This window comes from Peptoniphilus sp. oral taxon 386 str. F0131, from assembly GCF_000090945.1.
In the GTDB taxonomy this organism is placed as follows: domain Bacteria; phylum Bacillota; class Clostridia; order Tissierellales; family Peptoniphilaceae; genus Anaerosphaera; species Anaerosphaera mikwangii.
The window spans coordinates 5,437-63,107 of sequence record NZ_GL349423.1 but is presented as its reverse complement, the minus strand read 5'-3'; the positions used below and the strand labels follow the sequence as shown (position 1 = coordinate 63,107).

At 31.4% G+C, this 57,671-nt stretch carries 54 protein-coding genes, 2 tRNA genes, 2 pseudogenes and 1 other annotated feature (1 of these 59 running past the window's edge); of the genes and pseudogenes, 7 read left to right on the top strand and 51 right to left on the bottom strand.

Going from position 1 to position 57,671, the window contains the following annotated elements; all coding sequences use genetic code 11:
- The 18 genes from HMPREF0629_RS07395 to HMPREF0629_RS07310 all read right to left on the bottom strand — a co-directional run.
- A protein-coding gene (locus HMPREF0629_RS07395) for a hypothetical protein (protein ID WP_009222686.1) crosses the window boundary here: on the bottom strand, positions 1-136 show its 5' portion. It extends 413 nt beyond the left edge of the window; only the first 136 of its 549 coding nucleotides appear in the window; it begins with the start codon at positions 134-136; the stop codon falls past the left edge of the window.
- Entirely contained in the window at positions 136-2,298 is a 2,163-nt protein-coding gene (locus tag HMPREF0629_RS07390; RefSeq protein ID WP_009222685.1) for a DNA topoisomerase III, read from the bottom strand. Before HMPREF0629_RS07390 ends, HMPREF0629_RS07395 begins: the two co-directional genes overlap by 1 nt.
- A 225-nt stretch (positions 2,299-2,523) precedes the next feature.
- On the bottom strand, positions 2,524-3,939 hold the full coding sequence (locus HMPREF0629_RS07385) for a VanW family protein (protein WP_009222684.1): 1,416 nt from the start codon (positions 3,937-3,939) through the stop codon (positions 2,524-2,526).
- Positions 3,940-3,942: 3 nt separating this feature from the next.
- Positions 3,943-4,587: an endonuclease III gene (nth, locus tag HMPREF0629_RS07380; RefSeq protein WP_009222683.1), complete on the bottom strand. Its 645-nt coding sequence runs from the start codon at positions 4,585-4,587 to the stop codon at positions 3,943-3,945.
- 6 nt (positions 4,588-4,593) lie between these two features.
- Entirely contained in the window at positions 4,594-4,893 is a 300-nt protein-coding gene (locus HMPREF0629_RS07375; RefSeq protein WP_235043753.1) for a DUF503 domain-containing protein, read from the bottom strand.
- 245 nt (positions 4,894-5,138) lie between these two features.
- Entirely contained in the window at positions 5,139-6,647 is a 1,509-nt protein-coding gene (locus HMPREF0629_RS07370) for an S-layer homology domain-containing protein (RefSeq protein WP_050748008.1), read from the bottom strand.
- 165 nt (positions 6,648-6,812) lie between these two features.
- The gene (locus HMPREF0629_RS07365) at positions 6,813-7,334 is read right to left on the bottom strand and encodes an acyl-CoA thioesterase (protein ID WP_009222680.1); all 522 of its coding nucleotides are present in this window, start codon (positions 7,332-7,334) and stop codon (positions 6,813-6,815) included.
- Entirely contained in the window at positions 7,312-8,238 is a 927-nt protein-coding gene (locus HMPREF0629_RS07360; protein WP_009222679.1) for a pseudouridine-5'-phosphate glycosidase, read from the bottom strand. Before HMPREF0629_RS07360 ends, HMPREF0629_RS07365 begins: the two co-directional genes overlap by 23 nt.
- Positions 8,228-9,313 (bottom strand): carbohydrate kinase, encoded by a 1,086-nt coding sequence (locus HMPREF0629_RS07355; protein ID WP_039856956.1) that lies wholly within the window; start codon positions 9,311-9,313, stop codon positions 8,228-8,230. Before HMPREF0629_RS07355 ends, HMPREF0629_RS07360 begins: the two co-directional genes overlap by 11 nt.
- Before the next feature lie 42 nt (positions 9,314-9,355).
- A complete protein-coding gene (locus tag HMPREF0629_RS07350) occupies positions 9,356-9,940 on the bottom strand; it encodes a thymidine kinase (protein WP_009222677.1) in 585 nt (194 codons plus the stop codon).
- 93 nt (positions 9,941-10,033) lie between these two features.
- Positions 10,034-11,398 carry a DNA repair protein RadA gene (gene radA, locus HMPREF0629_RS07345; RefSeq protein ID WP_039856955.1) on the bottom strand — a complete coding sequence of 455 codons (1,365 nt, stop codon included), beginning with the start codon at positions 11,396-11,398 and terminating at the stop codon, positions 10,034-10,036.
- The gene (locus HMPREF0629_RS07340; RefSeq protein ID WP_009222675.1) at positions 11,370-13,808 is read right to left on the bottom strand and encodes an ATP-dependent Clp protease ATP-binding subunit; all 2,439 of its coding nucleotides are present in this window, start codon (positions 13,806-13,808) and stop codon (positions 11,370-11,372) included. The genes radA and HMPREF0629_RS07340 overlap by 29 nt, the downstream gene beginning before the upstream one ends.
- Complete coding sequence (locus HMPREF0629_RS07335) at positions 13,808-14,782, bottom strand: ATP--guanido phosphotransferase (RefSeq protein WP_009222674.1); 975 nt, start codon at positions 14,780-14,782, stop codon at positions 13,808-13,810. Before HMPREF0629_RS07335 ends, HMPREF0629_RS07340 begins: the two co-directional genes overlap by 1 nt.
- Entirely contained in the window at positions 14,763-15,278 is a 516-nt protein-coding gene (locus HMPREF0629_RS07330; RefSeq protein ID WP_009222673.1) for a UvrB/UvrC motif-containing protein, read from the bottom strand. The genes HMPREF0629_RS07335 and HMPREF0629_RS07330 overlap by 20 nt, the downstream gene beginning before the upstream one ends.
- A 9-nt stretch (positions 15,279-15,287) precedes the next feature.
- Positions 15,288-15,743: a CtsR family transcriptional regulator gene (locus tag HMPREF0629_RS07325; RefSeq protein ID WP_009222672.1), complete on the bottom strand. Its 456-nt coding sequence runs from the start codon at positions 15,741-15,743 to the stop codon at positions 15,288-15,290.
- Positions 15,744-15,835: 92 nt separating this feature from the next.
- On the bottom strand, positions 15,836-16,852 hold the full coding sequence (locus HMPREF0629_RS07320; protein ID WP_009222671.1) for an asparaginase: 1,017 nt from the start codon (positions 16,850-16,852) through the stop codon (positions 15,836-15,838).
- Positions 16,845-18,044, bottom strand: coding sequence for a CapA family protein (locus HMPREF0629_RS07315; protein WP_009222670.1), 1,200 nt, complete (start codon positions 18,042-18,044; stop codon positions 16,845-16,847). The genes HMPREF0629_RS07320 and HMPREF0629_RS07315 overlap by 8 nt, the downstream gene beginning before the upstream one ends.
- 91 nt (positions 18,045-18,135) lie before the next feature.
- Positions 18,136-18,390, bottom strand: coding sequence for a ferrichrome-binding periplasmic protein (locus tag HMPREF0629_RS07310; RefSeq protein ID WP_009222669.1), 255 nt, complete (start codon positions 18,388-18,390; stop codon positions 18,136-18,138).
- Positions 18,391-18,558: 168 nt separating this feature from the next.
- On the opposite strand from HMPREF0629_RS07310, the gene dnaX reads away from it, so the two are divergent.
- The 3 genes from dnaX to recR are packed head-to-tail and all read left to right on the top strand — an operon-like array spanning position 18,559 to position 21,155.
- Positions 18,559-20,205 (top strand): DNA polymerase III subunit gamma/tau, encoded by a 1,647-nt coding sequence (dnaX, locus tag HMPREF0629_RS07305; protein ID WP_009222668.1) that lies wholly within the window; start codon positions 18,559-18,561, stop codon positions 20,203-20,205.
- Between the two features lie 10 nt (positions 20,206-20,215).
- Positions 20,216-20,554, top strand: a complete 339-nt coding sequence (locus HMPREF0629_RS07300; protein ID WP_009222667.1) for a YbaB/EbfC family nucleoid-associated protein — start codon at positions 20,216-20,218, stop codon at positions 20,552-20,554.
- A gap of 1 nt (position 20,555) precedes the next feature.
- The gene (recR, locus tag HMPREF0629_RS07295) at positions 20,556-21,155 is read left to right on the top strand and encodes a recombination mediator RecR (RefSeq protein WP_009222666.1); all 600 of its coding nucleotides are present in this window, start codon (positions 20,556-20,558) and stop codon (positions 21,153-21,155) included.
- Positions 21,156-21,420: 265 nt separating this feature from the next.
- Here the strand turns inward: recR and HMPREF0629_RS07290 are convergent, their stop codons facing one another.
- The 7 genes from HMPREF0629_RS07290 to HMPREF0629_RS07260 all read right to left on the bottom strand — a co-directional run bounded on the left by HMPREF0629_RS07290 (position 21,421) and on the right by HMPREF0629_RS07260 (position 27,787).
- Positions 21,421-21,957: an ABC transporter substrate-binding protein gene (locus tag HMPREF0629_RS07290; RefSeq protein WP_039856954.1), complete on the bottom strand. Its 537-nt coding sequence runs from the start codon at positions 21,955-21,957 to the stop codon at positions 21,421-21,423.
- A gap of 182 nt (positions 21,958-22,139) precedes the next feature.
- Complete coding sequence (locus tag HMPREF0629_RS07285) at positions 22,140-22,580, bottom strand: hypothetical protein (RefSeq protein ID WP_009222664.1); 441 nt, start codon at positions 22,578-22,580, stop codon at positions 22,140-22,142.
- Between the two features lie 4 nt (positions 22,581-22,584).
- Positions 22,585-23,064 (bottom strand): pantetheine-phosphate adenylyltransferase, encoded by a 480-nt coding sequence (coaD, locus tag HMPREF0629_RS07280; RefSeq protein ID WP_009222663.1) that lies wholly within the window; start codon positions 23,062-23,064, stop codon positions 22,585-22,587.
- A complete protein-coding gene (gene rsmD / locus HMPREF0629_RS07275) occupies positions 23,061-23,606 on the bottom strand; it encodes a 16S rRNA (guanine(966)-N(2))-methyltransferase RsmD (RefSeq protein WP_009222662.1) in 546 nt (181 codons plus the stop codon). Before rsmD ends, coaD begins: the two co-directional genes overlap by 4 nt.
- Before the next feature lie 53 nt (positions 23,607-23,659).
- Positions 23,660-25,702, bottom strand: coding sequence for an ATP-dependent DNA helicase RecG (gene recG, locus HMPREF0629_RS07270; RefSeq protein WP_009222661.1), 2,043 nt, complete (start codon positions 25,700-25,702; stop codon positions 23,660-23,662).
- Between the two features lie 42 nt (positions 25,703-25,744).
- On the bottom strand, positions 25,745-27,421 hold the full coding sequence (locus tag HMPREF0629_RS07265) for a DAK2 domain-containing protein (protein WP_009222660.1): 1,677 nt from the start codon (positions 27,419-27,421) through the stop codon (positions 25,745-25,747).
- A 12-nt stretch (positions 27,422-27,433) separates the two neighbouring features.
- Positions 27,434-27,787 (bottom strand): Asp23/Gls24 family envelope stress response protein, encoded by a 354-nt coding sequence (locus HMPREF0629_RS07260; protein ID WP_009222659.1) that lies wholly within the window; start codon positions 27,785-27,787, stop codon positions 27,434-27,436.
- Between the two features lie 148 nt (positions 27,788-27,935).
- Between HMPREF0629_RS07260 and rpmB the strand changes: the two genes are divergently transcribed.
- On the top strand, positions 27,936-28,127 hold the full coding sequence (gene rpmB, locus HMPREF0629_RS07255) for a 50S ribosomal protein L28 (RefSeq protein ID WP_009222658.1): 192 nt from the start codon (positions 27,936-27,938) through the stop codon (positions 28,125-28,127).
- Positions 28,128-28,331: 204 nt separating this feature from the next.
- On the opposite strand, the gene HMPREF0629_RS07250 is transcribed toward rpmB, so the two are convergent.
- The 10 genes from HMPREF0629_RS07250 to HMPREF0629_RS08040 all read right to left on the bottom strand — a co-directional run bounded on the left by HMPREF0629_RS07250 (position 28,332) and on the right by HMPREF0629_RS08040 (position 33,973).
- Positions 28,332-28,850: an ECF transporter S component gene (locus tag HMPREF0629_RS07250; protein WP_009222657.1), complete on the bottom strand. Its 519-nt coding sequence runs from the start codon at positions 28,848-28,850 to the stop codon at positions 28,332-28,334.
- Positions 28,851-28,899: 49 nt separating this feature from the next.
- A tRNA-Gly gene (locus HMPREF0629_RS07245) sits at positions 28,900-28,974 on the bottom strand.
- A gap of 3 nt (positions 28,975-28,977) precedes the next feature.
- Positions 28,978-29,053 (bottom strand) — tRNA-Phe (locus HMPREF0629_RS07240).
- Between the two features lie 479 nt (positions 29,054-29,532).
- Positions 29,533-30,015, bottom strand: a complete 483-nt coding sequence (locus HMPREF0629_RS07235; protein WP_009222656.1) for a membrane lipoprotein lipid attachment site-containing protein — start codon at positions 30,013-30,015, stop codon at positions 29,533-29,535.
- A 23-nt stretch (positions 30,016-30,038) separates the two neighbouring features.
- Complete coding sequence (gene hslO / locus HMPREF0629_RS07230) at positions 30,039-30,917, bottom strand: Hsp33 family molecular chaperone HslO (RefSeq protein ID WP_009222655.1); 879 nt, start codon at positions 30,915-30,917, stop codon at positions 30,039-30,041.
- A gap of 3 nt (positions 30,918-30,920) precedes the next feature.
- Positions 30,921-31,643 (bottom strand): class I SAM-dependent methyltransferase, encoded by a 723-nt coding sequence (locus HMPREF0629_RS07225; protein ID WP_009222654.1) that lies wholly within the window; start codon positions 31,641-31,643, stop codon positions 30,921-30,923.
- Positions 31,640-32,377 carry an NAD-dependent protein deacylase gene (locus tag HMPREF0629_RS07220; RefSeq protein WP_009222653.1) on the bottom strand — a complete coding sequence of 246 codons (738 nt, stop codon included), beginning with the start codon at positions 32,375-32,377 and terminating at the stop codon, positions 31,640-31,642. The genes HMPREF0629_RS07225 and HMPREF0629_RS07220 overlap by 4 nt, the downstream gene beginning before the upstream one ends.
- Before the next feature lie 12 nt (positions 32,378-32,389).
- Positions 32,390-33,313, bottom strand: coding sequence for a type II CAAX endopeptidase family protein (locus HMPREF0629_RS07215; protein WP_009222652.1), 924 nt, complete (start codon positions 33,311-33,313; stop codon positions 32,390-32,392).
- A gap of 2 nt (positions 33,314-33,315) precedes the next feature.
- A complete protein-coding gene (gene hpt, locus HMPREF0629_RS07210) occupies positions 33,316-33,837 on the bottom strand; it encodes a hypoxanthine phosphoribosyltransferase (RefSeq protein WP_009222651.1) in 522 nt (173 codons plus the stop codon).
- The gene (locus tag HMPREF0629_RS08040; protein WP_176686355.1) at positions 33,827-33,973 is read right to left on the bottom strand and encodes a hypothetical protein; all 147 of its coding nucleotides are present in this window, start codon (positions 33,971-33,973) and stop codon (positions 33,827-33,829) included. Before HMPREF0629_RS08040 ends, hpt begins: the two co-directional genes overlap by 11 nt.
- A 312-nt stretch (positions 33,974-34,285) precedes the next feature.
- Here HMPREF0629_RS08040 and HMPREF0629_RS07205 point away from each other — a divergent pair, with 312 nt between their 5' ends.
- On the top strand, positions 34,286-34,801 hold the full coding sequence (locus tag HMPREF0629_RS07205) for a DUF4364 family protein (protein ID WP_009222650.1): 516 nt from the start codon (positions 34,286-34,288) through the stop codon (positions 34,799-34,801).
- A gap of 36 nt (positions 34,802-34,837) precedes the next feature.
- Here the strand turns inward: HMPREF0629_RS07205 and HMPREF0629_RS07200 are convergent, their stop codons facing one another.
- From HMPREF0629_RS07200 to HMPREF0629_RS07180, 5 genes are all read right to left on the bottom strand, one after another.
- Complete coding sequence (locus tag HMPREF0629_RS07200; RefSeq protein WP_009222649.1) at positions 34,838-36,145, bottom strand: folylpolyglutamate synthase/dihydrofolate synthase family protein; 1,308 nt, start codon at positions 36,143-36,145, stop codon at positions 34,838-34,840.
- Positions 36,145-38,796 (bottom strand): valine--tRNA ligase, encoded by a 2,652-nt coding sequence (locus HMPREF0629_RS07195; RefSeq protein ID WP_009222648.1) that lies wholly within the window; start codon positions 38,794-38,796, stop codon positions 36,145-36,147. Before HMPREF0629_RS07195 ends, HMPREF0629_RS07200 begins: the two co-directional genes overlap by 1 nt.
- A gap of 33 nt (positions 38,797-38,829) precedes the next feature.
- Positions 38,830-39,030 (bottom strand) — a binding site (T-box leader).
- Between the two features lie 44 nt (positions 39,031-39,074).
- Complete coding sequence (pepF, locus tag HMPREF0629_RS07190; protein ID WP_009222647.1) at positions 39,075-40,862, bottom strand: oligoendopeptidase F; 1,788 nt, start codon at positions 40,860-40,862, stop codon at positions 39,075-39,077.
- 5 nt (positions 40,863-40,867) lie between these two features.
- Positions 40,868-41,857: a tryptophan--tRNA ligase gene (trpS, locus tag HMPREF0629_RS07185; RefSeq protein ID WP_009222646.1), complete on the bottom strand. Its 990-nt coding sequence runs from the start codon at positions 41,855-41,857 to the stop codon at positions 40,868-40,870.
- Positions 41,858-41,866: 9 nt separating this feature from the next.
- Positions 41,867-43,144, bottom strand: a complete 1,278-nt coding sequence (locus tag HMPREF0629_RS07180; protein ID WP_009222645.1) for an amidohydrolase — start codon at positions 43,142-43,144, stop codon at positions 41,867-41,869.
- A gap of 150 nt (positions 43,145-43,294) precedes the next feature.
- On the opposite strand from HMPREF0629_RS07180, the gene rpsD reads away from it, so the two are divergent.
- Together rpsD and HMPREF0629_RS07170 are read left to right on the top strand one after the other, a co-directional pair.
- Entirely contained in the window at positions 43,295-43,891 is a 597-nt protein-coding gene (rpsD, locus tag HMPREF0629_RS07175) for a 30S ribosomal protein S4 (protein WP_009222644.1), read from the top strand.
- A 116-nt stretch (positions 43,892-44,007) separates the two neighbouring features.
- A complete protein-coding gene (locus tag HMPREF0629_RS07170; protein ID WP_009222643.1) occupies positions 44,008-44,286 on the top strand; it encodes a DUF2007 domain-containing protein in 279 nt (92 codons plus the stop codon).
- A 79-nt stretch (positions 44,287-44,365) separates the two neighbouring features.
- Here HMPREF0629_RS07170 and HMPREF0629_RS07165 read toward each other — a convergent pair whose 3' ends face one another.
- From HMPREF0629_RS07165 to HMPREF0629_RS07115, 11 genes and pseudogenes are all read right to left on the bottom strand, one after another.
- On the bottom strand, positions 44,366-45,754 hold the full coding sequence (locus tag HMPREF0629_RS07165) for an aminopeptidase (protein WP_039856951.1): 1,389 nt from the start codon (positions 45,752-45,754) through the stop codon (positions 44,366-44,368).
- A 208-nt stretch (positions 45,755-45,962) separates the two neighbouring features.
- The gene (locus HMPREF0629_RS07160; RefSeq protein ID WP_009222641.1) at positions 45,963-47,201 is read right to left on the bottom strand and encodes an FprA family A-type flavoprotein; all 1,239 of its coding nucleotides are present in this window, start codon (positions 47,199-47,201) and stop codon (positions 45,963-45,965) included.
- 14 nt (positions 47,202-47,215) lie between these two features.
- The gene (locus tag HMPREF0629_RS07875) at positions 47,216-49,153 is read right to left on the bottom strand and encodes an acyl-CoA dehydrogenase family protein (RefSeq protein WP_009222640.1); all 1,938 of its coding nucleotides are present in this window, start codon (positions 49,151-49,153) and stop codon (positions 47,216-47,218) included.
- A gap of 421 nt (positions 49,154-49,574) precedes the next feature.
- On the bottom strand, positions 49,575-50,054 hold the full coding sequence (locus HMPREF0629_RS07150; RefSeq protein WP_036729124.1) for a YbaK/EbsC family protein: 480 nt from the start codon (positions 50,052-50,054) through the stop codon (positions 49,575-49,577).
- Positions 50,055-50,314: 260 nt separating this feature from the next.
- The gene (locus HMPREF0629_RS07145) at positions 50,315-51,637 is read right to left on the bottom strand and encodes an SPFH domain-containing protein (RefSeq protein ID WP_009222638.1); all 1,323 of its coding nucleotides are present in this window, start codon (positions 51,635-51,637) and stop codon (positions 50,315-50,317) included.
- A gap of 10 nt (positions 51,638-51,647) precedes the next feature.
- Positions 51,648-52,841, bottom strand: coding sequence for a hypothetical protein (locus tag HMPREF0629_RS07140; protein WP_009222637.1), 1,194 nt, complete (start codon positions 52,839-52,841; stop codon positions 51,648-51,650).
- 166 nt (positions 52,842-53,007) lie between these two features.
- Positions 53,008-54,519, bottom strand: a complete 1,512-nt coding sequence (gene yfcC, locus HMPREF0629_RS07135) for a putative basic amino acid antiporter YfcC (RefSeq protein ID WP_009222636.1) — start codon at positions 54,517-54,519, stop codon at positions 53,008-53,010.
- Positions 54,520-54,613: 94 nt separating this feature from the next.
- Entirely contained in the window at positions 54,614-55,213 is a 600-nt protein-coding gene (locus HMPREF0629_RS07130; RefSeq protein WP_036729130.1) for a peptidylprolyl isomerase, read from the bottom strand.
- Between the two features lie 121 nt (positions 55,214-55,334).
- Positions 55,335-56,518 (bottom strand): annotated as a pseudogene (locus HMPREF0629_RS07125) (MATE family efflux transporter); the annotation flags it as partial.
- 114 nt (positions 56,519-56,632) lie between these two features.
- Positions 56,633-57,388: a type I methionyl aminopeptidase gene (gene map, locus HMPREF0629_RS07120; protein WP_009222634.1), complete on the bottom strand. Its 756-nt coding sequence runs from the start codon at positions 57,386-57,388 to the stop codon at positions 56,633-56,635.
- A 2-nt stretch (positions 57,389-57,390) separates the two neighbouring features.
- Positions 57,391-57,671 (bottom strand): annotated as a pseudogene (locus HMPREF0629_RS07115) (tetratricopeptide repeat protein); the annotation flags it as partial.

Below are 57,671 nucleotides of genomic sequence, written 5' to 3'. Positions count from 1 at the left end.
CAATACTGAAATCTGACGATTTCTCTACAAAATAAGAATTTAAACATATACTTCCTTTTTGTCCGCTTTCCTCAAAATCTAAAATCTCATCATATATGCTTTTTTCTCTATTCTCTTTTCTTTTAAACACGTTCATTACTTCTCACCAAATTTCAAACCGCTAAGCTTTGCTGCCAGTGAATTATTAATTTCATCATCCGACTGTTTACTTAAATATCTCTTAACTTCAGATTTCTTCATCTTGTTTTTATTTTCAGCAAATTTTTTATCCATATTGTCCTTCGATTCTCTATATCCACAAGTTTCACAAATATAATTTTTATTATCCATCAATAGTTTTAGTTTCTTATGGCAATTTGGGCATCTAACATTTGTTATAATACTCAATGTTTTTCTGTTTCCGCAATTTGTATCTTGACAAATTAAAAGCTCTTTATCTTTTCTATTTACTTTAAGCATTAATTTGCCGCATAATTCACATTTTATATTTGTTAGATTTTCGTGTTTATATTGGTAATTGCTGTTTTTTATTTCTTCAATATTTGCAATTGAAAATTCTTTTATCTCTTTTAAGAAATTTTCATCTTTTAGTTTTCCCGACTCAATATTCTTAAGTTTCAACTCCCAATCCGCAGTTAGCTCCGGACTCTTTAATTTATTAGGTACAAGTTCAAGAAGCTGCCTTCCTTTTGATGTTGTTCTCAAATAATTTCCGTTATTCTCAATTAAATCAGTGTTGTAAAGCTTTTCAATTATATCTCCTCTTGTTGCAACTGTTCCTATTCCTCCGGTTTCTTTAAGTGTAGATGCTTTTTGGGAGCTTATATTTTTTACAAATTTTTGAGGATTTTCCATAGCCAAAAGAAGTGAACCTTCCGTAAAATATGCAGGAGGAGATGTTTTTTGAGATGATTTTTTTATATCAGAAATCTTCAATATATCCCCTTTTTTAATTTCATATAATTTTTGATTTTCTTCTTCATCATCTTCAAAACTGTCAATAGCTTTATATCCCGGATTAATATCTATAGTTCCCCTTGCAACAAATTTATGTCCTGAACTACTTGCATAAATTTTTATTTCTTTATATTCATATGGTTTCATCAAATTCGACAAAAATCTTTTTGCAACAAGGTCATAAATTTTTATTTCTTTGTCATCTAATTCATCAATCCTAAGAGGTTGTTCTGTAGGAATTATTGCATGGTGATCACTAACTTTAGAATCATCTACAAAATTTTTTGATGCATTGATTTTTCCCGTTAATATTTCGTTTATATATTTTCTGTAACTGCCGGTATTCATAGATTTAAGACGTTCTGAAATTGTAGGAACGATATCTTCTGTTAAGTACCTTGAATCCGTACGAGGATATGTTAAAATTTTATGTTTCTCATATAAATTTTGCATTATATCAAGTGTTTGCTTAGCTGAATATCCATATCTGACATTAGCATCTCTTTGTAAATTAGTAAGGTCATATAATTCTTTAGGATACTTTTTCTTTAATTTTTCCTCAATATCATCAATTCTTATGCTGCCGCCTTTAACATCATTTAATATTTTATTTACTTTATCTTCCTCATATATTGTCATTGAATTATTATCATCAATATAGTTGAATGTCATTTTATTTACAATCAATTTGAGTTTAAAATAATCTTTTCCGACAAAAGAGGTAATCTCATCTTCTCTCATTTTTATTAAATTAAGAGTAGGAGTTTGAACTCGACCGCATGACAATCTTGCATTGTACTTCATCGTTAATGCACGAGATCCGTTAATTCCAACAAGCCAATCCGCTTGGGCTCTTGATAGAGCAGACAAGTATAAATTGTGATATTTTTCAGCCGGTTTTAAATTCGCAAAGCCTTCTTTAATCGCCTTATCAGTTACAGAAGAAATCCAAAGCCTCTTTAAATTCTTCTTAGATCCTGACATTGTGAGAATTAGCCTTGCAACAAGTTCTCCTTCTCTCCCCGCATCGGTTGCTATTACAATTTCATCAATATCTTTTCTGTTGATAAGCTCTTTGACTACATTAAATTGTGCCCTTGAACTTTTTATTACAGATAGTTTCATTTTGTTTGGAATTATCGGAAGATCTTCTAAATTCCACTTTTCATATCTCTTATCATATTCTTCCGGTGTTGAAAGTGTCACTAAATGTCCAAGTGCCCATGTTACTATCTTATTATTCGATTCAAAATATCCGTTATTCTTTTTAGTTACATTTAAAACTCTTGCAATATCTCTCCCTACAGACGGTTTTTCTGCAAGAATAAGTTGTTTTTTCATATTATTACCTCTCTTTTAGCTTAGAATATTTTATCATATAGAGTTGAATTACTAAAGGTATATTTATTTTAAGTTATGTAATTCTCAAGAATGTACAACAAAATAGAGATACAAAATGTATCTCTATTAGTATGCATAAATTATATTATCATTCCGATTAAATTATGAGTAATAAATATACTTTCTATCCAAATTTTATGAAAATAGAAAATACATATTTACTTCCTAATCATTATTTGTTTTTTTATTTGTTTTTTCTTTATTGTAATTTTTCTTTTCTCTTTCTTTTTTCTCTCTTATCACATCAGGATCACCTTCACCTATTACTACTACTTTATCCTGTGCGATGTAATTTGAGCTTGATATTTTTTGAGTTTCTACAATTTGTCCATCTTTAATTATATTTTTATAAGTGACATAACTGTATCCCTTTGCACCCGGTTTTTTCACTTCCTCTTTACCTTCTTCTATTGCATCCGAATACTGTATAATTACATTAGGTTCAGTAACTGCAAGTAACTTAGGTTCAATTTCAACTTGATAGTCTCGATCCGCTTTATTTCCGAATATTTGAAATTTAAGCTCATTGCCGTCTGCAAATGCCTTGAAATATATATTATGATTTAAGTTATTTCTAAACTTTAAATCTTTATATCCTTGAGAAACTGCCGCATCTGTTCCAAGCGGTACATATGAAATAGGTCTTGTATGATTATATCTCTCAACAATATCCAAATCTGCCCTTATAAGTGCATTATATAATGTGGTTGATACTTGACATATTCCTCCGCCAACACCTCTATCAAACTCTCCGTTAATTATAATTCCCGCATCTTTAAATCCCGTTAATAAACTTATGTCTCCAACAACATTATTAAATGAAACCTCTTCTCCCGATTTTAATATGAAATCATTAAAGTGACTTGCACCTAATGCAATGTTATCTTTTCTGTTATCTTCCGATTTTGAATAATCTGTTGAAAATTCAGATAGAAGTCCATCTATACCTTCAAACTGCTTTATATATACAGTCGGTTCAGATTTTAAAATTGGAAGCTGTATATCTTCTTTTTTATCAATATCATGAAATATTAATTCCTTTAATTTTTTTGAATCTAAATATGAACCCTGTTCCTCTTTAGAAAGATTGAATCCATTTTCAGCACTATATGATATTTCAGCATTCTTAGGTTTTTTATATACCTTTTCAACCAAAAAATTAATTGTGGCATCTACTTTTTCAACACTGAAGCTCTCCGACAATTCAATATTCTTATGAACGATCGATGTGTATATAATATCAAAAAAATTTTTTATTATAGAATTACTCCTGCCTATCAAGTAAGCTTCTTTAACTGCTGTTTCAACATCAAGTGTGTAGCCCAAGTCCTTATATGGTATAAAATAATTCATTTCTTCAGTTGAAAATTTTAATTTAGCATCTTTATTTTCTTCTTCCTTGGTTGATGTAATTTTTAATATTGCATCTTCAACTGATAGCTCTGATACATCTATATTAGATATCTTTATACCACGATGTATTTTTTCGCTTTTTGATTCATTACTATAATAAATAATTGCAATTCCAAGTAATACAACAGCTAATACTACTGATATCACTCTCTTGTTACTAAAGTGCATTACTTATTTCTCCCTTTTAAAATATTTACAATAACTTGAAATTTTACATTCTTCACAAATAGGATTTCTTGCTTTACATATTCTTCTACCGTGAAAAATTAAAAGATGATGTGCTCTTGTCCATCTGTTTTTTTCAATTTTTTTCTGCAGAGCTTTTTCAGTTTCTAAAACATCTTTCTCATCTACAAATCCTATTCTATTTGCAAGCCTAAATACGTGAGTATCAACCGCTATCGCCGGCACTCCAAAACAAGTAGACGCTACCACATTAGCCGTCTTTTTCCCTACACCGGGAAGTGACATAAGCTCCTCTATCGTTTTTGGAACTTGCCCGTCAAATTCCTCAACGATTTTTTTAGATGTCATTAAAATATTCTTCGCTTTATTTCTATAAAAACCGCAAGGCTTAATAATTTCTTCTATTCCAAAAATTCCAAGTTCAATAAAATCTAAAGGAGTATTATATTTTTTATACATATCTCGTGTAACAGAATTAACTCTCACATCGGTACATTGTGCTGAAAGAATAGTTGACACAAGCAGTTCAAACGGTGAATTATGCTCTAACTCACAATGTGCATCAGGATAACATATCTCTAATACATCAAGTACCTGCTCTGCTTCTTTTTTAGTTAATAATTTTCTCATATTCACCTACAACATTTCAATGTCGCATTCAATAATTTCCACATCATTAAAATTTTCAATAAAGTTTAAAACCTTATTGATAACTTCATCTGCAAAGATACTGTCATTTGAAACTACCGCTATCCCAATAACAGAGCTTTGCCATAAATCATTATCCTCCACTTCAGCTATGGAAATATTAAATTTATTCTTTAGTCTTTCAATCAAGGATTTTATAATCTTTCTCTTTTCCTTTAGACTGTTAGGTGAAAAGAGTCTAAGTTTTATTTTACATGTTCCCACAACCATAATTTTATTATATAACACAAAGTATAAAATTCAAACTAACTTTTTTCCCCATACAATCTCTAAAATTTATTCAATTATAGTATACTATCCCCACAAATATACTTTGTCAAACATCGAAGATACATTTTATAAAAATATTTATATAATTGTCGGTATTTTTAATTTCAACTTTAAATTTTAGTATATGAGATATATTAGTATCCATAATTAAATTTCAAAAAATAAAAGGCTACTCTAAAATTTAAGAATAGCCTTTTGTTTTTTCATGGATAAACAACATTAGTTCCGCTTAAAGTTACTGTATCTGACTTAACTGTATTGCCGAATTTATCTTTTACTATACAATAATATCTCCTTGATATAATTGGCAAACTGGTAGTATATGAACTATAAACAGCTCCGTCAATAGGTTCCGGATAATTCATAAGAACCATAGAATACCATTGGTATGTTAACCCAACTCCCTCAGCTTCAACAGATAAAGTCCAACTGCTCCCTGCACTTCCGCTCTGTCCCACAGGTTGTTTTGTAATCTTTAGAGGAATTGGCTGTACAGTTAATAAAGCCTCTCTTGTTATCACAGTATTGCCGTTTTTGTCTTTTATTATACAACGACACTTTGCTCCGGCAAGAGCCTCACTGACTACTACTCCAAGTCTATTTGTATTTATTCCGCTAATTCCCGATAAGCCTTGTAAACTTGAAAAAGAATATCCGGGCATTTGTCCTTCCCATTGATATGTCAAGCCTTCTCCTGTTGCAACTACTTCAACATATACAGTATCTCCAATCTTCGCACTGATATCCGAAGGCTCTACAAGAATAACCGGTTTTGTGTTTGAAATTCCTGTAACGGTTAAACTTACCACCTGAGATATAAGAGTGTTGCCATTTTTGTCTTTTACAACGCAACGCCCTTTTACGCCGTTAAAATTAGCAACTCCCTTTAATCTAAGTATGCTTGTATTGCTACCTGAAATTTCTGAAGAATCATTTAATTTTACAAATTCATTATTATTTAGACCTTCCCATTGATATGTTAACCCTTCTCCTTTGGCTTGAATTTCAAATGTTGCCCAACTTTCAAAACTTATAGTTTGATCTGTAGGTTGTTTTGTTATTTCAAATTCTTTATTTGTGCCTGACATAGAAAATGTTAATCTCTTACTCTTATCCATCATTCTTGAAAGTATAGCAGCTACTTCACTTCTCTTAATATTTGAGTTAGGACTGCAATTGTGTAATACATCTACTCCTTGAACAATTCCAACCTTATACAACTTATAAATTTCTGCTGCATTTGTCATTGTCATCGGCACATCAGGAATACTTCCATCTGCTATTGTATTTATTTCTGTCATCTCACTTGCAGGAAGCGCTTTTGCAAAAATTGCCATATATCCTGCTCTTGTTGCACTGGACATCCACGCTAATTCACCTGAAATTATCCCATTATTCTTAGCATAATCTACATAGGTTTGATACCATGGATTTCCATTTGTAAGTGTTACACTTCCCATAGTTGCCTTTTGATGCATACACGCTGCAAGCTTTACCGCCTCTGCATAAGTCATATTTTCGTCAGGTGCAAAAATCTTTTCACTTCTTCCGTTTATCAGACCTTTTTCATATGCTAAATTTACATCATTATAATACCATGCACTGGTTGGTACATCTGTAAATGACATAGCTTTTGCAAAGACACTTTGTGAAATTATCATAAAGCTCAGCGTAACTGCAACTGTCAAATAAAATACTTTAGTTCTCTTCATATTTATCACTCCTCCTTATATTTTAGTATTAAAAAGTACTATAATTAAAACTTTTCTTTTTTATATTATACCAAAAAATCGATTAATTGAAACTATTTTATTTATATAATTTCAAATTTTACTAATAAAAAAAGACACCACTCTTTAAATGATGTCTTATAATAGTTATATTGCATATAAATCTATTCTGCTTTCTAAATCTTTATTTCTTTCTCTTCGCTCCTTAATTTTTGCTCTTCGCTTTTCGTAATCTGCAATAAATCTTATCTCATCTTCTGTTTCTCCCTCTATCTTAGGAAGTGTTTCTCCGTCTTTCAAATCTAATGCAGCATATGTTATAAAAGCCATTGCTGCTAAATATCTATCCCCTGTTACAGAATTTTCTCCTATAAATTTTACAAATATTTCCATTGATTTAGCACCAACACCTGAAATATATGCCTCTCCAAATATAAAATCTCCAAGCCTTATAGGATTTAAAAAATCAAAACTGTCAAAAGATGCTGTTGTAACACTGCCTCTTCTATGTTTTATTGCAACTACACCTGCAAGATTGTCCGCCCACTCAAGAAGTCTTGCTCCATAAACTGTACCTCCCTCATTTAAATCAGTGGGAAGTGTAGCGTGAGTAAAAAAAGCTCTGCTATATGAAGTTTTCTTAACACTATCTGTAAAGTTCTCTTGCAATTTGCGCTCCTACCTTTGCATTATTTTCAACCAAAGCAATATTTGAAACCAAAGATTTTCCACTTGTAACTTCAAGTACTTTTCCAAGTAAGAAAGGAGTTGTTTCTTTTCCAGTTATTCCCTTTTCTTTAGCTTCTTTTAAAGCAGATTCTATCGCACTGTTAATCAAATTTTCATCCATTGCATCTTCTTCCGGAATAGGATTTGCTACAAGTACTCCTCCTGAAAGTTTAAGCTCCCATTTTGTACTTGCCGTATTTGCAATTTCAGCTACGCTGTCCATTTTATAATCTAATTTATATCCTGATTTTCTTGTATAAAAAGCAGGCATATCATCTGTTTTATATCCGAGTACCGGAACTCCGAATGTTTCTAAATATTCAAGAGTAAGTCCGATATCAAGTATAGATTTTGCACCTGCACATACAACTACTATGTCTGTTCCTGCAAGCTCCTGTAAATCTCTTGAAATATCAAATGTTTCTTCAGCTCCTCTGTGTACTCCTCCTATTCCGCCGGTTACAAGCAACTTAATTCCTGCAAGGGAAGCAGTTATAATTGATGTTGCTACTGTAGTAGCTCCATTTAATTTATTAGCTATAATATATGGATAATCTCTTCTGGAGCATTTTATAATATCCTTTGATGTAGCCATAAATTTAAGTTCTTCTTCACTTAACCCAACTCTAATTTTTCCATTTATTATTGCTGTTGTTGCAGGAATTGCTCCATTTTCCCTTACTATTCTCTCACAAGCAAGTGCTGTTTCTAAATTTTGAGGATATGGCATTCCATGTGATATTATTGTTGATTCAAGTGCAACAATCGGATATCCGTTATCCATTGCATCTTGAACTTCAGGACTTATAACCATATACTTCTTCATCATTTCTCTACTTAACATTCTTAACTTCCCCCTCTATATTTTTAACAGTAAATTTTTCGCTGTTTGTCTTTTCAGACATAAGTGCTATTCTACTTGATGCAGTTGCAAATTTCATTCTTTCTGTAAGCTTATAATCTTTTATATAGGAATAAACATAGCCTGCCATAAAAGCATCTCCAGCCCCCGAGGCATTTACAATATCCATAGTATTTGAACTTACATGCAACATATCTTTTTCATCAGCATACAAACTTCCTTCATCACCCATGGTTATTACAACAGAGTTTACTCCCTGCTCAATTATTTTTTTAGCAGATTTTTTTGCATCTTCAAGGCTGTCTATTTTCACTTTACTTAAAAATTCAGCCTCATATTTATTCGCTTTTAAAAAATAAACATTATTTAATAATCCTTCAAGCTTTTCCGCTTTATTTACAGACACACAATCTACAAAATATTTTTGATTTATATTTTTAAATAGAAATTCAAGGGTTTCTCTTGTAAGATTTGTATCTACAATACAGCAAATCGCATTTTCAATCATTCTCTGTTTTTTTTCAATAAGCTCCGGAGTCAATTTATTTATTATTTCCATATCATTAATTGCAATATCCATATCTCTATTTTCATCTAATATGGCAAGATATACAGATGTATTACAATCATGCATTACAAAAATACTATCAGATTCAATTCCAAGTGAATTGAGCTCGTTTAAAATAAACCTGCCCTTGTCATCATCTCCTATTACAGAAATAATCGAAGTTCTCACATTCAGCCTTGAGATATTTTCAGCAATATTTCTTCCAACCCCGCCTGTTGATTGAATAATCCTTCCGGGATTTGAATCATTTTTTATCAATTTAAAATCAGAATAGCCTACTATGTCTACATTAGCCCCTCCGATTACAACAACATACGGCTCATCTCTAAGCACATACTGTCTTCCCAATATATAGCCTTGACTTGAAAGATTTTTTATGTGTGCTGCAACTGAAGATCTTTTAATATTTAATAAATCAGCTATCTTCTGTTGTGATATCGCAGGATTTTTTTTAATGAGCTGCATTATTTCATTTTCTCTTGGAGTCAAATAAATCACCTCTAAAACTTTGTTTAGATTATAAACTTTTAATTATTTTTCGTCAAGTTCTTTTTTCAAAATTTCATTATAACAATTTCTACAGAGCGGTTCATATTCTTCAGTTGCGCCTATTACAATTCTCTCATCACTTTTTGTCTTTCTATGAGAAACCCATGCATCGGCACCGCATACTGTACACACTGCATGATGCTTATTTAAATAGTCGCTCCTCGACATAAGCTCTTTTACAATTTCAAAAGGCTTTGAAGTATAATCCATATCAAGTCCTGCAACTACAACAGTTTTTCCGGAGTTTAAAAGTTCATTTATCTCTTTTAATATTTCTTCTACTTCTCCGCCTAAAAATTGTACTTCATCTATACCGACAACTTCAAAATCACTTTTACTTACATACTTAACAAGCTCAAATATGTTATTTACCATTACTGCAGAAAGATATGTATTATCATGAGTTACAATTTTTTCTCTATCCGCTCTCGTATCAATAGATGGTTTAAATGCAACTGTCTTATATCCGGCTATTGCAAATCTTTTCATTTCTCTTTCAAGACTTGATGTCTTTCCGCTAAACATTGAACCTGTGTGAACAATTAATCTACCCTTATATTGATGCATAATTACCTCCTTATAATATAAAATAATTATAACACCATTACAGATTAAAACACATAAAAAATAAAATTAGGATACTTAAATTTAAGTATCCTACTAAATTTTTTCTATCACATCTGAAATTGTCTTGCATTTATAAATTTTTAAATTCTTCACATTTTCAAATTCAGTTTTAACCGGAGGTATAAATGCTCTCTTAAATCCCATTCGTTCCGCCTCTTTAAGTCTTATTTCAATTGAAGGAACGCTCTTTAATTCACCTGTAAGTCCAACATCTGAAATAAAAACAGTTTGTGTATCTATTGCAACATTTTTAAGCGATGAATAAATACTCATCATTACCGCCAAATTCACCGCAGGCTCTTTCAACTTTATTCCTCCTGTAGTCTTTACTACTATATTTTTGTCCATGAGTCTTAACCCTGCTCTCTGCTCCAAAATTGAAATCAATGTACTAAGATGCTCTCTATTTAGACATTCTCCCACACGTGATGGATACGGTAAAAAACTTTGAGAGCTAAGCGCTTCAATTTCAAGGATTATAGGTCTTGTTCCTTCCCTTATTACGCTAAGTGCCGAACCGGGAAGTTCTGTCCCCTCTTTTCTATATGTCATAAAATACTCTGACGGATTATCAAGTGACTCAAGACCTTTTTCTGTCATCAAAAAAAATCCCATTTCCCCTGTTGAACCATATCTATTTTTAGTAGCAAGTAGTCCTCTTAACTCTTCATTACTCTCATTTTCTATAAGCAAAACTGTATCTACTAAATGCTCAAGAGCTCTAACACCTGCAAGTTCATCCTCCTTAGTCATTTGACCTACCAAAAATACAACTCTAGGTCTAAGAGGATTTTTTGCAATCTCTACCATTTTATATGCACACTCCATAATTTGAGTAGGCGTTGAAGGTCTTGAAGGTATATCTCTTAATACAAAAGTCTGAATTGAATCTATTATTATAAAATCAGGGTCTGTTTTTTCTATTTCTTCAAGTACATTATCCATCGTATTATCAGAATACACATATATATTTTCTGAAATAAAATCTACGACTCTGTTAGCTCTGTTTTTTATTTGACTTTCAGACTCTTCTCCCGAAGCATATAAAACTTTAAAACCCTGCTTTGCCATATCATTTGCAACCTGCAAGAGAAGTGTAGATTTTCCCGCACCCGGTTTTGCTGTTATTATGGATACAGAATCTCTAACAATTCCGCCTCCCATAACTCTGTTAAATTCCTCTATAGTGCTTTGTATTCTAAATGAAGTTATGCTTTCTATTTCTTTCAATTTTTTAGCTGACGTACTTTTTTCTGTCGCTTTAGCATTTATCTTTTTTTCATCTACTTCAATTATTTCCTCAAATGTATTCCAATCTCCACATTCAGGACATTTTCCAAAATAACCTGATGATATATAGCCACACTTTTTACACTTGAACTTGTTCTTTTTTTTCATCTCTAACCCCACTTAATTTTTTTATTGTAAGTTTTTTGTTAAAGCCTATTTCTATTTTATTTCCCTCTTTAATTTTTCCTTCAAGTATTTTCTGAGCAAGTTCATCTTCAATATTGGTTCTAATTGCTCTCTCAAGCGGTCTTGCCCCAAATTCCGTGTCAAATCCAATATCAGAAATATATTTTACAACTCTCGGAGTAAATTTTACTCTTATTCCCATTTCAAATAATCTTTCAGCTAATTTTTCGAGCATATTTTTAACTATACTCTGTACTTCTTTTTCTCCAAGTTCTCTAAATACTATTATTTCATCAATTCTATTTAAAAATTCAGGTTTAAATACATCTTTCAAAGACTTGTTTATAAGCATCTTCATATTTTCATATTCTTTTATAGTACCGTCGACAGAAGAAAATCCTATTGAACTTTTATTCTTCAGAAAACTTGCTCCTGCATTGGATGTCATTATTATTAAAGTATCCTTAAAGCTCACAGTTCTTCCCTTAGAATCGGTAAGCCTTCCATCATCTAAAATTTGCAACAGTATGTTAAAAACATCAGGATGCGCTTTTTCAATTTCATCAAATAGAACAACACTATACGGATTTGTCCTTACTGCATCGGTAAGCTGTCCAGGCTCATCATAACCTACATATCCCGGAGGTGAACCTACAAGTTTAGACACTGAATGTTTTTCCATATATTCACTCATATCGATTCTAAGTAAATTTTCTTCACTTCCGAATAATTCCTTAGCAAGCATTTTTGCAAGATATGTCTTTCCAACTCCTGTAGGTCCTACAAAAATAAATGATCCTATCGGCTTATTCGGATCTTTAAGTCCGATTCTCGCTCTTTTAATTGCCTTTGAAACTGAAGCAATAGCATCATCTTGTCCTTTTACATTTTTTTTCAAATTTCCTTCAAGATGGAGCAGCTTTTTATTTTGCTTTTCATCCATCTTTACAACAGGCACTTTACTCCAATCAGAAACTATTTTTGAAATAATTTCATATGTTACTCTATCTTTTTTCTTTGAAGAATTATATTCTTGTTCTCTATTTTCATATTCCTTTTTTAATGCTTTTTCCTTATCTCTGATTGAAGCTGCAAGCTCAAAATCCTGTGCTTCTACTGCAATATTTTTTTGTCTTGTCAAATCATTTAATTCTCTTGTATATTCAGACTTAAAATCCGGCGTCTTATATGCACTAATTTTTAATTTAGATGCCGCTTCATCAATTAAATCTATGGCTTTATCCGGTAAAAATCTATCAGTTAAATATCTGTCAGAAAGCTTTACTGCTGCATCTATTGCATCATCAGTTATAATTACATTGTGATGATTTTCATAACCCTCTCTAAGCCCTTTTAAAATTTTTATTGAATCTTCAACAGTAGGTTCTTCTATAATAATAGGCATAAGCCTTCTTTCAAAGGCAGGGTCTTTTTCAATTTGTTTTCTGTACTCTCCTATTGTAGTAGCACCTATTATTTGTAATTCGCCTCTTGTAAGCATCGGTTTTAATATATTGGATGCATCCATTGCACCCTCTGCAGCTCCTGCTCCTATAATTACATGAAGTTCATCAATAAATAAAATTGTATTTTCACTCTTAATAGCTTCATCTATTACAGATTTAAGTCTTTCTTCAAAATCTCCTCTGTATTTTGCTCCTGCAATAAGGCCGCTTACATCAAGAGTTCTTATAATTTTATCTTGAATAATTTCAGGAACTTCTCTATTTTGTATTTTTTGTGCAAGTCCTTCTACAATTGCAGTTTTACCGACTCCCGGATCACCTATTAAAACTGGATTATTCTTTCTTCTTCTCGAAAGAACCTGTATGATTCTCTCTATTTCCTTTTCTCTTCCAACTATATTGTCAATTTTTCCCTGTTCCGCTCTGCTATTCAAATTTTGAGTATATTTTTCAAGACTTGACTCTTTTTTATTTCTCTCGTCAATTTCTTCATCTTCTATATTTAAAATACTCTCCTCAAGAGCATCCGAATCTATTCCTATTCTCTTTAAAACAAGTGCTGCAACTCCTTGACCTTCTCTTAAAATTCCTATGAGCAGATGTTCCGTTCCTACGAATTCACTTTCATCTTCTTTTGCAGCTTCAAATGCAAGTTCAAATATTCTCTTAGTTCTCGGTGTATATATCAAATTTGAACTTATGACATCTTGACCCATAGTTACAACTTCATATATTGCAGACTTTAAACTATTATAATTAAGCCCCAAATTGGACAAAATTTTTGCCCCTTTTGAATTTTCAACTCTCATTATTCCAAGTAACAAATGTTCTGAACCTACATAGTTGCGTCTTCCTTCTCTTGCCTCAGTTTGTGCAAACAATAAGGCCTTTTGACTTTTTTCTGTAAATTTTCCAAATATATCCACTAAAAGACCTCCTTCATCATCTTTCTAATATTATTAGCCCTTAAAATGTTACGGGATTTTTCATCAAGCAGTGAACCTCTCTCAATTTGTAAATGTCCATTCTTTAAGCTATTAATCGTTTTTAATAATTCCATATTTTTCTTAGGTTTTAAAATACTTAGTTCCATACCTAAAAATAAATCTGACATCTTATTAATCATTTCTTCTTCACTTATTATTCTGCAATGACTTAAAACTCCAACTGCTCTATTTACAATATCTTCAAGTTCTATAATTTTATCCAAATACAATTTCTTTCTATTTTGCTCTTCTATATCCACTATTTCCCTAGCTATGCCAAGTAGTTTATCAATGTATTCCATCTCTTCAAGTCCTATTACTCTTTCATGTGAGATTTTATATATTGAACCAACACTTTGCGCCGCTCCGGAGCTAAGTGTACTTACCTTATATCCAAGCTTGCTGAGGCTGCTAACAAGAGATGAAATTCCAAAATATGCTGTTGCGGGAAGATGAAAATAAATCGTAACATCCATTGCAGTTCCACACATTTGGGGATTTGCAGTCAGATATCCGAAATCTTCCCTATATGCATAATCAACATTAGCATCAATCAAATCATCAATCCTGGATACTCTTTCATATAAATTTTTTAAATCAAGTTTTTCGGATGATGAAAATATACTAATGTGATTAGTACCATTTACCATAACAGCCGGATCTTCATCAGAAATAAATATTGAGCTTATATCTTCATGTTTAAAAATATCTCCGGCTCCATTTTCTTCAAAATGCTTAAGCTTATCAAGTGATGACATTTCAGAAGTCAAAAATTTTTTATATTTTCTATTTCTTATAGCATATTCAACTTTTTCAGTTATTTCTAATGCCTCGTCTTTATTTATGGTAGACGGAAAGTTATATCCCTTTACATTTCTATCTAATCTTATTTCACTAAAGAGTATTATACTCATTTTTCCCCCTTAAAGCCTTAAGCTCATCTCTAAGTCTTGCAGCTTCTTCATATTCCTCAAGTTCTATGGCAACAGACAATTTATTCAAAAGCTCATCCTCTTCTCTTTTAAATACTACTTTATCTCCTGCACTTCTTGGTATTTTTCCCTTGTGTTTTGAAGATGATTTAAGACTTGTAAGCATGCTTTTAATTTCATCTTCAAATTCATCATAACACCATTCGCATCCAAGCTCATTATTTTCAAGCTCTTTAAATCCCGTTCCACAATGACTGCATTTCTTTTTTACAATATCTGAATTTAAATTACCTGTAAGTTTAAAAATTTCCTTTAAAAAATTTTCCATCTTTCCGGTAACTGCACTATTAAATTCTAAATCTTCTCTCATTTTCTTTTCGGCACAATCAGCACATAAATGTACTTCTTCAACATCATTTCCCATCATCTTTGTATATGAAATAATCGCTTCTTTTTTTCCACAGCTATCACAAAGCATAATATCCTCCTAACCGAATATCACAAGAAGTATATTCTTTAAAATACTCGCTCTAACTTCATTTTTTATATCCGGACAATCTCCAAGAGCCCTGTCGCTTAATGCAACTTTAATAATTCCCTCTTCTCTCTCTGTTATATATTCAAGTCGGACAAGTTCTTTTAATATTTGATCCGCCTTGTCCTTAGTTATCGAATTTCCAACTTCATCATAAAACAACTTGTTTAATGAATTTTTATTTTTAAGTTCAACTCTTACAATCCTTATAAATCCTCCGCCACCACGCCTTGATTCTACATAGTATCCCTTATACGGAGTAAATCTTGTTGTAAGAACATAGTTGATTTGAGATGGTGCACAATTAAATCTGTCTGCTATTAAAGCTCTTTGTATTTCCAATGTGCCATCTGTTTCTTCAAGTAAAGACATTATAAAGTCTTCAATTGAATTTGAAAGTTTTGCCATAAAATCACCTTTTGACCATCTTTGTCTTTTAGATTAAAAAAATATTTTAATGATATATTAATAATAACATTAAAATATTTTTTTGTAAAGTATTAGCTGTTAAGCAAATCTCTATTTATACTTTTATAGAAAAGTTCTTTAACCTTTTCAAAATTATTTGTTTGTCCGAGTATCCACATAAGCTTTGTAACTGCAGATTCAACAGTCATATCATAAGCCTCAAGTACATTATAATCTTTCATTATACTAAATCCGACCTCATACGTTGTAGCATCTGAACCTTCAAGCATAACCTGTGTTGCAATGACAACTATTTTACCCTCAGAAGTTATCTTTTCAAGTACCTTATTAAAATTTTTGCCCGAATTAAATGGAAGTCCTCCAACACCATAAGACTCAATTACAATTGCGTCATAATGCTTTGAAATATATTCAAGTACTTCAGGTTCAACACCCGGAGTCAGCTTTAATAAAAATACTTTTGAATTTAATTTTTCATAAAAAACAGTTTGTTTATCAAATTCTCTATCTTCAACATATTGTAAAATTCTATTGCCATCTATAAATGCAGCTACCGGATAGTTTATTGAATCAAATGCGGAATAGCTCTTTGAGCGAAGCTTCTTTGCTCTTGTTCCTATAATGGCTTTTCCATCAAACACAATATAAACTCCCCTGGCCTGTTCTCTTATTGCAAACCTTATAGAATCAAGCAAATTTTTCTTAGCATCTGTTATCAAATCTGTTATAGGTCTTTGAGAACCTGTCAAAATTATGGGCTTAGTCGAATTTTGTATAAGATATGACAATGCTGCAGCACTATATGCAAGAGTATCAGTACCATGAGTTATAATGAAACCGTCATAGTCTTCATAATTATCCTTAATTACATCTGCTATCATAAGCCAGTGATGAGGTTCTATATTTGTTGAATCTATGTTCATAACCTGCTTTACATCAATTTGTGCAAGCTCTTTTGACTGAGGTATATGATTTAAAAATTCTTTAGGATTTATTTTTGGACTTAACCCAAATTCCGTCTGTTCAGATGCAATTGTTCCACCTGTTGCAATTAAAAGTATTTTCTTTATATTTTCTTCACTATTCATATTCTCTTAAACTCTCCGAAAGTAAATTATAATTTTTATCTACAAAAGCCTTCGTAGCATCGTCTAATGTATCTCTATATTTTCCACCGTCTATTATATCTTTATATGCCAAAACTTCTGACTGCGGCTTGCCGTTTTCATCTATATATCTATTTACATAAGTTGGAATAAGCTCCACATTTGTCAAAGAAGTCACGCCATTTTCTTTATCAATATACAATTTCACAAAAACACCGGTCTCAACACCGTCTTTAGGTAGCCACTTTATTCTCTGATTAGAAATAGAATTTCCCATAGAAAAAATAGTAAAAGTCTTTTTACCGTTATAACTTGAATTTTTTACAGGTTGAAGTACATGAGGATGTGAACCCAAAACTGCATCTACTCCAAGATTTAAAAAATAATCATTAAAATATTTTTGCACTTCTGACGGTTCTTTACTATATTCTACTCCCCAATGAGGATACGCTATTATAAAATCTGCACCAAGACTTTTTAACTTACTTATATCTTCCTTTATAAGCTCTTCATCAAGCGGCGAAATCATATATGCTCTATCTTTAGGCACTAAAGATTCAAGTCCGTTAAAAATTTCAGAATATCCTATAAAACCAATCTTAATGTCATTTTTTTCAACCACAAGCATCGGTCTGTCCGCTGTCTTATATGTCCCAAAATGCTTTAATCCCGCATTATCCATTTCATCAATAGTTGTTTCTATCCCTTCAGCATGAGTATCTATGCAGTGATTATTTACCGTACTTAAAACATCAAAACCTATTTCTTTTAAATATTCAAGTGCCTCCTTAGGCGTGTTAAACATCGGATGTCCGCTTATCCGCCTATTCGGATTCACGGTACTCTCAAAATTTCCGACAGTTATATCTGATAAATCTATGTACTCTTTCATTTTTGCATAATATGTGGAAAAATCATATTTTCTCTTAGTCTCATCAAAATTTCTTATATATAGCGGAAGATGATACATGATATCTCCTGTTGCCAAAATAGTAACGCTTTTCTTTTCAGGCTTATCATCTACGTTTTTTTGCTTAACAGTATTTTTTTTAATAACCGGTTCTTTAGAAATAAAATTCAAGCCACTTATGTTTCCGTTTGTAGAATAATCAACTACAACAAATCCGACTATCAAAATTAAAATAGCACTTAGTACAAAAAATATTTTTTTCATATAAATCACCAAAACTATTATAGCATTAAATATTCATATCACATAGAATAAAAAAAAGGAAGCCAAGGCTTCCTCATTTTTAATATTTAAATTAGTTCTTCTTTTCTTCAGTTGTATTTTCAGCAGCTTCTTCAGCTGGAGCATTTTCAGCTTTTTCTTCAGTTGCGTTTTCAGCCTTTTCTTCCATCATTTCATTTGCTGGAGCATTTTCAGCCTTTTCTTCTGTCATTTCATTTGCCGGAGCATTATTTGCCGGAGCTTCATTTTTCTTTTGTCCACAAGCTACTAAACCGAACATCATAACACCTATTGTTCCTACTGCAAGAATTTTGTTTAAATTTTTCATCTTCAACTATACCTCCTATTTAATATGTGTACATCATAGTTTCATGGTGTGAAAATTATGTGTTGATATGGTAAAAAGTTTTAGAACTTTATATTATATTATTTAAATAATATTAAATATGGTAAATTTTTTAATCCTCATGTTATAATAATATGGGAGTTGAAATTAATGTACCAAGCACTATATCGTAAATATAGGTCTAAGACCTTTGATGAACTTGTGGGACAAAATCATATTACCACAGCACTTAAAAATCAAATAGCAAATAATGAAATATCTCATGCCTACTTATTCTCAGGAACAAGAGGAACCGGAAAAACATCAGCAGCAAAAATATTTGCTCGTGCTGTAAATTGTCTGTGTTCTGAAAATGGAAATCCATGCAACCACTGTGAAAACTGTCTTTCAATACTTGATGATAGGGTTATGGATGTAATTGAAATGGATGCAGCTTCAAATAATAGTGTTGACGATATTAGAGAACTTAAAGAAAAAGTTGTATATCCTCCTCAGAACTTAAAATATAAAGTATATATAATTGATGAGGTTCATATGCTATCAAAAAGTGCTTTTAATGCACTGCTTAAAGTTTTAGAAGAACCGCCTAAACACCTAATATTTATCCTTGCAACAACTGAACCCGAAAAAATACCTCAAACAATACTTTCGAGGACACAAAGATTTAACTTTAAGAGGATAAATCCCGAAATTATAATCGAGAATTTAAAAAATATAACTGCACTTGAAAATAAATCTTGTGATGAAGATGTTTTTTCATTAATATCAAATAACTCGGATGGTGCTATGCGTGATGCTCTTTCACTTTTAGATCAGTGTCTGTCTTTCACGGATAAGCATATAAGTTATAATCTTGCCACTGAAATTTTGGGTATAACATCTGATGATATACTTTTTAAAATTTCAAGAGCGTTAATAGACAGAAATCTTGAGAATGCTATCAGTTCTCTCCAGGAAATTTATTCTAAAGGAAAGGATATTTCAATTTTAATATCCGATTTAATTTCCCATTTCAGAAACCTTATGATAGTAAAGACTATAAAAAATACAAGTGAACTTTTATATACAACAAGACTTGATGATTATATAAAAGAAGCTTGTATGTTATCAGTTGATAGAATAATTGACATACTTAAAATCTTAAATGAAACTCTTTTAAATGTAAAATATGCAAATGATAAAAGAATTATCTTTGAAATGAGCATAATAAAAATAACTATGCTTAAAGATACCGTATCACTTGAAGAAAGAATTAAAGCTTTAGAAGATATTATTAATAGCGGGAATTTTAAAAATGTATCTGAAACTTCTCCTGTTAAAAACAATTTAAAATCTATAGACAATGATACAAAAATAGAAGCACCTTCTAAAAAACTTTCTCAGGAAGTTTTTCCTACAACTGTAGTTGATGAATTAAAAGATGATGAAAAAAAAGAAGAAAAATCTGATATAATAAATGATGGTAATTTAACCCTTGAAAAAATAAAATCTGATTGGAATAATATCTTGATCGAAATTAAAAATAGAAAAAGACTTAACATTCCAATTCAACTTAGCTTTGCAAAACTTGTAAACTTTAATCAAAATACACTCTTAATAGAATTTGATGAATCAAATAAATTTAACTATGAATCATTATCCAACAAGGATAATATTAATTTTATAGAAGATTTTTTAAGTAAGTACTATAATGATAAAATTAGTGTTAAAATTGTACTTACAGATAACAAAGAAATAAAACTTGCAGTAAAAAGTGCAGAAGATTTATTTGGAAGTAAAAATATAGAAATAATATAGGAGGAACATTATGGCAAAAGGATATCCCGGATTTCCAATGGGAGGAAATATGAATAATATGATGAAGCAGGTTCAAAAGCTTCAAAAACAAATGGAAGAAATGCAAGAAAACTTAAAAAATCAAGAAATAGAATTTTCTGCAGGTGGCGGCGCAGTAGTTGCAAAAGTAAACGGAAGCAAAGAACTTGTATCGATAACACTTGATAAAGAAGTAGTAGACCCTGATGATGTTGAAATGCTGCAAGATCTAATTATTACAGCTGTTAACGGGGCGATTGCATCAGTAGAAGAAAAATCAAACTCTGCAATGAATAAAATCACCGGCGGCTTAAATATTCCTGGACTATAAGATGAAAAACAGAGCAAAACCAATTGAAAATTTAATTAATCAATTAAATAAACTTCCCGGAGTTGGAAATAAAACTGCTCAGCGACTTGCATATCATATAATTGATATGGATTTTGAAAAAGTTAAGGCACTTTCAGATGCAATAACAAGCGCAAAAGAAAATGTAAAACAATGCAGCATATGTGCAAACTTTACAGACATAGATCCTTGTAAAATATGTAATGATACAAATCGAGATGAAAGTGTAATTTGTGTTGTAGAATATCCAAAAGATGTTGAAGCTATGGAACGTGCTACTTGTTATCATGGAATGTATCACGTACTTCACGGAACAATCTCTCCGAACAAAGGTATTGGACCCAACAATTTAAAAATAAGAGAGCTTTTAAAAAGACTTGAAAATAATAATATTGAAGAAATAATCATAGCGACAAACCCAACAGCCGAGGGAGATACAACTGCACTATATATTTCAAAACTGCTTTCTCCGCTTGGAATAAAAACAACAAGAATTGCCTATGGAATCCCTGTTGGTGGAGATTTGGAATATTATGACGAACTTACAATCTCAACCGCACTTGAAAACAGAAGAGAAATTTAAAATAAACTTATTATTCAACAAGTGCTTTTCCCTTGGATTTTTAAGGCTATATGCGACAACCTTGAATCTGAAATTCAACCTATGATTCATAATTTTATAATTTCAGTATTAACAGTTATAGTTGCTATTTCTGTAAAATTATCCATAGGTCTTTGCTAATAGATAAAAGGGGCTTTTAATAAGCCCCTCTTTTTTATTTTCAATTTTTATTTAATAATCCTACTATTTTAGATAATTTACTTCAAGTATACTTATAATCAAAATACTATTGAACCATAGTGTCTATAATTTCTTGTGCTTTTTGCGAAAGTCCAAGTTCTTTTCCTATATATTCAATTGAATTTTTTGTCTGTTCTTCTGTTTCAAAAGAACAGGTAAGTATTTTTATACTCAAAGATTCATTTGGACGTTTCTTATATTCAACACTTTCATCTGTGATAAAAATATCAGCCTTCAATTCTTTTAACAAATCATAATCAGGATCTTCAATATTTCCAAACTCTACCGCATCGACATATCCTTTATCTTTTAAGTTTGTCGGAACAGCAACTACATTTTCATAACCCAACTTTTCAAGTATATCTATAATTTTATCAGAACCTGCAATAACTTTTATATTCTTCATGTTGTCCGGCTCTACTTTTCCAACTTCTTCCATTGTTATCATATTTTGTTCTTTTGTTACATTATCTTTTATAGAATTATTCTTTTCCAAATTTACATTATCGGTCTGTTTACTTCCACAAGTTACAAGACATAAAAACACAGTAAAAACAGCTAACAAATAAAATGTCTTTTTCATAAATTTCACCTCTGATTTTAATATAAACAGCTGTATAGCTTACAATAATATTATATAATATTATTGTAAGCTATACAATGGAATCAAATGTGTTGGATATTACTATGGAACTCTATATTTAGTAAGATAATTATGTTACTATATCAATTAAAAACGTCGGTACTTTTGTACCGACATTTTATTTATCCTCTAAGTTCTTTTCTGTTTTCATTTAGCATTTTTATTATTTCAGATAGATTTACTTGTGTGTTTTCAAGAAGTCCATCTGCATAATCTCTTGCACCTTCTCTGATTTGGTTTGATTCTTCATTTGCAGATTTTAAAATTTCTTCTGCTCTTTGATTTGCTTGAAGTACAAGTTCATCATGAGAAATGATTTCTTCCGCATGAGCTTTTGCCCCTGCAATAATTTTGTCAGCTTCAGATTGTGCTCCTTCAATTATTGAATCTCTGTCAGAGCTTATTCTCTTTGCTTCTCTTACTTCTGTAGGAATTTCATTTTTCATTTCATTTACTATTTCAAGCACTTCTTCTCTTTCTAACATAACCTTACCTGTTAGTGGTATTTGGCTTGAAGTTTCAACTAAGTCCTCAAGTTCTTCTACTAATTCCATTAAATTCATAAAATTACCTCCTATTTAATTTCTCCTTCATAGCTTTTCCCACAACTTCGGGTACGAATAGAGATAAATCACCATCAAATTGTGCAACTTCTTTTGCAAGCGTAGAACTCACAAATATATTTTCATTTGATGATAATAAAAACACAGTTTCAACTCCATCTTTGTAGTGCATATTTGCCATGGCAAGAGTATATTCATTTACATAATCAGATGCGGATCTAAGTCCTCTTACAATTGTACGACATTTTTTCTCTTTTGCATAGTCCACAAGTAATCCTTCAAAAGAATCCACTTCAATATCTTTTTCGTCTTTTAATACTTCTTTTAATAAATCCATTCTTTCTTTAACAGAAAAAAGACCTTTTTTATTTTTATTTACAAGAACAGCTACAATTACTTCTCCAAATGTATCTTTAGCCCTCTTTATAATATCTATATGTCCATTAGTTATAGGGTCAAAACTTCCTGCATATATTACTCTCATTTTAAACTCCAAATACTCACAGAGGTACTTCCGTATTTCTTTTCTTTTATCAAATTAAGGTATTTTGTAAAATCCAGTTTTTTTGATGAATCTTCTTCAATAATTATAATCCCGTCTTTTTCTAAAAGATTTTTTTCCAATATTCCCTCTATTGATTTTAAATATAACTCACTGTTATCATAAGGAGGATCAATGTAAATATAGTCAAATTTTTCCCCACAAAGTCTGTCCATTACTTTCAAAGCTCCTGATAAAATTACTTTATAATTATTTTCACAGTGTGCTTTTTTTATATTTTTATTTATTGTATCAATAGCATCTTTATCATTATCAACAAAATAACAAAATTTTGCACCTCTTGATAAAAATTCAATTCCTATTGAACCGCTTCCCGAAAATAAATCTAACACATTTGCATCAAAAAAATTCTGTCCTAAAAGATTAAATACATTTTCTTTTATTCTATCCTCTGTTGGACGAGTTCTTAAATCTCTTGGAGATAAAAGTTTTAATCCTCTGTTCTTTCCCGAAATAACTCTCATAGAACCTCCAAATTATTTTTATTTTAACATATTTGAATATAGATAACAATAAGCTAATTTAGTATTGTCGAGTCAACTTTAAAAGTATTTGAAATTTCTTTTCTAAGATTTGAGTTTTTATTCTCAATTAATTTCCTGTCATCTTTTAAAATTTCTCTTGCTTCTATAGTAGCATATTTCAAAATTTCAGTATCTCTTACAAGATCTGCAAGTTTAAGCTCCATAATGCCGGACTGCCTTGTCCCGAATATATCCCCGCTTCCTCTTATACTCAAATCTTTATTCGCAATATAAAATCCGTCAGTTGATTCTGTCATGACTTTCATTCTCTGCCATGAAACTTTAGAATTTGAACTGTTATACAAAATACAGTAACTCTTATGAACACTTCTGCCGACTCTTCCCCTAAGTTGGTGAAGTTGTGCTAATCCGAATCGTTCTGCATTATATATTAAAATTACAGTTGCGTTTGGAACATTAACTCCTACCTCTATTACTGTAGTTGAAACAATAATATCCGTACATCCATCCTTAAAATCTTGCATAACAGAATTTTTTTCATCTGAACTCATTTTTCCATGTAATAATGCAACTCTTATATCTGAAAAATAATTTTTTCTCAAATCATTAAACACTTCTGTTGCTGAATCCAAATCAAAATTTTCACTTTCTTCAATCAAAGGGCAAATTATATATGCCTGTCTGCCTTTTTTAACTTGTTCTCTTATAAAGCTTAAACCTCTATTTAGCATAGACTCGTTTATTGCAATCGTATCTATTTTTTTCCTATTTGGAGGAAGCGTATCAATAGTTGAAATAGAAAGATCTCCATATAATATCAATGCAAGTGTCCTTGGAATGGGTGTTGCAGTCATAACAAGAGTATGTGCCGTTTTTTCTTTTGTGTTTAGTGTCTGTCTTTGTCTTACTCCGAATCTGTGCTGTTCATCAGTTATATTAAGTCCTAAATTTTTAAACTCAACTGTATCTTCGATAAGAGCATGTGTCCCTATCAAAATATCTATCTCGCCATTATATATCCCCGTCAAAATTCTATCTCGATTCTTTTTAGTTGTACTTCCAACCAGAAGTTCAACTTTAACTCCCAACGGTTCTAAAATATTTCTAAAGCTTTCAAGATGTTGCTTGGCAAGAATTTCTGTAGGAGCCATAATTGTAGATTGATATCCGTTTAAATAAGCAAGATACATTGAAATTATTGCAATTATCGTCTTACCTGAACCAACATCTCCTTGCAATAATCTATTCATTCTATTTCCGGATTTCATATCCTCAAAAATCTCATCTACTACTCTTTTTTGACCGTCAGTCAATAAAAATGGCAAATTATCTATAAATTTATAAATTCTGTCATCTATCTTATATGGAATAACTTTTACAATTTCATCTTGGTTTTTAAGCATAAAAATACTTAGCTGAAATATTAAAAGCTCTTCAAAAACAAGCCTCTGTCTTGCTCTTATAAAACTTTTTTTATCATATGGCATATGAATATTTTTAATTGCTTCATTTTTATCCATCAGATTATATTTTTTCACAAGATATTGCGGCAAATTTTCTTCAAATAAATTCATTTCTACAGCCTGATGAACTAAATTTACTATTTCATTATTAAATACACCCTTTTTTAAAGGATATATAGGGTAGATAGTTCCAACTCTATTAGCATCAGATGCTTTTTCAAATGTAGGATTTGTAATTTGAACCTGTCCTTTAAATCTATTTACTTTTCCTGAGACTAAATATTCATCATTTAAGCTGATTTGATTTTTTATAAATTTCATATTGAAAAAACTTATTTTAGCTTGACCGGAACTATCCTCAGCCAAAAATGTTGTAATGAATAAATTTTTCCTAATCTTTCGATTTTCAAGTACAGATAAAAATTTAACTCTGAAAGTTGCTTTCTCATCAATTATAGCCTCATATAATTTTTTAAAATTACTCTGATCATCATAATCTCTTGGAAAATAAGTCAATAAATCTCTAATCGTAAATATGCCCAGCTCATTAAACTTTTTTTCCCTTTTGGGTCCTACTCCCTTCAAATATCTAATCGTATCTTCTAATCTCATAAGCTAATCCCTATAAAAAAACCCACTTAAAAGTGGGCTTCATCATTCAAGTGATATTATATAATAATATAGAGGTTGACCTCCATATATCACATCTATATCTAAATCAGAATACTCTTCCTGCAATTCTTCCACAAGCTTTTCAGAAAGTTCTTCTTGTGTATCTTCTCCTCTATAGAGAGTAATCATAGAAATTTCATCATTTACCAAACTTTCGATAAGCTCTTTTGTTACATCATTTACATCCTTACCGCACGATAAAATTTCTTTTCCGCTAAGGCCGATAATATCTCCGGTTGTGATGTCTTTCCCATTCATTTGAGTATCCCTTACAGCATAAGTTACCTGTGCTGAAACTACAAGTTCAAGTGCATCAGTCATATTGCTCTTATTTTCATCAGCGTTAAGTTCTGAATTAAATGCAAGAAGTGCAGATATTCCTTGAGGCACTGATTTTGATGGTATTACATGAATATTTCTCTCACTTAATTTTTGAGCCTGTTCTGCTGCAAGAATTATATTACTGTTATTCGGAATAATGAATACATCATTTCCTCTAACCTTGTCAACTGCATTTAAAAAGTCCTCAGTACTCGGATTCATAGTCTGACCGCCCTCTACAATATAGTCGACACCAAGAGAATTAAATACATCACTCATTCCATCTCCCATAGATACAGCTATAAAAGAATAATCTTTATCTATTGCAAAATCTTCTTTAGCCTCTTCTTGAGACTGCTCCATTTGTCTTGCATTTTCAACCTCTTGTTCATTAAACAATACTTCTCTGTGTTGATATCTCATATTATCAATTTTAATATCCTGTAATCCGCCAAGTTCAACAGCATATTCAAGAGCTTTTCCCGGATGATTTGTATGAACATGAACTTTAATAAGCCCTGTTCCGGCTCCTCCTACGACTAAAAGACAATCTCCCAAAGGAGCAAGTTTTGATTTAAAAGATTCAATATCTTCATAATCTGTATTTATAATAAATTCAGTACAATATCCATACTTAATGCTTTCATCAGCAGGACCGAAATTAATCTCCTTTTGAGCTTTCTTCTTCATAACATCATCTTCTTCACCAATGATTTCTTCACCCATAAGGGCCTTATATGCTCCCTCAAGTAAAGTTACAAGCCCTTTTCCTCCTGCATCTACAACTCCCGCATCTTTTAGAACCTTTAAAAGTTCCGGTGTTTTGTCCAAAGACTTATTAGCTTCCTCTATACAAGCTTTTAAAAATTCCAAAATATCATGATAATTTTTATAATTTTTAACCGAAAAATCTGCAGTTTCTCTTCCAACAGTTAAAATTGTCCCCTCAGTCGGTTTCATAACAGCATTGTAAGTTGTTTCAGAGGCTTTTTTAAACGCTAATGCAAGCTCTTCAATACAAACCTCATCTAAACCATTAATCCCCTCAGAAAACCCTCTCAATAGTTGAGATAAAATAACTCCGGAATTACCTCTTGCCCCCATTAGAGAACCTCTTGCCGCCGCCTTTGCTATTTCATAAGCAGATTTTTCATTTTCAACTAATCCAACTTGTTTTAAAGAAGACTTAGCTGTCAAGGACATATTAGTACCTGTATCCCCATCAGGAACAGGAAACACATTTAGTGCGTTTATCTGATCCTTATTTAAAATTAAGTAGTTTACCGCACCATTAATGGCTTTTTTCAGTAAAATACCATCTAATCTTTCTATTCTCAAAATATACCTCCACTACTTAAGTCTTATTCCTTCAACAAGTACTTCTATATTTTCAACACTTAGTCCTGTTAAACTCTCTATATTAAATTTTACTCTGTCAATTATATTTTCTCCAACAGCGGAAATATTTACACCATATTCAAGCACAACATGAAGCTCAATATTTATAGCTCCATTTTCAGTATTGACCTTAATACCTCTTGAAAGATTATCAAGTCTTAAAATCTCAAGCAATCCATCAGCAGCATTTTTAGAAGCCATACCTACAATACCATAACTTTCCATTGCAGATATACCTGCTATATTAGCAAGAACATTATTTTCTATTACTATATTTCCCGATTCTGTTTTTATATTTGCAGCCATAAAGCACCTCCTATATTACTTCTTATTTTAATATTATACCATAAATCTTCACTTCTTAAATAATTTAATTGCATTCAAAAAAAATTTGCAAAATAATATACCTTTGTGGTAAAATGTATAAGCTATGAATAACTAAGGGGGTGGCATTGTGTCAAAAAAATGCGAAATATGCGGAAAACAAAAAACTTTTGGAAATACAATATCTTTTTCACATAAAAGAGGCAATAGAAGTTGGTCTCCTAATATCAGATCTGTAAGAGCTATAATTAATGGACAACATAGAAAAATCAATGTATGTACAAGATGCTTAAGATCCGGTAAAGTTGAAAGAGCTATCTAATTTTTATTTTTTTAATATCTTGCAAAATATTAAAAGTAGGACTGATATATTCAGTCCTTTTTTAGTACTTAGATATATTTTTAATCTATCCTCTACTCCTTTTCGTTTTTGAGCTTTCACATAATGAACTTGGTTTTTTTAAGATATATTAAATATAAAAAACCAAGCTAAACAATAAATTTAACTTGGTTTTCTTATCATATTTTAATTTTTACTATTTGATATATAATTAAATGCACTTTCTAACGGTTTAATAATTATAAGTATAATAATACTTGATACTGCTATTTGAATTAAATTTCCCGGAATAGATGCAAGAGGAACTACAAGAGATGAAAATAATATAGCCTCTCCGATATAATATCCCAAAACTTTTAAAATTGCAGCTGCAAAAAATGATAAAATCAATTTTTTAAATTCCACTTTATCTCCGTTGATTGCTGAAATTGCATATCCCATAACAAGACAAGTTATAAAAGTTATCGGTGCCCAAGTTACCCAACCGCTCGTCAGATCAAAAAGTCCCATTCCTATTGCTCCGCTTAACATTCCAACTTTCTTTCCAAAAAGTATCGCAGCTATAAAAAACGGAATATTACCAAGATGAATTAATCCACCTTTTGCTCCTATCGGCAGTTGAATTTTAATAAGCCATGTAAATATGTATACAAGAGCAATAAAAAGCGATGTAATTACAAGTTCTCTTACTTCTGATTTTTTCATTCGTATTATTCTCCTTTAACATAAAATAAAAGTCTGCCAAGCAGACTTATGGAGCGGATGACGAGATTCGAACTCGCGACCCTCGCCTTGGCAAGGCGATGCTCTACCACTGAGCCACATCCGCACATGGTGCCCAGAGCCGGAATCGAACCAGCGACACGAGGATTTTCAGTCCTCTGCTCTACCGACTGAGCTATCTGGGCTTATTCTTTTTTTCACTTATTTATGAAATAAACTTATCTATTTCCTATACTTCTTTATGCTCATTCTCTTTTGCTTCGCAAAGACTAAGCATCTTGGGACTCAATTTTCGCTTCGCTTATTTTCGTCTCCAATTCAGCTTATACCGACTGAGCTATCTGGGCTTATTCTTTTTTTCACTTATTTATGAAACAAACTTATTTCTTACCCATACCTTTTCAACAACAATGAATACCTTTGTCATTTCGACTGCAATGAGCGTAGCGAATGAAATGGAGAAATCTCATATTGAAAAACACCATTCATCTTTTAACATAATTCACTCAAATACTTTATTAGCTTAACACAATTTATAAAATGTGTCAACGATATCCCAAATATAATAAAAACACTTAAAATGAAATCTAATGCACACTGCTAATCAATTTGAAAACCAATTAAATGTCTGCATTAAATTTCACTTTGTTTTCTCTATTATATTTTATAAACCTAAAATAATTCTAAGCTCTTTTAATAAATCTATACTTCCGTCAACTTCATATACACCGTCTATATTTTTATATTTAGAATTAAATTTATAATACCTTTTATTTTTATTTCCAAATGGCTTAATATCATATATTCTAATATCATCATAAATTTCACTTTCATCGTAATCAAATTTAACTAATATATCTCCGTCATGAAGTGCAAGATATATTTTTGTTCCATCTGTTGTCTTTTCTAATGTTGACAATAATTCAAGAGCCTTTTTCCGTTGCTCGTCATCAATTTTTAAAGGTTTATAATTCCCATTTTCTTTAAAATCAAAAAAATCAACCTTGGAAAATCTATATTCTTCTCCGGAAGAAAATTTCAAAACTTGCAAATTATTTTTACTTTTCATTTCCATATTACTCAAATCTTTATAATTACAGGTAGTTAATAAAAATACAATAACTGTTACAATCAAAATTTTTTTCATAATAGATTCTCCGCATTATAAAATCAGTCAATTTTATCTACTAAACTCTTCAGTTCAGCTTCATTTAATTCATAGGTCTTATTACAAAAATAGCATTTCATTTCTGCCTTTTTATCTGTTTTTAATATCTCTTCAAGTTCTTTTTTACCAAGTGAAATAATAGCATCTTCAACTTTTTCTCTTGAGCAATCACAATTATAATAAACTTTTTTAACAGAGAGTATTTTTACTTCAAATCCGCTAAGTACCCGTTTAATTATATCTTCAGGCAAATATCCGTCACTTATCATAGAAGTGACACTGTCTAAATCTTTTAAATTTTTTTCAATTTTGCTTATAATTTCTTCTTCCGCTCCCGGAAGTAACTGAAGCACAAATCCTCCTGCAGCTTTTATTGTATAGTCAGTATCAACTAACACCCCAAGACTTACTACTGATGGAACTTGATCTGATGTATAAAAGTAGTTTGCAAAATCTTCTGCTATTTCTCCGGATACAAGCTGAACCTGCCCAACATAAGGCTCCTTTAAACCTAAATCCGTAACTACAGTAAGTGTTCCGTTACCGACAAGTTTTCCAACATCCAACTTATTATCAATTACTCTTGAATCTGTATCTGCTAAGGGATTTTCTACATATCCTTTTATATTTCCATCATTCTTACCGCTTACTACTATTCTTCCAATATCTCCATCGCCCTTGATGTTTATTGTTATACTGTCATTTTCATTTTTTAATGCTTCAGCCATTATAACTCCGACACTTAAAGTTCTTCCGAGTGCTGCAGATGCAGTTTTAGAAAGCGAGTGTGTCACTCTTGCCTTTTCAACTATATCTGTCGTAATAACTGCCGATATTTTTATATTTCCATCTATATCTACCGCTCTAACTAAATAATCCATTTTCTACTTCTCCACAACATATACAATTCTGTCTGATTCTTCTACATTTTCATCAAACTTATATTCATCATACATTTTAATTTTTTTAAATCCTGCATCTTTTAATGCATTACATATAAATTCTATACTATATGCTCTCTCTTCATGTTCTTCATAGAATCTTTCGTATAATTCTCCTCTGTTTTCAAAGAAATTAACACTATATAAATTTATATCCGTCTTTGCATCAAAAAAGTTTTCTAAAACACAAAATACTCCATCTACTTCATCGACATAAGTATTATCCATGTTCTCAAATTTATTTTTCGTGTTTAAGTCAAAAATAAATAATCCATTTTCATTTAATTGCATAAAAACTTTTACAAAAAGATTTTTTACATCTTTTTCATCAAGTAAATAATTTATGCTGTCGCATATTGAAAGCACAAGATCATATTTATCTTCAATATCTAAATTTTTCATATCCTGCTTAAACAATCTGACATTTTTATTTCTTAGCTTTTGTTCTGCAACGCTTAACATGTCTTCCGATAAGTCTATTGCATCAACACTATATTTATCACAAATAAGTTCAGTTAAATTTCCTGTGCCGCAACCAAGCTCCAAAACATGTTTTACTTTTTTATTTTCAATTTTTAGTATATCCTCTATAAAGCTTGATACAATATTATAATCAAAATCGTACATTAAACTGTCATATATGTTTGCAAATTCTGCATATATCATCTTAATTTTTTTACCTCATCTAAAATCTGAGAAAGTATTTCTCCTGATTTACCTCGAACTACAACCTCTGCCATTTTGTCTTGTAATGTAGGTGTGTCATTTATTATAACAAGTTTTTTTACATATCTCGGCAAATAATTTACAGGACTTACAGTTAAACTTGAACCTATTACAATAAGCAACTCCGTATCCATAAGCTCTTCTACTGCCATTTCAAAATCTCCGGGCATCATATCTCCAAACATTACAACATTCGGTCTTATAACACCCCCACATTTATCACAATGCGGCGGAATTTCTCCGGACATAACTTTTTCTTTCATTACTTTAAAAGGATAATTTTCATTGCAGGAAATACAGTGAACTCTTCCCGTTTCGCCATGAACTTCATATATATTTTTACTTCCTGCTTTTCTGTGCAAATTATCTATATTTTGAGTTATAACTCCATTTAAGAGCCCCATGTTTTCAAGTTCCGCAAGAACAATATGTCCTCTATTGGGCTTTTTTTCACTAAGGTCCTCTAAAATAACATAGCCCTCTTTATAAAACCTCTTAGGATTATTTATAAGTATATCTCTTGAAAGCGCAAGCATGGGATCCAATTTGCTATAATATCCTGTACTTGATCTAAAATCGGGTATGCCGGACTCTGTACTTATACCCGCCCCGGTTAATGCAAATGTCTTTTTTGAACTTAAAATCAAATCTCTAACTTTTAATATTTCATCCATAACATGCCTCCATTAAAAAACAACCGCATAATAAATAAAATAAAGTATTATTAGTGCTAATATGGGCACAAAATTGAAAAAGTCGATACTCTGAATCTCTCTAACTCTCTTCCTTATTCCAAGTCTCTCCTCTCTCAACCTTTTTTCCTTATCCATCTGCTTAAACAAAAGTCTAAGTAAAACCATTGACACTATTGAAATTAGAAACAATAAAATTATTATATACAGCTGTAAAGAACCGATATCTTGAGCAAGATCAGTATGTTTTAAATATGTGAAAACAGTATCATCTAAATATTTTGTAGCAAAAATAGCTATCAAATTATTTGTAAAATGTCCCAATATTGATGCAAATAAAGAACCTGTAAGCTCAAGCAGATTTCCAAAAATAATACCCAGTAGCAACGGCGCTATAAAATTTTGAATATCAAAATGAAATAATGCAAATACCAATGATGACATTAAAATAGCGAATTTTCCGCCATAAACATCATATGAATTTATTAGTGCTCCTCTAAAAAATACTTCTTCACAAATTGCAGGAACTATACACATAAAAAATAAATAACTGCTCAAAGATTCATCTTTTAAAAGCATATCCATTGAAAAATTTTTAAGTTCGATAAATGTTGAAAGAAAATTCAAAAATATTCCATTTATCAATAAAATTATCGGATAACTGAGTATAACTATTATTATGACTCTTATAACATTAATTGACGACAGTTTTTTTATCCTGAGCACTTCCGTTCTCTTTCCCGTTCCACACAATAAAAGTGCGGGAATTAAAATTATAAATACTTCATTTATAAATGTCCCCTTTAAAAAGCTCTTAGATTGTATGGAATAACCTATTGTTAAAAAAAATATCGACAATACGAGAGTAAATGTGTTTACACTTAAAACATTTAAATTTTTTTTCTTATATTTTTTCATTTTTATACATAGGCATAAATATATGGTACATTTCTATAAAAATCACCATAATTTAAGCCATACCCCACTATAAATAAATCCGGAATTTCAAAAGCAACATAATCCGCTTTAATATCAACTTCTCTTCTTGAAGGCTTATCAAGCATTACACAAGTTTTTATACTCTTAGGTTCATATCCTTTTAACTTTTCAACAACACTTTTCATTGTATGACCTGTATCGACAATATCATCTATTACAAGCACATCTCTTCCTTTAATATTAGATCTAAGTTCACTTAAAAATTTAACTCTTCCTGATGAAACTTCACTATTGCCGTAGCTCGCAGTAGTTAAAAAATCTATTTCAAGAACAGTATCTATTTCTCTTACTAAGTCAGCAGCAAAAATAAAACTTCCTCTTAAAAGAGAAATTGCTATCAAATCTTTATCCTTATATTCTTTTGTAAGCTCCGCTCCGAGTTCCTTTATTCTCTTTGTGATTTCCTCACGAGTAAATATAATTTTTTTCTCTCTATCGGTCATACTTGCCCTCCTCATAATTTATCCTGTCTAATTTCATACTAATTATTTTCAATTCACGAAGTATTTTATTCAATGTAAACTGTATTGTTATAAGTATAACTAAAAAAATTATAATTGCAATAAATTTAAAATCCATACTATCACCTTTTAATAAATTATATCAGATTAAATGCCATATTTAAAACTTTAAAATAAGAATACATATTTTATAAAATAAGAACAGCAATTTCTATAAGAATATCCGAATCAGGTATATTATTAGCTGTTTCCCATATTGAAACGGTTATAATTTTGACAAACTGTTTCTGTGTAATATTCTATTCTAAGCTGTTTAAAAAATACCGTCCTCTTTATCACTTTTAATTTTTAAAACATTAAGTGATATAATTTCAATGTAATTATTTAATATAAATGTTATACTATACTATATATGCTATTAGGAGGAAAGATGGAAACTTTAAATATATCTGAACTTGCACAAAATAAACTCATACTATTATTCATAATTAAAGGTGCCGATAATTTATTTACGGAAGAAGAACTAACTTCTTTTATCTTGGAAAGAGAAATTTTAAATTTCTTTTTGTTTAAACAATATATTTCTGAATTACTTGAAAGTAATTTTATTATTTTTGATTCAAAAAATAACTACCATATAACTGAAGACGGTAAAAATGCACTTGAACTTTTTATTGAAAATATACCCGTCGAAATTAAAGATAAGATAATTCCAAGTATAATGCTGTTTAAAAGAAATAAAACATCTGAAAAAAGTGTACTTTCAAGTTATTACAAAGATGAGTTTGAAAGATTTTTTGTAAATTTGACATTAAAAGAATCTGAAAATGATATTTTAAATTTAACCCTTGAAGTACCAAATGAAGATTATGCAAAATCAATTTGTGAAAATTTTAAAAATAATCCTGATGACTTTTACTTAAATATTATAAATTATTTTGATTAACTAAAAATCTCCAATTATTAAATTGGAGATTTTTTATTAATTAATTTTTAATATTTCTTTAATTATTTTTCTTGTATCGCTGACAAGATATAATGAACCTGCTATCACTATAAGGTCATTTCTTTTAGACACATTTATGACATCTTTTATTGCAAGTTTTAAATTATCTATTACTTTTACATTCTCACAATACTTTTGAGCCTCTTCTCTTAGAATATCAAGTTCTGTTTTTCTCTTTGTTTCTAAACTTACAAGTACAATTTCATCTGCATATTTAGAAAATTCAAGCAACATTTTGTCATGTTCCTTATCATTCAAAATTGATGTTATTATATAAAGTTTATTATAGTTAAATAATCTGAAATTTTCTGTAAGTCTTTGTATCCCATCAAAATTATGTGCCCCATCTAAAATAATCATAGGACTATCATTTACTCGCTCCATTCTTCCTGCCCAAAATGTATTTTTAAGTCCATTTCTAATTGATTCATCTGAAATTTTCAATAGGCCCTTATTTCTAAGTTGCATAACTCCCATAACAGTCAGTGCAGAATTTTCAAGTTGATAATAACCGCTTAAATTTATTTTCAAATTGGATATAGTCTCATCCTTAAATTTAATGGTATACTCAGATCCTCTGTCATCAATTATAAGATTTTCTATCTTCACATCATCCAAATCATAATATTGAGCATTCTCACGTTCTGCCTTATTTTTTAAAATCTCTACCACTGATTTATTTTTATTTGATGAAACAACATCGACATTTTTAACTATTATACCGGCTTTTTGTTCTGCAATTTCTTCAACCGTATTGCCAAGATACTGCATGTGATCCATCGATATCGGAGTTATAAATGACATAAGTTTATCTTTTGGGGCTACTACATTTGTACTGTCCGATAAACCTCCCATGCCAACTTCAAGTACACAATAATCACAGTTTTTTTCTCTAAAATACAAAAATGCCATGGCGGTAATAAATTCAAAATAAGTCATTACTTCAAATTCATCTAATATTTGCTTTTCAGCATCTATTACAATTTTACCAAGTCTGGTAAAATCTTCATCACTTATCTCGTTACCGTTAATCATAATACGCTCATTATATCTCTCCAAATGAGGAGATGTATAAAGTCCTACAATATATCCTTCACTTATAAGAATATTATATAAAAAATTTGATGTTGAGCCTTTACCGTTTGTACCGGCTACATGAAGATATTTAAGTCCGTCGTGAGGATTATTAAGCACTTTTAAAAGCGCCCTCATTCTACTGAAGTCATAAGATTTTCTCTTTCCCTCACGAGATTCTATATTTAATATTACATCACTAAATTTCATTATAAATTCTCTCTTACACTCTCAAGTCTTTCTTCAATAGTTTTAAGCATTTTTTCATACTTTTCTTTCTTTTCACGTTCTTCTGCTACCACTTTTTCAGGTGCCTTTGCTATAAAACTTTCATTTGAAAGCTTTTTAGTTGCCCTCTCTATTTCAGATATAGTCTGTTCTCTATCTTTAGAAAGTCTTTCAAATTCTTTTTTATAGTCAACTAAATCTTTTAAAGGTAAGAAAATTTCAGCACCGTCAAGTACAATAGAAATATTATCTCCCGATACTTTCGATTTATCAGATATTATTACAACATCCGTTGAATAACCTAAGTTCAATAACTGATTTTTGTTTTCTTCAACTATATTTTTAATTTCATCCGATGTCGTAACTATTATTGTAGAAGACTTTTTACTGTTTTCAATGTTCATCTCAGCTCTGGCATTTCTTATTCCTCTTATAGCTTCTTTGATATATTCTATGGCTTTTCCTTCTTCTTTAAATTCATAATCACTAACTTCTTTCGGCCACTTTGAAACTATAAGAGCAGTTTCAGTTCCGGGTAAATGTTGCCAAATTTCTTCAGTAATATATGGCATAAATGGATGCAATAATTTTAATATATCTTTTAAAACATATAGTAATACCGCTTTTGCACTTTCTTTATACTTATTGTCTTCTCCGTATAGTCTCGGTTTAACCATTTCTATATACCAATCACAATAGTCGCTCCAAATAAAATCATAAATTTCCTGTGCTGCAAGTCCCATGTCATATTTATCAAGTTTTATAGTTACATCGGCAATTAAATTTTGAAGTTTTGAAAGAATCCATTTATCTTCATTTTTCAACGAATCTATATTTAATTTATACTCCGACTTTTCATCATCAAGATTCATAAGCACGAATCTTGTTGCATTCCAAAGCTTATTTGCAAAGTTTCTGTTTGCTTCAACTCTTTCATTATAAAATCTCATATCGTTTCCCGGAGTATTACCGGAAATCAATGTAAATCTCAAGGCATCTGCCCCATAGTTATCTATAATTTCAAGAGGATCAATTCCATTTCCAAGTGATTTACTCATTTTTCTACCTTGAGAATCTCTTACAAGTCCGGTGAAAAATACATCTTTAAATGGAACCTCACCCATATCTTCAAGCGCTGAAAATACCATTCTTATTACCCAGAAGAAAATAATATCATATCCTGTAACAAGTACATCTGTAGGATAAAAGTATTTTAAATCTTCTGTCTGTTCAGGCCATCCCAATGTAGAAAACGGCCATAGTGCAGATGAAAACCAAGTATCAAGAGTATCTTCATCTTGTTTAAATGTCTTATTCTCATATCCTGGTGATCCTGTCGGATCTGTTCTTGAAACAACAACTTCTCCCGTTTCTACACAGTAAAATACAGGAAGTCTATGTCCCCACCAAAGTTGTCTTGAAATACACCAGTCTTTAATATTTTCAAGCCAATTTACATATACTTTAGCAAACCTTTCAGGAACAAAGTTTAACTTTCCATCATAGTATGCCTGAAGTGCAGGCTTAGCTAATGGCTCCATCTTTACAAACCACTGTTTAGAAATCATAGGCTCAATTATTGTCTTACATCTTTCACAATGACCTACTGCATTATGATGATGTTCTTCTCCTGCAAACAGATTAAGAGCTTTAAAATCTTCTATTATTTGTTTTCTTGCAGCATATCTGTCCATACCGTTATACTTACCGGCATTTTCATTTAGATGACCATCATCTGTAAATACCTTAAATTGTCCAAGATTATGTCTTTCTCCGACTTCAAAATCATTGGGGTCATGTGACGGAGTTATTTTTACTGCACCTGTTCCGAATTCCATTTCAACATATTCATCAGCAACAATCGGAATTCTTCTATTATTCATAATAGGTAACAATACATACTTTCCAACTAAATCAGCATACCTTTCATCTTTCGGATTTACAGCTACTGCCAAATCACCGGGAATTGTTTCGGGTCTTGTTGTTGCAACTTCAATGTATCCGTTTCCATCTTCAAGCGGATATCTAAAATGCCAAATATGTCCGTCACTTTCTTCATGCTCAACTTCTGCATCTGAAATTGCAGTTCTACAATTAGGACACCAATTTATAATTCTATCTCCTCTATAAATTAATCCCTTTTCATATAGTCTTATAAATACTTCTTCAACTGCATGTGACAACATATCATCAAGAGTAAATCTCTCTCGTGACCAATCACAGGAAACTCCAAGCTTCTTTAATTGATTTTTAATATTTCCGCCATATTTATCTGTCCACTTCCATGCTTCTTCTAAAAATTTTTCTCTTCCAAGTTCGTCTTTTGACTTACCATCGGACTTTATTTTTTCTACTACTTTTGCTTCTGTAGAAATAGATGCATGGTCTGTTCCCGGAAGCCATAATGCACTATATCCTTGCATTCTCTTGGTTCTTATTAATATATCCTGTATCGTATTATTAAGTGCATGTCCCATGTGTAAATTTCCGGTTACATTTGGTGGAGGCATAACAATTGTAAATGGTTTTTTAGAGCTGTCAACTTCAGCTCGGAAATAATTATTATCCATCCAATACTTATATAATCTCTCTTCAAATTCCTTGGGATTATATGTTTTTGATATTTCTCTCATTTTTTCCTCCTTAAAATAAAAAAAGTCCTTCGTCATAAGGACGAAGGACGTGGTACCACCTTAATTTCTGACTATAAAATAATAATCAGCTCATATAATTTAACGGTTGCCCGTTGCAGACTTATCCTCTGCAAAGCAGAAAAGTAACCTTCATATTAACTGTACAATGTTTTTCACCACGCAACATCTCTCTAAAGTAAGCTTAATACTACTCCTCTTCTCTCTTGCTATTATTGAATTATCACTATTATATTTATAATCACATAAGTTGTCAATACTTACATAAGTTCTTCTATTTTATCAATTATATCTCCTATATAATCAATTGTATTCAATATAAAATCTTCTTTTGTAATATCTACTCCTGCAACCTTACAAAGGTCTATTATTTCTAAACTTCCACCTTTACATAGTGCATCTATCCAAGCATCGGCAGCTACTTTTCCATCTTTCATTATTCTCTTTGCAACTTCTGTTGCGATACTTAATCCCGCACTGTATGTGTAAGAATAAAGTCCCATATAGTAATGTGGTTGTCTCATCCATGTAAGAGCTGCATAGTCATCAATTTCAACAGCATCAGCCCAGAATTTTTCATGAACTTCTTTTGTGATTTTTGTCAATGTCTTTTCAGTTAACGGCTCTCCTGCATCGACCAATCTATATACTTCCCTTTGATATGCCGCTTCTAATAAATGTGTTACACAATTGTGGTAGTATGTGTTTCCGATTTGAGCAGCATATACAAATCTCTTAAATCTATCATCTGTTGCCTTTTTTAAAAGTGAATTGGATAATAATAACTCATTAATTGTAGATGGAGATTCTATGAAATATAATGACGGTTCTTCTTCAAGTACCGAATTATTCGCCTGAGCATTATGGAAATGAACACCATGACCAATTTCATGAACAAGCGTATAAACTTCATTTAACTGCTCTGTAAATGAAAGAAGTATAAATGAATCACACTTATATGGTGATGCACAAAAACCTCCTGTTGATTTTCCGATATTATTTGCAAAATCAATCCATCTATTAGAATAACTGCTCATTGCAACATCTAAATATTCTTCTCCCATTACACTTAATGCATCTTTCACATAATCCTTACTTTCCTCTATTGTAATCTTGGGAACAAATTCCGCATCAATAGGCACCTTTAAATCTGCAAATGTCATTTTATCTATATTATAAAATTTTTTAATTAATTTTGCATATTTTCTCATATGAGGAGCAAGCTTTTCCGTCATAAGATCAATTTGTCTGTCATATAATTTTCTATCTACACCTTGATTGAACAGTAAATAATCTATTACACTGTCAAATCCTCTTAGAGTTGCGATTTGTTTTTCATTAGTAACATGATTTATATAAACCGATGCAAATGTATTTTTATATCTATCAAGTCCCTTAGAAAAACTTTCATAAGCTTTTCTTCTTACTTCTTCATTTGTATCGTAACAATAAAAATTTTCATATAATACAAAGCTGTTGGCATATGTCTTATCTCCGACAACAAAATCATCAAAAGTCATATCTGATGCTTTTGAATCTTCATAAGTTTTATATGGACCTGCTATTGAAGGAGCAAGCGTTGCAATTACTTTTTCTTCTTTTTCAGAAAGTATATGTTCCTTATTTTTTAAAATAGTTTTCAAATACATTTTATATTTATCTGAAGAATTTATTGTCTCTTCAATAATTTCAACGTCCAAACTAAGTATTTCATTTTCATAAAAACTTATTTTTTCCATTAAATTATTTTCTATATTGTCAAATTTTTGAATTCTGATTCTTGACTCTTCATCTGTTAAATCCACACTATATGAAAGAGAAGCATAATTAGATGTAAGATTTTGAGCCTCCATTATCTTTTCATATATCTTAATTGAATTTAATAAATCTTCTGAATTTTTTATATTGCCTTTAAATTTTACAAGCTCATCTGAAAGCTTTATCATTTCATTTAATTTGGTGTTATATTCATCTTCAGATTTAAAAATTCTGCTTAAATCCCATTTTAGACTTTCGTCTATTTCACTTCTGTTTTTTAATGCTTCCATGTTAATTACCTCCCTATAAATCCAACTTTTTTATAAACTTTTCTCAATGTCTTATTCGCCAAATAACTTGCTTTTTCCGCGCCATCTCTATATATTTTCTCAAGATATTCTTTATCTTCTCTTATTTCCTTAAACTTTGTTCTTATAGGTCTAAGCCCCTCTACTACAACTTCAGCTAAATCTTCTTTAAAGATTCCATAATTTGAATTTTTATAATATTCAACAATTTCATCAGTCGACTTTCCGCTAAATGATGAATAGATATTTATAAGATTCTTTAATCCGGGTTGTTCATCATTATACTTTATTTCTCCGACAGAATCAGTTACAGCTCTTTTTATCTTCCTTCTCGTGTCATCTTCACTATCTAAAATCAAAATGTATGAATTTACATCCGAATCGGATTTACTCATTTTAGATTCTGGATTTTGCAATGACATTATTCTTGCCCCTACCTTAGGAGTCATCATCTCAGGTATCGTAAATGTGTCCGAATATCTTGAATTAAATTTTTGTGCTAAATCACGTGTCAACTCAATATGCTGTCTTTGATCTTCTCCAACAGGCACATAAGAAGTTTGATATAGTAAAATATCTGCCGCCATAAGCACAGGATAATTTAATATTCCCGCCAAAATTTCTTTTGACTTCTGAGATTTATCTTTAAATTGAGTCATTCTTTGAAGTTGTCCTAATGATGATATTGTATTTAATACCCATCCGAGTTCAGTATGTTGCGGAACATGAGATTGAATATATAAAATACTTTTTTCAGGATCAAGTCCTGCCGCAAGATAAAGTGAAATTACATCAAGAGTGTTTTTTCTAAGATCTTTAGGTTCTTGCGGCATTGTTATTGCATGCATATCAGCTATACAATAAATACAGTCATATTCTTCTTGAAGATTTCCAAAATTAGAAAGTGCTCCAATATAATTTCCTATTGTCAATGAACCTGACGGTTGAATTGCACTATAAACTATTTTTTTATCCATTTCTATCTCCTATCTTTTAAAAAGTTTTTCAGCAAGCTTGCTTACCATATACTTTATCTTTTCTTCATCTATTGTAAGAATATTTCTATCCTGCATAATTATCTTACCATCTACTATCAAATCACTCACATAATGTGAATTTGCACTATAACATAATGCCGAAATTAAATTATTCTTAGGTGTAAAACCGAGTGATTCTAAGTTAAATAATGTAATATCTGCAAGATACCCTTCATCTATAAGACCTCCGTTATATCCCATTATCTGCGCTCCGTTTATCGTTGCCATCTTAATTACATCAATAGCCTTAACAGAAACGGCATCTCTATTAACGGCCTTATTGACAAGAGATGCTAAATGCATTTCTTCTATAATATCTTGATTGTTATTAGATGATGAGCCGTCAGTCCCTATTCCGACTATCAAATTGTTATCAATCATTTTTTGAATGGGAGCAAATCCGCTTGCAAGTTTTAAATTTGAACTCGGATTATATATCGGATATACAGCGTATTTGGAAATCATTTCAATTTCATCGTAACTTAAGTGTGTACAATGTGCAGCTATTACTTTAACATCAAAAAATCCTATGCTTTCTAAATACTTTGCAGGTGTAGTTCCGTGAATATTTAAACAATCTCTAACCTCTTTTTCAGTTTCAGACAAATGAATATTCAAAACTCCATCAAATTTTTGTGTAAGTTTTAATATCTTTTTTAAATATTCCTTGGAACAGGTATAAATTGCATGCGGGCCCGGAAGTATCTTCACTCTTCCATTTCCTGCATTGTTATAATTTGAATATAATTCTTTTAATTCTTCCAGTCTGCTGTCTCCGCCACCCGTTATATCCATTAAACCCCTTGTAAGAACCCCTCTTATACCGGAATCAATTATTCCCTCTGAAACTCTGTCTAAGCTATAATACATATCACAAACCGTTGATACTCCACTCTTTATATTCTCAACTATTGAAAGCATACTGGACCAATATATATCATCAGGTGTCATTTTATCCTCAACAGGCCAAATTTTTTTTGTGAGCCATGTATTTAAATCTAAATCGTCACCATAATTTCTAAGCATAGACATTCCTAAATGACTATGTGAATTAGTATATGCCGGAACGGCAAGTTTATTTTCACAATTAATAATCTCACAATTTGAAAAACTTAAATCTGTTCCAATTTTTTTAATTAAGTTATTTTCAATATAAATATCTACATTTTCAATAATTTTTTCATTTCTTATATCCAAGTATGAAGTGTTTTTTAAGAGAATACTCATTACATTACCTCCACTAATTACAATCAAGAAATATTATACCATTTTTTTAATTATTTTTTTAATTTTCTTTACAAAAACCAACATTTTTAGTATAATACATTCGGCTCTTAAATTATCGCGGCAAGAATATATTAGGAGTTGAATTTATTTATGGCAAAGATGATGGTACCTAGATTTAAACAATCAAGAAGACTAGGTCTAAATGTATGTGGTCACCCAAAGGCTATGAAAAGAGCTACAAAGGGTACTGCAAGAAGTGATAAGAAGTTAACTGAATATGGTAAGCAATTACTTGAAAAACAAAGATTAAGAGCTTACTACGGCGTTCTTGAAAAACAATTCGTAAATCTTTTCAAGGAAGCGAAAAAATCTAAAGAACAAACAGGTCCTGCATTGGTACAATTCTTGGAAAGAAGACTTGATAACCTTGCATACAGAATGGGATTTGCAAGTTCAATTAGACAAGCAAGACAAATGGTAACTCATGGACATATCACTGTAAATGGAAAGAAAGTAAATATTCCTTCTTACAGATGCAGTGCAGGAGATGTTATTGCGCTATCAGCAAGAGGTAGAAAAGCTGAATTATTCAAAACTAACTACGAGACAAATTATGTAACTTCTTACCCATATATAAAGAAAGAAGAAGATTTTAAAGCTACACTTGTATCTCTTCCAAACAGAGAAGATATACCTGTAGAAATTGATGACCAATTAATCGTTGAGTTCTACTCAAAGAATATGTAATTAAAAAGAAAAATAAAAGTGATGAAATCCAACCCAATTTCATCACTTTTTATTTTATCAAGTTTTGGGTAAAATATATAATAATATTAAATCTAATGTACTCATAGGAGGGTTGTATGAAAGAAAATAATAATGAGCCTAATTTCGTAAAACTTGTAACCGTATTTGATCAATTTAAAGTCGGAGCTATCAAAGGATTATTGGAAGATAGCAATATTCCTTACATAGAAGAGGCAAGTCATGATAAAGATAGCTATATGATTATATTTAGCGGTTGGAATATGCTTGGAACTAATATATATGTTCCGGATTATAATTTAGAAGAAGCTCAGAATTTAGTTACAATGATTTTTGGTGATGACTTTAATAAAAATGATTTAAGCGAAAAAAGATAAAGTAATATAAAGAAAGGAGAATTAATCCTCCTTTCTTTTATTATATTAAATTAAAACTAAAATAATTATAAATCAATTTTTATTTCAAAAATGATTTATATGCCTTAAATGTCATATATGCATCCGCCTTTGAGGCAAGTTCAACAGGCGCATGCATGGAAAGCATTGCAGTACCCATATCTACAACTTCGGCTCCATATTCCGCCAATATATATGCTATGGTTCCTCCGCCGCCTTGATCTACTTTTCCAAGTTCACCTGTTTGCCAAATTACATTATCTCTCTTAAAAATATCTCTCAATTCAACAAGAAACTCGGAATTTGCATCATTACAACCCGATTTTCCTCTTGCACCAGTATATTTTGACATAGCTATTCCGTATCCTACAACAGCGGCATTTTTACTATCCATAACTTCCTTAAAATCGGGATCCAAAGCAGCAGTAACATCTGCAGATAGTACTTTTGAATTTGCCATTGCCCTTCTAACTAAAATATCCGAATAGTTTTCCCCTGTGGCTAAAATTTCCGCAACTGCATTTTCGAAAAATTTAGCGGACATTGAACTGTTTCCGACAGAGCCGATTTCTTCTTTATCTACAAATAATCCGACAGCAGTAATTTTAGGATTTTCAGTTTTTAAAATTGCCTCTAAATTTGCATAAGAACAAATCCTGTCATCATGACCATGAGCTGCAATCATCGCTCTGTCAAATCCTACATCGCGCGCCTTAGTTGCAGGTACAACTTCAAATTCGGCAACCATAAAATCTTCTTCTACGATTCCATAATTTTCATTTAAATATTTTAAAACTGCCTTTTTAATCGGATTTTTATCCTCTTTTATACCATAGCTGCTATGTCCGACAACTATATTTAAGGATTCTCCCGGTATAGCTTCGCCTAAAACTTTCTTATTTTGATCTGCTCCAAGATGCGGAAGCAAATCATTTATATAAAATACAGGGTCATCTTCATTTTCTCCGATTCTAATGTCAAAACTTTCTCCATTTGAATTAACTACATATCCATGCAATGCCAAAGGAATTGTAGGCCATTGATATTTTTTAATTCCGCCATAATAATGAGTCTTTAAAAATGCCATTTCCAAATCTTCATATAGAGGTCTTTGCTTAATATCAAGACGTGGACAATCAATATGAGAACCTACTATTCTCATTCCTTCAGTTAAATCTTCTCCCATTACAAATAAAACTGCCGATTTATTTTTATTATTCAGATAAATTTTATCTCCCTGTTTAATTTTTCCCTTTATAGCTTCCTCAAAAGAAACAAAACCATTTTTTACAGCTTCTGCAATTATAAATTTACATGCCTCTCTCTCGGTCTTCGCATTATCCAAAAAATTTTTATATCTATCTCCATAAGCATAAATTTCTCTATGCTCTTCTTCACCTACAAGCTGCCAAATTGATTTACTATTTAATTCTAATTCTTCAAAATTCAAAACAATCACCCCTTAAGACGCTATTTTACCATACTGATAAACATTTGTAAAATTAAGCTATAAACTTATAATACTATCTAATTATAACTATATCCATTTTTAAAAACTGTTATAGTAAAAGTTTAATACTCACATATCCAATTTCAATTGTATATTCAATAAAATATAAAAAACCTCGAACATTCGAGGCTTCTTATATTTTTTAATTTTATTTGTTAGCTAACGCCTTAATTTCTTTAATTTTTTCCATTGATTCGATAATTGAATCCGCAAGAGAATGCATATCACTTTCATTAGCTACATTAAGTGACGTATTAATTGTTACTCTGTCATTTAAAACATCTATTAATTTCAAATTGTCATTTAAAAATTCTTCCATTTTATCGCCAACTGTACAAGCCCATGTTCCGTTCTCAATTATTCCAACTGTTCTGTTTTGAACATTTAATGCTTCCATATCGTGAATAAAATTCTTCATTACAGGATAAATTCCAAGATTATAAGTTACTGAAGCAAGAACTATATGAGAATATTTGAACGTATCTGATATTAGTTCCGATACATGTGTATTTGATACATCGTGAATAACTACATTTGTCATTCCCTTTTCGCATAATTCGGTTGCAAGTGCTTGTGCTGCATATTCCGTATTTCCATACATTGATGCATATGCTATCATTACACCTGTTTCTTCAGGTTCATATTTGCTCCACTTGTCATATTTTTCCAACAGATATCCAAAATCACTTCTCCATACAAGACCATGTAATGGACAAATATATTTAATATCAAGTGTTGCTGCTTTCTTTAATACATCTTGAACAAAAGGACCGTATTTACCAACTATGTTAGTATAATATCTTCTCGCCTCATCTAACCAATCTCTGTCAAAATTAACTTCATCATTAAATAATTTTCCATCAATTGCACCGAAAGAGCCGAATGCGTCTGCTGAGAATAAAACCCCATTAGTTACATCAAATGAAAGAATTACTTCAGGCCAGTGAACCATCGGAGCTTCTACAAATGCAAGTGTATGCTTACCGAAGTTCATTGTGTCTCCTTCTTTTACTATTACTATTTGCTCATCTTTAATTCTATATCCGATTTGACGCATTATGTCAAATCCTTGTGCACTACTTATTATTTTTACATTTGGATATCTTAAACAGATTTCTTCTATCGCTCCACAATGATCAGGTTCCATATGATGGATTAATAGATAGTCAAGATCTCTTCCATCTAAAACATATTCTACATTTCTAAGATATTCACGAGTTATTGACCAGTCAACAGAATCTACTAACACTGTCTTTTCATCTAACAGTAAATATGAGTTATATGAAACTCCCTTTGGAATTGGAAATATATTTTCAAATAATTCTAATCTGTGGTCATTTCCACCAACCCAATATAAATCGTCTACAACTTTTCTTATAGTATGCATATTAAACCTCCCCATTACTTTCTATCTTCAGGATAATTTTCTTGTATAAATGTTTGCTTTTCCTCTTGACATTGTGGACAAGTCCAGTCATCAGGTAACTTATCAAATGTTGTTCCTGCATCTATTTCACCTTCCGGATCTCCTATATTAGGATCATATTCATATCCACAACCCGGACATACATATACTCCATAAGTCGGTGCTAATTTTCTCGGTTTAGATCTTCTAACCTTCTTCATCGGAGGTGCAGGTTTCTTTTCTTCTGTTCCTAAAGCTTCTGCAAGTAAAGGCATAATTTCGTTCATATCTCCAACTATACCATAATCACAATTTTTAAAGATTGGTGCTGAACCGTTTTTATTTATTGCAACTATTGTTGATGCATCCTTTATACCTTTAAGGTGTTGGCTTGCTCCTGAGATTCCAAGTGCTATATATAAATTTCCTTTGAATTTTTGTCCGGACATGCCAACATATCTTTCAAGCGGTACATATTTTAATGTTTCAGCAACAGGTCTTGATGAACCAAGTGCAGCTCCTGCAGCATGTGCAAGTTTTTTTGCATGTTCCATATTTTCTGCCGCCCCTATTCCCTTACCGACACTTACTACTCTTTCAGCATCTGATATCGGAGTATTTATATCAATTCCTACAGAAAAATCATATCCGTCTTTCTTTAAGTTTTTAACAAGTTCATCAACAGCTTCCTTTGCTGTATCCGCTTTTATAATTTCTCTCTTTCTTTCTCCTGTTATAGGACCCGCTTTTTTCATTGCGGCAGCTACCGGACTGCTTCCACCGCGTTTAGGAAGTTTTCCGATAATATGAGATGCTATAACTACTCTTTGAATTTCATTTGTTCCTTCATAAATAGTTGTAATCTTTGCATCACGATAGAATCTTTCTACATCCATTCCCTTTAGATATCCGTTTCCGCCATGAATTTGAAGTGCGTCATTTACAATTTCAAGTGCAACATCTGATGCATATTGTTTAGCCATTGCAGATTCCATACCATAATTTTCATGGTTATGTTTCATTTCCGCTGCTGAATATACTAAGAATCTTGCAGCTCTTAGTTTAGTTGCCATATCAGCTAATTTAAACGAAATTATTTGTTGTTGTGCAATAGGTCTTCCAAATTGTATTCTTTCTTTTGCATATTTTAGTGCTGCTTCATAAGCACCTTGTGCAATACCAAGCGCTTGAGATGCAATTCCAATACGTCCTCCGTCAAGAGTTTGCATTGCAATTCTGAATCCTTGTCCTTCTTTACCAAGTAGGTTTTCCTTAGGAACTTTTACATTGTTAAATATAAGCTCTGCTGTTGAAGATGATCTTATACCTAATTTATCATAATGATCTCCGAAACTGAATCCTTCCCATCCTTTTTCAACTATGAAAGCTGAAATTCCATGTGTTCCAATACCCGGAGTTGTTACTGCAAATACAACATAGAAGTCTGCTTTAGGTGCATTTGTTATAAATATTTTTCCACCATTTAAAATATAATAATCTCCATCTAGCTCTGCTGTTGTTTCAGTACCGCCGGCATCACTTCCGGCTTCAGGTTCAGTTAAACCAAATGCTCCGATTTTTTCTCCGCTTGCAAGAGGAACTAAGTATTTTTGTTTTTGTTCTTCAGTTCCAAATGCTTCTATAGGATAAGTTCCAAGTGAAGTATGTGCTGATAAAATTACACCAACACCGCCATCTACTCTTGAAAGTTCTTCTACTGCTATAGCATAAGAAATAACATCTTTTCCTGCTCCGCCATACTCTTTTGAATATGGAAGTCCCATCCATCCATTTTCACCGATTTTCTTTACAATTTCATCAGGAAATTCATTGTTTTGATCAAGCGAAAAGGCTATTGGTTTAATTTCAGCCTCCGCAAATTCTCTTACTGCCTTACGTAGTTCTTCATGTTCCTGATTTGTCTTAAATAACATGTGTTTGCCCCCTTTAAGATCTTCTTTACTTTCAATAATCTCATCTTTTTCTTTTAAATTTTTATCTGTCATATCCTTACAAGTTTCTTCAGTTAAAACTTCAAGCTTTTCTTCTGCATTTTCTGTACTGTGTTTAGAATTTTTTGAACTGTTCTTGGTATAAGATTCGGTTTTATTTCCCTTTTTCTTTTTAAAGAAACTCACTTTACATACCTCCACAATCAAATACAAAACCTTTAAAAACGTTTTCTGAAAGTTAAAAAACAAAAACATCATCACGTTAATATCGTTTTATATTAATTTAAAATAATATACTATAATAATATAGTATGGATTATGGAATGTCAACACTTTTAAAAATAAATCTTTAAAAAAATATAATTTTTTTATTTTAATATTAACTTATTTACAATAATCTTAACTAATCCATATTTATAAACTCATATTCAACTTCAAGTTCATCAAAAAATCTGAGTAGATCTTTAAATTCTATATTTAAAGTTGTAGTGTTAATGAAAGGATGTATGCCAAGAGTTGTATTGATATCAAGTGAATCGTCAATAAGAACTTTTACTTTTTTATTTTCATCATAAAATAATCCAAGAGGCGTTACAGCACTTACCTTACATTTTAAATACTCATCTAAATTTTCAAGAGATGCAAATGAAAGTCTTTTTTCTCCAATTTTTTCACCAAGTTCTGAAATATTTAATTCTTTAGATTCTTCTATTATTATAAAATAAATATTTTTTGCTTTTTTATTTTTTAATACAAGATTTTTGACCTGTTGACCTTCTACTAAATTTAAATTTCCTATTAGTGTTTCAATCGGCTCATGGTCAAATCTAACATAAGAAATATTATATTTATCAAGTAATTCATAAGCTGTTTTTTCGTTCATAATACACCCTCCTATCAGTAAATCTTTTTAATATATTACCCACTTACCCGTCAATACGAACAAATATATTGAATTATTTTTAACTCAATATTATTGATGAAACTATATAGTTTTATCTTCACACTAATCGCCAAGTTAATGTATAAGAAAAAATGGCATACTCAGTATAATTACTGACTATGCCATTTAAAAAACTTAAATTGACTTAAAAAGTATATAGTATATTTAATTAATTTTTCCAAACTAATTTTCAATTAATTTTATTTTACATCTCCATCATCAAACGGATCTCCACATTCAGGACAGAATTTGGGAGGATTCTTTGGATCTGACGGTTCCCATCCACATTTATCACATTTATACTGTAATGCACCTGTCGGTTTCGGACTTCCACATTCCATGCAGAATTTTCCTTTATTCTTGACTCCACATTCACAAGTCCAAAACAATTCTTCAGGCTTTTGACTTCCACATTCCATACAAAACTTTCCTGTGTTTCCACTTGTTCCGCAACTACAAGTCCATCCTACAGGTATCTCTGTTGTTTGCGATGCTACCTGTTGTGTCTGTGCTTGTTCCTGTCCCATATTAAACAGACCTTGTGCATTCATTCCTCCGGCACTATTTGCCATATTCATTCCGGCAAATGCCATGAATGCTCCACTTTCATTTGATGCGGCAGATTTCATTGCCTCCGCTTGAGAACCTACAAGATGTGCCGCTGCCATAGTTGGATTTCTGAATGCAGCGTTTCGTTGTATTTCCTTAATCATATTTTCATCTTCTTCAGATGCTTTTACCGAACTTACTCCAAATTCGGTTATTTCTATTCCGTAGTGCTTGCCCCATTTATCGGATAAAATATCATTTAATATATTTGATAAATCTTGAGCATGACCCGGAAGAGCACTATACCTTATTCCCATTTCGGATATTCTTGCAAATGCAGGCTGAAGTGCTGTAAGTAATTCACTTCTAAGCTGAGATTCTATTCTATCTCTATAAAATTCATCATCAACATTTCCGCAAATGTTTTTATAAAATAAAATTGGATCTGTTATTTTATAAACATACTCACCATGACATCTTATAGATATATCAATGTCAAGTCCGATATTTGTATCCACAACTCTAAATGGAACTGCATTCACAGTGCCATATTTATTCCCTATTATGTCCTTCAGATTGAAGAAATATACTCTCTGATCTTTACCGGTATCTCCTCCCATTGTAAATCTCTTTACAAATGTATCAAAAGTCTTTTTTACTTCTTCTTTTAAATCCCCGTAAAATATACTTGGTTCTGTAGAATTGTCAAATACAAATTCTCCTGCTTCTGCACTTACTTCCGCTATTGCTCCCTGGTCAACTATGATCATACATTGACCTTCATTTATTGCAATTATTGAACCGTTCGTTATTATATTGTCGCTTCCCTTATCATTAAATGATTTTTTAGCTTTTCTCTTTTCGCCTTTCCTAACTAATACATCTTCCGGCATTTCAGAGCAATAAAAATATTCTCTCCACTGATCTGCCAATACAGATGAAGCTGCTCCCAATCCAACTTTAAGAAGTCCCATACTAATCCTCCTACATTATATATTTTCCAATTATAGAATAAACATTATTAACTATTGCCGCTGAATTTGAACTGTCTTTATTTAAATAGTAAATTGCAAATATTACTGCAGATGCAATAATAATTGCAAGTAAAACTTTCGGTATTGAAATAGGAGATTCTCCACTTACCTTACCGGTTTGACCGTTTACTACAAATTGATATACTTTATTTTTATATTTAAATGACGATATCCAAATTGGCAACAATATATATTTATATGTTATATTTGAAAATTCAGTATCAATATCCACATTTTTCGTATGCTGTGCATTATTTTCTCTTAAAATTTTATTATCAATTTTCCCGCTTATTATACCTGAAATTTTTCTCTTTACAATTTCCCAGGCACTTTTCATTTTAACAGTATACCTTTCAGCCATAAATCCCGCCATATATTCAGGCTTATATTCTACAACTTGTGTTGTGTCAAACGGCTCTATTCCGGAAAGCATCTTTTCATTTTGAATACTTGAACCGCAACAAAGCATATCATCAACCGAATAAGAAAAATCTCCTCTTGTACTATGCCAAATTACCTCTATATGATCCTTGCCCTCCGAATCTTTATAATGTCTGTCTATACCATATTGCCCTGAATATCTGCTATATGTATCTGCATCGAAAGTCCAATATGGGACATATACTCCCTTAAATGCTGTCGGTTTTGCACTCTCCTTTGCAAGATTCGGACAAAACAGTTTTTTCTTAATCCAATCTTTAAATTTACCGCCTGCCATTTTTGAATCAAGCTTAAATACAACAACACCACCCGGCGCCATAATATCCTTATCTTTTTCATTCATTACCTGATTTGAACCGCAATAAGGACACTCATTGGATATTTGATTGACATCATAAATTGTTTCAGCTCCACATGATTTACATATTACTGTCTTTGTCTTGGTTCCCCAATCACATAAAGCATTTTCTTCCGCACTGTCAAAATCAAGCTCAACGGCAACAAAATCGGTATTTTCAACTTCTATTTGTTCCTCTGCTCCGCAGTATGGACATTTTAAACCCCCTGTATTCGGATTAAAATCCATTACTCCTCCACAACTTGGACACTTTTTATCGGTTTCTTTCATTGTATCTACACGATTAATCTGCTCATCAAAACTTTTATTCCGATCTTCCGCTCCGTTATAATTTTCTTCTTTCATTTCTATCGCCACCTTTCATAAAAATTAAACATTTTATATTTACATATGCATCAGCACTAAAAGTTATAATTAGTTTACCATATTATTGTATGTTTTTCATCAGTAATATACAAATACACATTATTATATAAAAATAAGGGAGGTTTCCCTCCCCCATCACCAAGTTTTATGCAAATCCCATTGCTACCGCAGCAACTACAAATACAGTTGCTACTACAAACAGTAATGCCTGCATTTTAATTTGGAATTTAGCCCATTTTCCCCATTCAAGTCTTGCTGCTCCAAGAACTGCCATTAAAAGTCCCGATGTAGGAACTATTAAATTTGTCAATCCATCTCCAAGTTGAAATGCAAGAACTGCAACTTGTCTTGTAACTCCGGCTAAATCGGCAAGCGGTGCCATTAGAGGCATTGTTAAAGATGCCTGTCCTGAACCTGATACTACAAAAAAGTTAAATACTGATTGAAATACATACATTATCCAAGCTGATATTGTTGGAGAAAGCTTTGAAATTCCACTTGCTGCAGTATTTAATATAGTATTTAAAACTGTTCCGTTAGTAGGGTCTGTACCACCAAGCACAAATATTATACCTTGTGCCATACCTACTACCATCGCAGGTCCAAGTAAATCCTTAGCTCCGTTTCTAAATGATACTGCCATATTGTTTAATGACATATTATTCAATTTAAAAATTATTCCAATGATACCTGCTACTATTCCCATTGTGAAAAATTGAGTTGCTATTTCAGGAATATAATATCCCTTTTTAGTAACTCCCCATACTACCCAAACCATAGTTAAAACTAAATCAAGTATAATCAACTTATGTCCTAAATTAAATTCCATAGAAGTATTTTTACTCTTTTCAAAATCTTCTCTAAAATATGCATCAGATTCATAAGATACTGAACGTCTTGGGTCTTTTCTTATTTTTTTCGCATAAATCATAGTATATACAATAACTATAAAGTTGAAAATACACCACATTGCAATTCTGAAATTAGCTCCGGATAAAACAGGAATTCCCGATATACCCTGTGCAACAGCTACAGAAAACGGATTCATCCAAGAAGTTGCAAAACCTATTTGAGTTGCAACATAAGTTATTATAATTCCGACAACCGCATCATATCCCATGGCTATTACCATCGGAACCACTATCATTACAAACGGAATAGCCTCTTCGCCCATTCCAAATACCGCTCCTCCAAGCGAGAATAATAAAAACAATACGGGAAGTAAAATAACCTCTTTTCCATTTAGCTTATCTATCATTCTCATGATTCCGCCTTCAATGGCACCTGTTGAAAGAACTATTCCAAAAGCTCCGCCAATTACTAAAATAAATGCAACTACTCCAACAGCACTTCCATACTTATCACCTGTTACAAGTCCTTCAAACATATAGTTCAAAAAACCTGAACCGCCGTCTTCATCAGATGCAAAAACTTTTACTCCTTCTTTAACAGGAGAACCTGCATCATCTGTAACATACTCAAATGTTCCATTTTTAATTACCGTTCTCGTCTTGTCTTTTCCATCTACAGTATAAGTTATTTCCTCCGTTTCAAAGTGTCCCTTGGGAACAACATAGGTTAAAAGTGCCGCAAATAATACTACAAAGAAAATAATTATAAAAGTATCAGGCATTTTAATTTCTTTCTTCTTGTCCATAATTTACCTCCTTTTTATTTATTATACACTATAAAGAAATTAATATAAAGCATAGTTACAAACTATAAAAAAAGTTCCCTAAAATTAGAGAACTTTAAAATACTTCTATACTTGCTTTTTCAATAACTACATCTTCAACAGGCTTATCTCTGAATCCTACAGAAACAGACGCTATTTCATCTACTACATCCATTCCGTCAAATACTTGTCCAAAAACAGAGTGCTTACCATCAAGCCAATATGTGCCTCCCAAATTTTCATAAACATCTACAACTTCATCAGGATATCCTTTTTCTTCTCCTGCAGATCTCATTTGTCTAATTATATCTTCTTCAACAGGACCCATTTGTACTATAAAAAATTGTGAACCGTTTGTATTTGGACCTGCATTTGCCATAGATAGAGCCCCTCTAAAATTTCTATAATTCAAATTAAACTCATCTTCAAACGATTTTCCCCAAATACTTTCTCCTCCCATTCCTGTTCCGGTAGGGTCTCCGCCTTGTATCATAAAATTATCAATTACTCTATGAAAAATAGTATTATCATAATATCCTTTTTTTATAAGTTCTTTAAAATTCTCAACAGCTTTCGGTGCAGCTTCTTCAAATAATCTGATCTTAATAACTCCATGATTAGTCTTAATTACTGCAACTTCTTCTCCCTTAACAGGCTCTTTTAATTGATTTAACATAATACTCCTCCTAAATAATTTCATCCATTTTACTTACATACATATTCATATTTTCTCTAAATCCTGATGTCTTATCAGATATATACTTGTAACAAATTATAATAACTATTCCTTTTATAACACTTGAAATACTTATAGCCGCCCAAATTCCATCTACACCAAAAATCGGAATTAAAAATATTGCCATAGGTATCCTAAATACATTAAATATAACCGCATTTATAGCGGGATATTTTGTAAGTCCAAGCCCATTTAACATGCCGGTTGTTCCTATCTCATAGACCATAAAAATTTCTGATATTGCATTAATCATAAGATAGCTGCTTCCAATCTTTATTACATCCATATCATTAATGAATATTTTAAAAATCGGCTCTCTTGCAAAAAAAGTAATGATGCTGCAAGTACCCCTACTGTTGTAAGTATTTTTAATCCCTTTTTTCTACATTCCAAAATTCTCTCAAAGTTTTTTGCTCCGTAATTTTGTCCGAAAATTGAACTGAACGCAGTCGAAAATCCCTCCGCACTCATCCATGATACAGACTCTATCTGAGCTCCTATTGCAAATGCAGCTATACTTGCAGCTCCAAAATCAGCTATAAACCTATTTAATCTTATACCTACAAGTGCATGAATTATAGATTGAAGTGATGCAGGTACACCAAGTTTAAAAATATATATTATTCTATTTATATTAACTTTTTTTAAATAATTTATTCTCACATAAATTTCTCTATCTTTTATACCAAGATAAATAAAAATGAAAAATGCTATTGCCTGTGCAAGTACAGTTGCTATTGCAGCTCCTTCTATACCAAGATTCGGAAACGGACCGAGTCCAAATATTAAAATCGGATCTGCAATAATGTTAAATATTAATGCTACCGTAGATACTTTAAACGGCGTAGTGCTGTTTCCTCTTGCATAATACACACTTTCTATTGCCGAAACCCAAAATGTAAATATAAGTCCGAAAGTAATTATATTAAAATATTTTACCGCAAGAATTTCTACCTCATAATCAAGTCTGTAAAATCCGAGAATATCATCCCTAAATACAGTATATATAAATGTGAGAGCTGTCCATATTAAAAAATTCACTTGAAAACCGCTTCGAGCAACTTCCACCAAAGCTCTATTATCTCTCTTCCCATAAGCTTGACTCATTCCAACGGAAAGTCCTGTCCTGGAAATCAAAATCAACGACTGTGCAATCCATATAAAAAAACCGCAACACCCGACTGCAGCAACAGCTTCAGTTGAAAGTTTCCCTACCCAAATCAAATCTACAAGAGAATATGCCATTTGAATAAAAGCAGTCCCCATTAGAGGAAGCGAAAGCCTTATTATTAAATTTGTTATACTCCCATTTAATAAATCAACATCCTTACTCATATTCACTCTCTAAATAAAATTTTATTAACAATCTCCCTGATCTGTAATTATTATCGGCCCGTCTTTTGTTATTGCAATCTGATGCTCATATTGAGCTGACAGTGAACCGTCTTTTGTCCTTGCAGTCCATCCGTCATCATCAATTATAAGATCCGGACCTCCCGCATTAATCATAGGCTCAATAGTAAATACCATTCCCTCTCTAATCCTAAGCCCTCTTCCCGGCTTTCCGTAGTGAAGAACCTGCGGATCTTCGTGCATTTCTTTTCCTATTCCATGACCTACAAACTCTCTTACAACTGAATATCCGTTGCTTTCGGCATAAGTTTGAATTGCATGTCCTATATCCCCAAGTCTGTTACCTATTTTAGCTTGTTCTATTCCAAGATACATACATTTTCTTGTAACTTCAAGTAAATTATGAGCTTCTTCTGAAACAGTTCCTACTTCATAACTCCATGCGGAATCTGCCAAATATCCGTCTACATTGACAACCATATCAATAGTTATAATATCGCCATCTTTTAATACATACTCTCCGGGAAATCCATGACAAATTTCATCATTTACAGATGCACAAATTGAGTAGGGAAATCCTTCATATCCCTTCTGTTCAGGATATGCTCCTCTATCTTTTAAAAATTCCTCTACGAATCTGTCAAGCTCAATAGTCTTTACTCCCGGCTTAACTCTGTTTCTAAGTTCATGATGAACTTGAGATAGGAGCTTTCCCGCAATAATCATTTTTTGTATTTCTTCTTCAGTTTTTATTATTACCATAACTACATCTCCTTAATAACCTCTGTTAAATCTAAATCATTAACAGCCCAATTGTAAGCTTCCTTATTTATATTAACTGCCCTCTTTAAATCTAAAAGAGCCCCCTCTTTATCACCAAGTCTCGCCTTTGAACATGCCCTATTGTAAAAAAGATTTACACTTTCGGGATTATATTCTATTCCCTCATTTAAAATCTCAATAGCTCTGTTAAAATCTTTAAGTTCAATATAAATTGCAGAGATATTTAGATAAATATAGGGATTTTTTTCCTCGTTCTTAGCCT

What these genes read in the sequence shown, in the direction of transcription:
- HMPREF0629_RS07315 (WP_009222670.1), bottom strand. Translation starts at nt 18,044, where the DNA reads ATGAAAAAAATATTTTTTGTACTAAGTGCTATTTTAATTTTGATAGTC.
- map (WP_009222634.1), bottom strand. Translation starts at nt 57,388, where the DNA reads ATGGTAATAATAAAAACTGAAGAAGAAATACAAAAAATGATTATTGCG.
- HMPREF0629_RS07300 (WP_009222667.1), top strand. Translation starts at nt 20,216, where the DNA reads ATGGCAAAAGGATATCCCGGATTTCCAATGGGAGGAAATATGAATAAT.
- HMPREF0629_RS07130 (WP_036729130.1), bottom strand. Translation starts at nt 55,213, where the DNA reads ATGTTAAATCAATTAAAAGAGCCTGTTAAGGGAGAAGAAGTTGCAGTA.
- HMPREF0629_RS07370 (WP_050748008.1), bottom strand. Translation starts at nt 6,647, where the DNA reads ATGAAGAGAACTAAAGTATTTTATTTGACAGTTGCAGTTACGCTGAGC.
- HMPREF0629_RS07360 (WP_009222679.1), bottom strand. Translation starts at nt 8,238, where the DNA reads ATGTTAAGTAGAGAAATGATGAAGAAGTATATGGTTATAAGTCCTGAA.
- HMPREF0629_RS07330 (WP_009222673.1), bottom strand. Translation starts at nt 15,278, where the DNA reads ATGCTTTGTGATAGCTGTGGAAAAAAAGAAGCGATTATTTCATATACA.
- HMPREF0629_RS07235 (WP_009222656.1), bottom strand. Translation starts at nt 30,015, where the DNA reads ATGAAAAAAATTTTGATTGTAACAGTTATTGTATTTTTATTAACTACC.
- HMPREF0629_RS07170 (WP_009222643.1), top strand. Translation starts at nt 44,008, where the DNA reads ATGAAAGAAAATAATAATGAGCCTAATTTCGTAAAACTTGTAACCGTA.
- HMPREF0629_RS07385 (WP_009222684.1), bottom strand. Translation starts at nt 3,939, where the DNA reads ATGCACTTTAGTAACAAGAGAGTGATATCAGTAGTATTAGCTGTTGTA.
- HMPREF0629_RS07180 (WP_009222645.1), bottom strand. Translation starts at nt 43,144, where the DNA reads ATGAGTATTCTCTTAAAAAACACTTCATACTTGGATATAAGAAATGAA.
- radA (WP_039856955.1), bottom strand. Translation starts at nt 11,398, where the DNA reads ATGAAAAAAAAGAACAAGTTCAAGTGTAAAAAGTGTGGCTATATATCA.
- HMPREF0629_RS07335 (WP_009222674.1), bottom strand. Translation starts at nt 14,782, where the DNA reads ATGAGTATAATACTCTTTAGTGAAATAAGATTAGATAGAAATGTAAAG.
- HMPREF0629_RS07145 (WP_009222638.1), bottom strand. Translation starts at nt 51,637, where the DNA reads ATGGGACTTCTTAAAGTTGGATTGGGAGCAGCTTCATCTGTATTGGCA.
- hslO (WP_009222655.1), bottom strand. Translation starts at nt 30,917, where the DNA reads ATGGATTATTTAGTTAGAGCGGTAGATATAGATGGAAATATAAAAATA.
- pepF (WP_009222647.1), bottom strand. Translation starts at nt 40,862, where the DNA reads ATGGAAGCATTAAAAAACAGAAGTGAAATAGACGAAAGTCTAAAATGG.
- recR (WP_009222666.1), top strand. Translation starts at nt 20,556, where the DNA reads ATGAAAAACAGAGCAAAACCAATTGAAAATTTAATTAATCAATTAAAT.
- HMPREF0629_RS07325 (WP_009222672.1), bottom strand. Translation starts at nt 15,743, where the DNA reads ATGGCAAAACTTTCAAATTCAATTGAAGACTTTATAATGTCTTTACTT.
- HMPREF0629_RS07285 (WP_009222664.1), bottom strand. Translation starts at nt 22,580, where the DNA reads ATGAATTTAATGGAATTAGTAGAAGAACTTGAGGACTTAGTTGAAACT.
- dnaX (WP_009222668.1), top strand. Translation starts at nt 18,559, where the DNA reads ATGTACCAAGCACTATATCGTAAATATAGGTCTAAGACCTTTGATGAA.
- HMPREF0629_RS07220 (WP_009222653.1), bottom strand. Translation starts at nt 32,377, where the DNA reads ATGGATGAAATATTAAAAGTTAGAGATTTGATTTTAAGTTCAAAAAAG.
- HMPREF0629_RS07290 (WP_039856954.1), bottom strand. Translation starts at nt 21,957, where the DNA reads ATGAAAAAGACATTTTATTTGTTAGCTGTTTTTACTGTGTTTTTATGT.
- HMPREF0629_RS07390 (WP_009222685.1), bottom strand. Translation starts at nt 2,298, where the DNA reads ATGAAAAAACAACTTATTCTTGCAGAAAAACCGTCTGTAGGGAGAGAT.
- HMPREF0629_RS07205 (WP_009222650.1), top strand. Translation starts at nt 34,286, where the DNA reads ATGGAAACTTTAAATATATCTGAACTTGCACAAAATAAACTCATACTA.
- HMPREF0629_RS07320 (WP_009222671.1), bottom strand. Translation starts at nt 16,852, where the DNA reads ATGAATAGTGAAGAAAATATAAAGAAAATACTTTTAATTGCAACAGGT.
- HMPREF0629_RS07195 (WP_009222648.1), bottom strand. Translation starts at nt 38,796, where the DNA reads ATGAGAGAAATATCAAAAACATATAATCCCAAGGAATTTGAAGAGAGA.
- HMPREF0629_RS08040 (WP_176686355.1), bottom strand. Translation starts at nt 33,973, where the DNA reads ATGGATTTTAAATTTATTGCAATTATAATTTTTTTAGTTATACTTATA.
- nth (WP_009222683.1), bottom strand. Translation starts at nt 4,587, where the DNA reads ATGAGAAAATTATTAACTAAAAAAGAAGCAGAGCAGGTACTTGATGTA.
- recG (WP_009222661.1), bottom strand. Translation starts at nt 25,702, where the DNA reads ATGAGATTAGAAGATACGATTAGATATTTGAAGGGAGTAGGACCCAAA.
- rpsD (WP_009222644.1), top strand. Translation starts at nt 43,295, where the DNA reads ATGGCAAAGATGATGGTACCTAGATTTAAACAATCAAGAAGACTAGGT.
- HMPREF0629_RS07160 (WP_009222641.1), bottom strand. Translation starts at nt 47,201, where the DNA reads ATGCATACTATAAGAAAAGTTGTAGACGATTTATATTGGGTTGGTGGA.
- hpt (WP_009222651.1), bottom strand. Translation starts at nt 33,837, where the DNA reads ATGACCGATAGAGAGAAAAAAATTATATTTACTCGTGAGGAAATCACA.
- HMPREF0629_RS07350 (WP_009222677.1), bottom strand. Translation starts at nt 9,940, where the DNA reads ATGCATCAATATAAGGGTAGATTAATTGTTCACACAGGTTCAATGTTT.
- HMPREF0629_RS07215 (WP_009222652.1), bottom strand. Translation starts at nt 33,313, where the DNA reads ATGAAAAAATATAAGAAAAAAAATTTAAATGTTTTAAGTGTAAACACA.
- HMPREF0629_RS07140 (WP_009222637.1), bottom strand. Translation starts at nt 52,841, where the DNA reads ATGAAAGAAGAAAATTATAACGGAGCGGAAGATCGGAATAAAAGTTTT.
- coaD (WP_009222663.1), bottom strand. Translation starts at nt 23,064, where the DNA reads ATGAGAGTAATATATGCAGGAAGTTTTGACCCTATAACTAATGGACAT.
- rsmD (WP_009222662.1), bottom strand. Translation starts at nt 23,606, where the DNA reads ATGAGAGTTATTTCGGGAAAGAACAGAGGATTAAAACTTTTATCTCCA.
- trpS (WP_009222646.1), bottom strand. Translation starts at nt 41,857, where the DNA reads ATGGATAAAAAAATAGTTTATAGTGCAATTCAACCGTCAGGTTCATTG.
- HMPREF0629_RS07150 (WP_036729124.1), bottom strand. Translation starts at nt 50,054, where the DNA reads ATGAACGAAAAAACAGCTTATGAATTACTTGATAAATATAATATTTCT.
- HMPREF0629_RS07200 (WP_009222649.1), bottom strand. Translation starts at nt 36,145, where the DNA reads ATGAAATTTAGTGATGTAATATTAAATATAGAATCTCGTGAGGGAAAG.
- yfcC (WP_009222636.1), bottom strand. Translation starts at nt 54,519, where the DNA reads ATGGACAAGAAGAAAGAAATTAAAATGCCTGATACTTTTATAATTATT.
- HMPREF0629_RS07225 (WP_009222654.1), bottom strand. Translation starts at nt 31,643, where the DNA reads ATGATATATGCAGAATTTGCAAACATATATGACAGTTTAATGTACGAT.
- HMPREF0629_RS07260 (WP_009222659.1), bottom strand. Translation starts at nt 27,787, where the DNA reads ATGGCTGCAAATATAAAAACAGAATCGGGAAATATAGTAATAGAAAAT.
- HMPREF0629_RS07310 (WP_009222669.1), bottom strand. Translation starts at nt 18,390, where the DNA reads ATGAAAAATTTAAACAAAATTCTTGCAGTAGGAACAATAGGTGTTATG.
- HMPREF0629_RS07250 (WP_009222657.1), bottom strand. Translation starts at nt 28,850, where the DNA reads ATGAAAAAATCAGAAGTAAGAGAACTTGTAATTACATCGCTTTTTATT.
- HMPREF0629_RS07875 (WP_009222640.1), bottom strand. Translation starts at nt 49,153, where the DNA reads ATGTTATTTAAGACAAATCAGGAACATGAAGAACTACGTAAGGCAGTA.